The organism is Actinomadura sp. NPDC049382, assembly GCF_040677125.1.
Lineage (GTDB): Bacteria > Actinomycetota > Actinomycetes > Streptosporangiales > Streptosporangiaceae > Spirillospora > Spirillospora geliboluensis.
In genome coordinates this window covers 1-56,091 of the sequence record NZ_JBFARO010000026.1, presented here as the reverse complement: position 1 = coordinate 56,091, position 56,091 = coordinate 1, and the positions used below count along the sequence as shown (strand labels likewise).

Annotated in this window: 53 protein-coding genes; 24 read left to right on the top strand and 29 right to left on the bottom strand. The window is 70.6% G+C overall.

Annotation, left to right across the window (positions count from 1 at the left end; genetic code table 11):
* The first annotated feature begins 669 nt into the window (after window positions 1-669).
* From AB0K34_RS18345 to AB0K34_RS18335, 3 genes are all read left to right on the top strand, one after another.
* The gene (locus tag AB0K34_RS18345; RefSeq protein ID WP_364549849.1) at window positions 670-2,340 is read left to right on the top strand and encodes a Re/Si-specific NAD(P)(+) transhydrogenase subunit alpha; all 1,671 of its coding nucleotides are present in this window, start codon (window positions 670-672) and stop codon (window positions 2,338-2,340) included.
* Between the two features lie 3 nt (window positions 2,341-2,343).
* A complete protein-coding gene (gene pntB / locus AB0K34_RS18340) occupies window positions 2,344-3,786 on the top strand; it encodes a Re/Si-specific NAD(P)(+) transhydrogenase subunit beta (RefSeq protein WP_138635469.1) in 1,443 nt (480 codons plus the stop codon).
* Window positions 3,787-3,898: 112 nt separating this feature from the next.
* Window positions 3,899-4,747 (top strand): alpha/beta hydrolase, encoded by an 849-nt coding sequence (locus AB0K34_RS18335; RefSeq protein ID WP_364549847.1) that lies wholly within the window; start codon window positions 3,899-3,901, stop codon window positions 4,745-4,747.
* Window positions 4,748-4,828: 81 nt separating this feature from the next.
* Here the strand turns inward: AB0K34_RS18335 and AB0K34_RS18330 are convergent, their stop codons facing one another.
* The 5 genes from AB0K34_RS18330 to AB0K34_RS18310 all read right to left on the bottom strand — a co-directional run bounded on the left by AB0K34_RS18330 (window position 4,829) and on the right by AB0K34_RS18310 (window position 10,928).
* Window positions 4,829-6,349: a serine/threonine-protein kinase gene (locus AB0K34_RS18330; RefSeq protein ID WP_138635467.1), complete on the bottom strand. Its 1,521-nt coding sequence runs from the start codon at window positions 6,347-6,349 to the stop codon at window positions 4,829-4,831.
* Window positions 6,346-8,331, bottom strand: a complete 1,986-nt coding sequence (locus AB0K34_RS18325; RefSeq protein ID WP_171068898.1) for a serine/threonine-protein kinase — start codon at window positions 8,329-8,331, stop codon at window positions 6,346-6,348. The genes AB0K34_RS18330 and AB0K34_RS18325 overlap by 4 nt, the downstream gene beginning before the upstream one ends.
* Window positions 8,332-8,541: 210 nt before the next feature.
* On the bottom strand, window positions 8,542-8,850 hold the full coding sequence (locus AB0K34_RS18320) for a PadR family transcriptional regulator (RefSeq protein ID WP_138635465.1): 309 nt from the start codon (window positions 8,848-8,850) through the stop codon (window positions 8,542-8,544).
* 138 nt (window positions 8,851-8,988) lie between these two features.
* Window positions 8,989-9,684 carry a response regulator transcription factor gene (locus tag AB0K34_RS18315; protein WP_138635464.1) on the bottom strand — a complete coding sequence of 232 codons (696 nt, stop codon included), beginning with the start codon at window positions 9,682-9,684 and terminating at the stop codon, window positions 8,989-8,991.
* Window positions 9,681-10,928: a sensor histidine kinase gene (locus AB0K34_RS18310; protein WP_138635463.1), complete on the bottom strand. Its 1,248-nt coding sequence runs from the start codon at window positions 10,926-10,928 to the stop codon at window positions 9,681-9,683. The genes AB0K34_RS18315 and AB0K34_RS18310 overlap by 4 nt, the downstream gene beginning before the upstream one ends.
* Window positions 10,929-11,092: 164 nt before the next feature.
* Here AB0K34_RS18310 and AB0K34_RS18305 point away from each other — a divergent pair, with 164 nt between their 5' ends.
* Window positions 11,093-13,345, top strand: coding sequence for an MMPL family transporter (locus AB0K34_RS18305; RefSeq protein WP_138635462.1), 2,253 nt, complete (start codon window positions 11,093-11,095; stop codon window positions 13,343-13,345).
* Window positions 13,346-13,395: 50 nt separating this feature from the next.
* Here the strand turns inward: AB0K34_RS18305 and AB0K34_RS18300 are convergent, their stop codons facing one another.
* From AB0K34_RS18300 to AB0K34_RS18270, 7 genes are all read right to left on the bottom strand, one after another.
* A complete protein-coding gene (locus AB0K34_RS18300; protein WP_364549843.1) occupies window positions 13,396-14,676 on the bottom strand; it encodes an APC family permease in 1,281 nt (426 codons plus the stop codon).
* A 299-nt stretch (window positions 14,677-14,975) separates the two neighbouring features.
* Window positions 14,976-15,563, bottom strand: coding sequence for a UbiX family flavin prenyltransferase (locus AB0K34_RS18295; protein ID WP_364549841.1), 588 nt, complete (start codon window positions 15,561-15,563; stop codon window positions 14,976-14,978).
* Complete coding sequence (locus tag AB0K34_RS18290) at window positions 15,560-16,399, bottom strand: ABC transporter permease (protein ID WP_138635459.1); 840 nt, start codon at window positions 16,397-16,399, stop codon at window positions 15,560-15,562. Before AB0K34_RS18290 ends, AB0K34_RS18295 begins: the two co-directional genes overlap by 4 nt.
* The gene (locus AB0K34_RS18285; protein WP_138635458.1) at window positions 16,396-17,250 is read right to left on the bottom strand and encodes an ABC transporter ATP-binding protein; all 855 of its coding nucleotides are present in this window, start codon (window positions 17,248-17,250) and stop codon (window positions 16,396-16,398) included. Before AB0K34_RS18285 ends, AB0K34_RS18290 begins: the two co-directional genes overlap by 4 nt.
* On the bottom strand, window positions 17,247-18,266 hold the full coding sequence (locus AB0K34_RS18280; RefSeq protein WP_138635457.1) for an ABC transporter substrate-binding protein: 1,020 nt from the start codon (window positions 18,264-18,266) through the stop codon (window positions 17,247-17,249). The genes AB0K34_RS18285 and AB0K34_RS18280 overlap by 4 nt, the downstream gene beginning before the upstream one ends.
* Complete coding sequence (locus tag AB0K34_RS18275) at window positions 18,263-19,747, bottom strand: UbiD family decarboxylase (protein ID WP_138635456.1); 1,485 nt, start codon at window positions 19,745-19,747, stop codon at window positions 18,263-18,265. Before AB0K34_RS18275 ends, AB0K34_RS18280 begins: the two co-directional genes overlap by 4 nt.
* 214 nt (window positions 19,748-19,961) lie before the next feature.
* Window positions 19,962-20,732, bottom strand: coding sequence for an IclR family transcriptional regulator (locus AB0K34_RS18270; RefSeq protein ID WP_364549838.1), 771 nt, complete (start codon window positions 20,730-20,732; stop codon window positions 19,962-19,964).
* Window positions 20,733-20,834: 102 nt separating this feature from the next.
* Here AB0K34_RS18270 and AB0K34_RS18265 point away from each other — a divergent pair, with 102 nt between their 5' ends.
* Together AB0K34_RS18265 and AB0K34_RS18260 are read left to right on the top strand one after the other, a co-directional pair.
* On the top strand, window positions 20,835-22,109 hold the full coding sequence (locus tag AB0K34_RS18265; RefSeq protein ID WP_364549836.1) for a flavin-dependent oxidoreductase: 1,275 nt from the start codon (window positions 20,835-20,837) through the stop codon (window positions 22,107-22,109).
* Between the two features lie 250 nt (window positions 22,110-22,359).
* Window positions 22,360-23,190: a fumarylacetoacetate hydrolase family protein gene (locus AB0K34_RS18260; RefSeq protein ID WP_364549834.1), complete on the top strand. Its 831-nt coding sequence runs from the start codon at window positions 22,360-22,362 to the stop codon at window positions 23,188-23,190.
* Between the two features lie 76 nt (window positions 23,191-23,266).
* On the opposite strand, the gene AB0K34_RS18255 is transcribed toward AB0K34_RS18260, so the two are convergent.
* The 3 genes from AB0K34_RS18255 to AB0K34_RS18245 form a co-directional block, all read right to left on the bottom strand.
* Window positions 23,267-24,094, bottom strand: a complete 828-nt coding sequence (locus AB0K34_RS18255) for a hypothetical protein (protein WP_364549832.1) — start codon at window positions 24,092-24,094, stop codon at window positions 23,267-23,269.
* 2 nt (window positions 24,095-24,096) lie between these two features.
* Entirely contained in the window at window positions 24,097-25,389 is a 1,293-nt protein-coding gene (locus AB0K34_RS18250; RefSeq protein WP_138638295.1) for a VWA domain-containing protein, read from the bottom strand.
* A 234-nt stretch (window positions 25,390-25,623) separates the two neighbouring features.
* Window positions 25,624-25,845, bottom strand: a complete 222-nt coding sequence (locus AB0K34_RS18245; protein WP_205719384.1) for a hypothetical protein — start codon at window positions 25,843-25,845, stop codon at window positions 25,624-25,626.
* Window positions 25,846-26,532: 687 nt separating this feature from the next.
* Here AB0K34_RS18245 and AB0K34_RS18240 point away from each other — a divergent pair.
* The 5 genes from AB0K34_RS18240 to AB0K34_RS18220 all read left to right on the top strand — a co-directional run bounded on the left by AB0K34_RS18240 (window position 26,533) and on the right by AB0K34_RS18220 (window position 29,761).
* Window positions 26,533-26,871 carry a YciI family protein gene (locus AB0K34_RS18240; protein ID WP_364549830.1) on the top strand — a complete coding sequence of 113 codons (339 nt, stop codon included), beginning with the start codon at window positions 26,533-26,535 and terminating at the stop codon, window positions 26,869-26,871.
* On the top strand, window positions 26,868-28,034 hold the full coding sequence (locus tag AB0K34_RS18235; protein WP_138638293.1) for a sigma-70 family RNA polymerase sigma factor: 1,167 nt from the start codon (window positions 26,868-26,870) through the stop codon (window positions 28,032-28,034). The genes AB0K34_RS18240 and AB0K34_RS18235 overlap by 4 nt, the downstream gene beginning before the upstream one ends.
* Window positions 28,035-28,214: 180 nt before the next feature.
* A complete protein-coding gene (locus AB0K34_RS18230; protein WP_138638292.1) occupies window positions 28,215-28,658 on the top strand; it encodes an ester cyclase in 444 nt (147 codons plus the stop codon).
* An 85-nt stretch (window positions 28,659-28,743) separates the two neighbouring features.
* The gene (locus AB0K34_RS18225; RefSeq protein WP_138638291.1) at window positions 28,744-29,115 is read left to right on the top strand and encodes a DoxX family protein; all 372 of its coding nucleotides are present in this window, start codon (window positions 28,744-28,746) and stop codon (window positions 29,113-29,115) included.
* Window positions 29,116-29,305: 190 nt separating this feature from the next.
* Window positions 29,306-29,761: a nuclear transport factor 2 family protein gene (locus AB0K34_RS18220; RefSeq protein ID WP_138638290.1), complete on the top strand. Its 456-nt coding sequence runs from the start codon at window positions 29,306-29,308 to the stop codon at window positions 29,759-29,761.
* Window positions 29,762-30,170: 409 nt separating this feature from the next.
* Here AB0K34_RS18220 and AB0K34_RS18215 read toward each other — a convergent pair whose 3' ends face one another.
* The gene (locus tag AB0K34_RS18215; RefSeq protein ID WP_138638289.1) at window positions 30,171-30,512 is read right to left on the bottom strand and encodes a DoxX family protein; all 342 of its coding nucleotides are present in this window, start codon (window positions 30,510-30,512) and stop codon (window positions 30,171-30,173) included.
* Window positions 30,513-30,982: 470 nt separating this feature from the next.
* On the opposite strand from AB0K34_RS18215, the gene AB0K34_RS18210 reads away from it, so the two are divergent.
* On the top strand, window positions 30,983-31,879 hold the full coding sequence (locus tag AB0K34_RS18210) for a LysR family transcriptional regulator (RefSeq protein ID WP_364549827.1): 897 nt from the start codon (window positions 30,983-30,985) through the stop codon (window positions 31,877-31,879).
* 193 nt (window positions 31,880-32,072) lie between these two features.
* Here the strand turns inward: AB0K34_RS18210 and AB0K34_RS18205 are convergent, their stop codons facing one another.
* Complete coding sequence (locus tag AB0K34_RS18205; RefSeq protein ID WP_364549825.1) at window positions 32,073-33,119, bottom strand: sigma-70 family RNA polymerase sigma factor; 1,047 nt, start codon at window positions 33,117-33,119, stop codon at window positions 32,073-32,075.
* A 95-nt stretch (window positions 33,120-33,214) separates the two neighbouring features.
* Between AB0K34_RS18205 and AB0K34_RS18200 the strand changes: the two genes are divergently transcribed.
* From AB0K34_RS18200 to AB0K34_RS18185, 4 genes are all read left to right on the top strand, one after another.
* Entirely contained in the window at window positions 33,215-33,871 is a 657-nt protein-coding gene (locus AB0K34_RS18200; protein WP_364549823.1) for a maleylpyruvate isomerase family mycothiol-dependent enzyme, read from the top strand.
* 406 nt (window positions 33,872-34,277) lie between these two features.
* The gene (locus AB0K34_RS18195) at window positions 34,278-34,760 is read left to right on the top strand and encodes a hypothetical protein (protein ID WP_364549821.1); all 483 of its coding nucleotides are present in this window, start codon (window positions 34,278-34,280) and stop codon (window positions 34,758-34,760) included.
* 178 nt (window positions 34,761-34,938) lie between these two features.
* A complete protein-coding gene (locus tag AB0K34_RS18190) occupies window positions 34,939-35,919 on the top strand; it encodes a LysR family transcriptional regulator (RefSeq protein WP_364549820.1) in 981 nt (326 codons plus the stop codon).
* A gap of 28 nt (window positions 35,920-35,947) precedes the next feature.
* Window positions 35,948-36,262 (top strand): hypothetical protein, encoded by a 315-nt coding sequence (locus AB0K34_RS18185; protein WP_364549818.1) that lies wholly within the window; start codon window positions 35,948-35,950, stop codon window positions 36,260-36,262.
* Window positions 36,263-36,380: 118 nt separating this feature from the next.
* Here AB0K34_RS18185 and AB0K34_RS18180 read toward each other — a convergent pair whose 3' ends face one another.
* Entirely contained in the window at window positions 36,381-36,974 is a 594-nt protein-coding gene (locus AB0K34_RS18180; protein WP_364549816.1) for a CGNR zinc finger domain-containing protein, read from the bottom strand.
* 56 nt (window positions 36,975-37,030) lie between these two features.
* Between AB0K34_RS18180 and AB0K34_RS18175 the strand changes: the two genes are divergently transcribed.
* Window positions 37,031-38,245, top strand: a complete 1,215-nt coding sequence (locus tag AB0K34_RS18175; protein ID WP_364549814.1) for an MFS transporter — start codon at window positions 37,031-37,033, stop codon at window positions 38,243-38,245.
* A gap of 145 nt (window positions 38,246-38,390) precedes the next feature.
* The gene (locus tag AB0K34_RS18170) at window positions 38,391-38,801 is read left to right on the top strand and encodes a VOC family protein (RefSeq protein ID WP_364549812.1); all 411 of its coding nucleotides are present in this window, start codon (window positions 38,391-38,393) and stop codon (window positions 38,799-38,801) included.
* A 318-nt stretch (window positions 38,802-39,119) separates the two neighbouring features.
* Here AB0K34_RS18170 and AB0K34_RS18165 read toward each other — a convergent pair whose 3' ends face one another.
* Window positions 39,120-39,377, bottom strand: coding sequence for a hypothetical protein (locus AB0K34_RS18165; protein ID WP_364549810.1), 258 nt, complete (start codon window positions 39,375-39,377; stop codon window positions 39,120-39,122).
* Window positions 39,378-39,797: 420 nt separating this feature from the next.
* Between AB0K34_RS18165 and AB0K34_RS18160 the strand changes: the two genes are divergently transcribed.
* Together AB0K34_RS18160 and AB0K34_RS18155 are read left to right on the top strand one after the other, a co-directional pair.
* Complete coding sequence (locus AB0K34_RS18160; protein ID WP_364549895.1) at window positions 39,798-40,964, top strand: LLM class flavin-dependent oxidoreductase; 1,167 nt, start codon at window positions 39,798-39,800, stop codon at window positions 40,962-40,964.
* A complete protein-coding gene (locus AB0K34_RS18155; protein ID WP_364549808.1) occupies window positions 40,961-41,590 on the top strand; it encodes a CE1759 family FMN reductase in 630 nt (209 codons plus the stop codon). Before AB0K34_RS18160 ends, AB0K34_RS18155 begins: the two co-directional genes overlap by 4 nt.
* A 21-nt stretch (window positions 41,591-41,611) precedes the next feature.
* Here AB0K34_RS18155 and AB0K34_RS18150 read toward each other — a convergent pair whose 3' ends face one another.
* The 7 genes from AB0K34_RS18150 to AB0K34_RS18120 form a co-directional block, all read right to left on the bottom strand.
* On the bottom strand, window positions 41,612-43,117 hold the full coding sequence (locus tag AB0K34_RS18150) for an MFS transporter (protein WP_364549806.1): 1,506 nt from the start codon (window positions 43,115-43,117) through the stop codon (window positions 41,612-41,614).
* A 59-nt stretch (window positions 43,118-43,176) separates the two neighbouring features.
* The gene (locus AB0K34_RS18145) at window positions 43,177-43,659 is read right to left on the bottom strand and encodes a hypothetical protein (RefSeq protein ID WP_364549804.1); all 483 of its coding nucleotides are present in this window, start codon (window positions 43,657-43,659) and stop codon (window positions 43,177-43,179) included.
* A gap of 699 nt (window positions 43,660-44,358) precedes the next feature.
* On the bottom strand, window positions 44,359-45,564 hold the full coding sequence (locus AB0K34_RS18140) for a cytochrome P450 (RefSeq protein WP_364549803.1): 1,206 nt from the start codon (window positions 45,562-45,564) through the stop codon (window positions 44,359-44,361).
* 67 nt (window positions 45,565-45,631) lie between these two features.
* Window positions 45,632-46,240 (bottom strand): ATP/GTP-binding protein, encoded by a 609-nt coding sequence (locus AB0K34_RS18135; RefSeq protein WP_138639130.1) that lies wholly within the window; start codon window positions 46,238-46,240, stop codon window positions 45,632-45,634.
* Entirely contained in the window at window positions 46,221-46,595 is a 375-nt protein-coding gene (locus tag AB0K34_RS18130) for a DUF742 domain-containing protein (RefSeq protein ID WP_138639131.1), read from the bottom strand. Before AB0K34_RS18130 ends, AB0K34_RS18135 begins: the two co-directional genes overlap by 20 nt.
* A gap of 14 nt (window positions 46,596-46,609) precedes the next feature.
* Entirely contained in the window at window positions 46,610-47,026 is a 417-nt protein-coding gene (locus tag AB0K34_RS18125; RefSeq protein ID WP_138639132.1) for a roadblock/LC7 domain-containing protein, read from the bottom strand.
* Window positions 47,023-49,377, bottom strand: a complete 2,355-nt coding sequence (locus AB0K34_RS18120; protein WP_364549801.1) for a nitrate- and nitrite sensing domain-containing protein — start codon at window positions 49,375-49,377, stop codon at window positions 47,023-47,025. The genes AB0K34_RS18125 and AB0K34_RS18120 overlap by 4 nt, the downstream gene beginning before the upstream one ends.
* Window positions 49,378-49,639: 262 nt before the next feature.
* On the opposite strand from AB0K34_RS18120, the gene AB0K34_RS18115 reads away from it, so the two are divergent.
* Window positions 49,640-50,077, top strand: coding sequence for a roadblock/LC7 domain-containing protein (locus AB0K34_RS18115; RefSeq protein ID WP_138639134.1), 438 nt, complete (start codon window positions 49,640-49,642; stop codon window positions 50,075-50,077).
* A 567-nt stretch (window positions 50,078-50,644) separates the two neighbouring features.
* Here the strand turns inward: AB0K34_RS18115 and AB0K34_RS18110 are convergent.
* The gene (locus AB0K34_RS18110) at window positions 50,645-51,463 is read right to left on the bottom strand and encodes an ion transporter (protein ID WP_364549800.1); all 819 of its coding nucleotides are present in this window, start codon (window positions 51,461-51,463) and stop codon (window positions 50,645-50,647) included.
* Between the two features lie 350 nt (window positions 51,464-51,813).
* On the opposite strand from AB0K34_RS18110, the gene AB0K34_RS18105 reads away from it, so the two are divergent.
* The gene (locus AB0K34_RS18105; protein ID WP_364549799.1) at window positions 51,814-52,452 is read left to right on the top strand and encodes a phosphatase PAP2 family protein; all 639 of its coding nucleotides are present in this window, start codon (window positions 51,814-51,816) and stop codon (window positions 52,450-52,452) included.
* 60 nt (window positions 52,453-52,512) lie between these two features.
* On the opposite strand, the gene AB0K34_RS18100 is transcribed toward AB0K34_RS18105, so the two are convergent.
* Window positions 52,513-53,043, bottom strand: coding sequence for a PH domain-containing protein (locus AB0K34_RS18100; RefSeq protein WP_138639136.1), 531 nt, complete (start codon window positions 53,041-53,043; stop codon window positions 52,513-52,515).
* Between the two features lie 220 nt (window positions 53,044-53,263).
* On the opposite strand from AB0K34_RS18100, the gene AB0K34_RS18095 reads away from it, so the two are divergent.
* On the top strand, window positions 53,264-53,488 hold the full coding sequence (locus AB0K34_RS18095; RefSeq protein WP_364549798.1) for a hypothetical protein: 225 nt from the start codon (window positions 53,264-53,266) through the stop codon (window positions 53,486-53,488).
* Window positions 53,485-54,204 carry a sulfite exporter TauE/SafE family protein gene (locus AB0K34_RS18090; RefSeq protein WP_364549796.1) on the top strand — a complete coding sequence of 240 codons (720 nt, stop codon included), beginning with the start codon at window positions 53,485-53,487 and terminating at the stop codon, window positions 54,202-54,204. Before AB0K34_RS18095 ends, AB0K34_RS18090 begins: the two co-directional genes overlap by 4 nt.
* A gap of 180 nt (window positions 54,205-54,384) precedes the next feature.
* Here the strand turns inward: AB0K34_RS18090 and AB0K34_RS18085 are convergent, their stop codons facing one another.
* Window positions 54,385-55,587, bottom strand: a complete 1,203-nt coding sequence (locus tag AB0K34_RS18085) for a hypothetical protein (RefSeq protein ID WP_364549794.1) — start codon at window positions 55,585-55,587, stop codon at window positions 54,385-54,387.
* Window positions 55,588-56,091: the final 504 nt, after the last annotated feature.

Below are 56,091 nucleotides of genomic sequence, written 5' to 3'. Positions count from 1 at the left end.
GTACGGCACGCCGTTCCCGGTGACCTGTCGGCCGCCGGCTGCCGGAGCCCCTTCCACTGCGTTGGCCCCGGCACGCCCGGCCGGTGTCTTCCGTACCTCCCGGCAGTTCGTCCTCTGCCGGTCCTCTTGGACTCGTCTCTCTTCGATGACAGGAACACTACCCGCCGTCCGGTCGAAAATCTACCTTGGCCGCTACAGAGTTTCGTAGATCACACTTCCGGGTTCTCTGCTCCAGTCGCGAGCGCTTCGGCCGCGTGGGGGAGCGGGCCGCAAGGTGTGAGTGAGGCGGAGATGGTGCGGAGGGCCGCGTCCCGGCGGGCGGACACTCGGGGACGGTCGAGGATCCGGCGAACGCGCCACGGCGTGGGCGGTGGTGGACGTCCAGGGTGAGGTGGACGCCTTCACCGTCGGTGCGCTGCACGAGCAGGCGGTGCCGGCGGCGATGACGCTAAGGCGGCCGCGGGCCGTCTCGGAGCTGAACCGGGTGGCCGTTGGTCTGGACGAGCACATCGGCGTCAGCCCGGCTGCGCGTCATGGCCTCGGGCTCCTCGCTCACTGGACCGGGGAAGATAACCGTGGCGTTGACCGTGGGAAGTGCCCAACTTCCGCAGCCAAGACTGGCACACAGTGCATAGCGGCGGCGGTCCCGCTCGCGGCAGAATTACCTTGATGCCGAGATACTTGGCGCCGTCAGCTCGTCCATGTCCGGACTGGCGGGCAGGCACCCCGGCAACCCGGCGCGATGCCCCGTACTGCGCGTTCACGGCGCTGATGCGGGAGAGATACGAGGTGGTTGTCATGATCGTTGGAATTCTCAAGGAGGATTCGCCCGGCGAGCGGCGGGTGGCGGTGACGCCGGACACCGTCACCCGGCTGCAGAAGCTCGGGTACGCGGTGATCGTCGAGTCCGGCGCCGGAGCCGGCGCGGGCTTCCCCGATGACCGGTATGAGGCCGCGGGCGCCGCCATCGGAGACGCGCAGGCCGCGGACGTGGTGCTGGGCGTCGCCCCGCCCTCGCCCGAGCGCCTGGACGCCCTGCGACCGGGTGCCACGCTGATCGGCATGCTGAGCCCCCGGTTCAGGCCGGACCTGGTGGAGGACCTCGCCGCGCGCCCCATCACGGCACTGTCGCTGGACGCGGTGCCGCGGATCTCCCGGGCGCAGTCGTTCGACGTGCTCTCCTCGATGGCCAATATCGCCGGGTACCGCGCGGTGATCGAGGCCGCGCACGAGTTCGGGCGGTTCTTCACGGGGCAGGTGACCGCGGCGGGCAAGGTGCCGCCGGCGAAAGTGCTGGTCGCGGGGGCCGGCGTCGCCGGGCTCGCGGCGATCGGCGCGGCCGGCAGCCTGGGCGCGATCGTCAGGGCCACTGACCCGCGGCCGGAGGTCGCCGACCAGGTGCGCTCGCTCGGCGGCGACTACCTCGCCGTCGCCGAGGCCGAGCCGGACGACGCTCCGGGCACCGGCTACGCCAAGGAGATGTCGGACGACTACAACGTCCGCGCCGCCGCGCTGTACGCCGAGCAGTGCCGTGACGTCGACATCGTCGTCACCACCGCGCTCATCCCCGGCAAACCCGCGCCGAAGCTGATCACCGCGGAGATGGTGGCGACGATGCGGCCGGGTTCGGTGATCGTCGACATGGCGGCGGCCAACGGCGGCAACGTCGAGGGGACGGTCCCCGGCGAGCGGGTGGTCACCGCGAACGGCGTGATCATCCTCGGCTACACCGACCTGGCCGGACGGCTGCCCGCGCAGGCGTCCCAGATGTACGGCACCAACCTGGTCAACCTGATACAGCTGATGACCCCGCAGCGGGACGGCCAACTCGTCCTGGACTTCGACGACGTCGTGCAACGCTCGATGACCGTCGTCCGCGAGGGGGAGCTCACCTGGCCGCCGCCGCCGGTGGCGGTGTCGGCGGCACCGGCGGCCGTCCGTCCGGCACGGCAGGAGGCCGAGGCGGACGGCCCGGCCCACCCGGCCGGCAAGGCGAACCCGGTGCTGCGCCGGCTCGGCACCGCGATCGCGGCCGCCGGGGTGTTCGGCCTGATCGCGTTCTCGCCGGCGGCGCTGCAGGTGCACCTGACCGTGTTCGCGCTGGCCATCGTGATCGGCTACTACGTGATCGGGAACGTGCACCACGCACTGCACACCCCGCTGATGTCGGTGACCAACGCGATTTCCGGGATCATCGTGGTCGGAGCGCTGGTGCAGATCGGCACGGGAAGCGCGGCGATCACCGTCCTCTCACTCGCGGCGATCCTGCTCGCGAGCATCAACGTCTTCGGCGGATTCGCGGTCACCCGCCGCATGCTCGCCATGTTCATCAGGAGCTAGGCAATGACGGTCGCAACGGCGGCGACCGCGGCGTACATCGTCGCGGCGCTGTTCTTCATCCGCGCGCTGGCAGGGCTCTCACGGCACGAATCCGCGCGCCTGGGCAACACCTACGGGATGCTCGGCATGGCCGTGGCGCTCGTCGCCACCGTCGCCCTCACCGCCGACGACGGCATCGACCTCCCCGCGTTCGGGCTGCTCGTGGCCGCGGTCGCGGTCGGCGCGCTGATCGGCCTGCAGCGGGCCAGGTCGGTGGAGATGACCGCGATGCCCGAGCTCATCGCGCTGCTGCACAGCTTCGTCGGGCTGGCCGCGGTCCTGGTCGGCTGGAGCGGATACCTGCACGTCGAGCACCACCCCGGGGGGACGGAGGCGGCGGCGCTCGCCCGCGAGGGCATGCTCGGCATCCACAGCGCCGAGGTCTTCATCGGCGTCCTCATCGGCGGCGTCACCTTCACCGGCTCGGTCGTGGCCTACGGCAAGCTGTCGGGCAAGTTGAAGTCCGCGCCGCTGATGCTGCCGGGCAAGAACCTGCTCAACGTCGCGGCGCTCGTCGCGTTCTCCGCGCTCACGGTCGCCTTCGTCGTCGAGCCCCAGATGTGGCAGCTCATCGCGGTCACCGCGGTGGCGCTGCTGCTCGGCTGGCATCTGGTCGCCTCCATCGGCGGCGGCGACATGCCGGTGGTGGTCTCCATGCTGAACAGCTACTCCGGCTGGGCGGCCGCCGCGTCCGGGTTCCTGCTCGGCAACGACCTCCTGATCATCGTGGGCGCGCTGGTGGGCTCCTCGGGCGCCTACCTGTCGGCGATCATGTGCAAGGCGATGAACCGCTCGTTCCTCTCGGTCATCGCCGGCGGGTTCGGCCTCGAGGCGCCCGCCGCGTCCGGTGCCGACCAGGGCCGGCACCGGGAGATCACCGCCGCGGAGACCGCCGAAGTGCTCACCGCGGCCTCCTCGGTGATCATCATTCCCGGCTACGGCATGGCCGTCGCCCAGGCACAGGCCCCCGTCGCCGCGCTGACCGCGCGGCTGCGGGACCTCGGCGCCCAGGTCAGGTTCGGCATCCACCCGGTCGCCGGCCGGCTCCCCGGCCACATGAACGTGCTGCTCGCCGAGGCCAAGGTGCCCTACGACCTGGTGCTGGAGATGGACGAGATCAACGACGACTTCGGTGCCACCGACGTGGTCCTGGTGATCGGCGCCAACGACATCGTCAACCCCGCCGCCGAGGAGGACCCCGCTAGCCCCATCGCCGGCATGCCCGTCCTGGAGGTCTGGAACGCCCGGCAGGTCATCGTGTTCAAACGCTCCATGGCCACTGGGTACGCCGGCGTCCAGAACCCGCTCTTCTTCCGCGACAACACCCAGATGCTCTTCGGTGACGCCAGGGAACAAGTCGACGGCATCCTCCGTGCCCTCGGACACCTCACACCGGTGGCCGGCTGACCCGAGACCGCCACACCATCCTGACCCCCACCGGATCTCGTGAGCTTGCTGAGGGCGCGTCGAGGTCGTTCGCAGTGTGTCCGATACCCGCTGATGAACGGGAGGTGTTGAGGTGGCGTGGTCAGAACGACTCGTCGTGCGAGATGGTGTTCGTCTCGCCTGCCGCGACTGGGGCGGATCGGGGCCGCCCCTCCTGCTGCTGCACGGGTTGGCCGGTCATGCGGGTGAATGGGACCTTCTCGCGCATCGATTGACTCCGCGATATCGGGTCATCGCGGTCGATCAGCGCGGGCATGGTGCCGCTGAGCGGCGCCCCGGGGATACCCGCCGCGCGGCCTACGTCACCGATGCCATTGCCGTTGTCGAGCAGTTGGCGTTGCACAAACCGGTGCTGGTCGGGCAGTCGTTGGGCGGGCATACGGCAATGCTGGTCGCTGCCGCTCGTCCTGATATCGCCCGGGCGCTCGTTCTGATCGAGGCCGGTCCGGGCGGTCCAACGCCGGCCAGGCCGGCAGAGGTCGGTGCCTGGCTGCGCTTGTGGCCGATCCCGTTCAGCTCCCGAGCGGCCGCCGCCGAATTCTTCGGTGGCGGCCCGGTCGGTGAAGCATGGGCGGCCGGGCTGGAGAAACGCGACACCGGTTGGTGGCCCCGCTTCGACCAGGACGTCATGGTCGACTCACTCGCCGAGATCGCCCAGCATTCCTTCTGGGAGGAGTGGAGCCGTAGCACCTGCCCCACTCTGCTCATCCTGGCGGAAACGAGCCTTCTGCCAGATCAAGAAGCCGAACAGATGCTCCGCATTCGATGCGACACCGTGGCCATGAGCATTCCGCGCACGGAACACGACCTGCACTTGCAACGCCCCGACGCCCTTCACGCCGGGCTCTTGGACTTCCTCGACAATCTCCCGTCTCATCGCGCTGCCGACGGCACTACAGCCGCAGCCACGCACCGTTACTGAATCCCGGCGACATCACCAGTGGTTGAGAGAGGGCACAGGCTGCGCCGCCGGGCGCCTGGCGCGACGGAAGGTGGCCGTGCGTCACGGCACCTTGGAAGCCACCGACACGGCCAGTCGCGCTGCCATATGGCACATGTCCGCCGTGCTGCTCATCGAGCCGGTGGCGACCGTGCTCACGTGGGTGGACGACCCCTCGTTCTCCCACGTGACCTGGCAGGCGCGCTCGTCGTCGCTGCCGTACGCCCGCATCCCGGGGAGCCCGGTCAGCTTGTCGTGCTCGGCGTCGGTCAGCTCGGTGCGGAAGAGGCGCACGGGTTCCGGGGCGTACATGAGGGTCAGCCGGAAGTCGGTGTCGGCCCCGTACTGGGCGGTCCGCCATTCGCAGGTGCGGACGTTCTCCGCCGCGTTCTGGTAGCCGCCCTGCACACCGGTGGAGATGAGCTGGTTCTCCCGGATGATGCTCTGGTCGATCACATCGCAGGGGTCCTGCGACGCGGTCCCCGGCTTCGGCGTCCCACCGGTGGCCCGGGCGCCCGGCTCGCCGCCGCCGGTCAGGGCGATCACTCCCCAGGTGAGGGCGGCGGTGAGGACGACGGTGCCCACGGCGGCTGGGAGGAGCACCCGAGGGCGCGTCCACACGGGAGTCCGGGGCGCCGCGGGCCGGGTCTCCACTCGCGTGTGCGCGGTGACCGGGGGCGGTGGAGCCGGGGTCCACGGTGCGGGCGGCCGGTCGCCGGACGGCGGCACGGCGGCCTTGCGCTCGGTGATCATCGCGCTGACGCGCTCCGGCAGCCAGTGCCCCTCGTCGGCGGCCGGCGCGAAATGCGCCAGGACGTCGCCGACCGAGGGCCGTGCGGCGGGGTCCTTGGCCAGGCACGCGGCGACGAACGGCCGGAGCCGCTCGGGCAGCCGGGACAGGTCCGGCTCCTCGTGGATGATCCGGTAGACGACGACCGCGGGCCGCCCCTTGCCGTAGGGGCCCTCGCCGGTCGCGGCGTACGCCAGGACGCAGCCGAGCGAGAACACGTCCGACTCCGGCCCCGCCGCGCGGCCCCGCGCCTGCTCGGGGGACATGAACCCCGGGGTGCCGATGACCGCGGTGGACTTCTGCGCGGCGTCCAGCGCGCGGGCGATGCCGAAGTCGATGACGCGCGGGCCGTCGTCGGCGAGCAGGACGTTGCCCGGTTTGAGGTCGCGGTGCACCAGGCCGGCGCGGTGCACCGCCAGCAGCCCCTCGGCGAGCCCGGAACCGAGGACCTGGACCGCCTGGTCCGGCAGCGGCCCGCTCTCGGCGACCGCCTGCTGCAGCGACGGGCCGGGGATGTAGGCGGTGACCAGCCAGGGGCGCCCGGCGTCCGGGTCGGCGTCGACGACCTCCGCGGTGTAGAAGCCGCCGACCTTGCGCGCGGCCTCGACCTCCTCGACGAACCGGCGCCGGAAGTCGGCGTCGGACGCCAGGTCGGCGGCCACGACCTTGACCGCGACGAGCCGGCCGCCGGGGGAGCGGCCGAGGAAGACCTCGCCCATGCCGCCGCGGCCGAGCCGTCCGAACAGCCGGTACGGGCCCACCTGTGCCGGGTCCCCGGGTTCCAGAGGCTTCACCGGGCGAGCTTCCAGATCTTGATGACGTCCTTCAACTGCGCGTCGTCGGTGGCCGCGGCGACCGTGCGCCCGTCCTGGGCGAAGGCCACGCCGCCCACGCCGGAGCGGCCCATGGACGCCGACACGAGGCGCTGCCCGGAGGCCACGTCCCACAGGGTCACCCCGCCGCCGCCCTCGCGCGCGCCCCGGCCGGCGGCCAGCGTCTTCCCGTCGGGGCTGAGGGACATCGACTGGTAGCCGGAGCCCGCATCGGCTAGGGGCGTGGTCGCCTTCTTGGCGGCGACATCCCAGACGCCGACGCCGCCGAAGGACCCGGTGAGGGTTCCGCCGTCCGGGGTGAAGCCGAGACCGGAGACGCCGAAGGCGTCGGCCTTGCCGATCGGCAGGGTGCCGGCCGGGGACCGGGACGCGACGTCGAACAGGGCCACGCCGCCCGCGAGTTCGCCGTCCCCGTAGCCGGCGGCGAGGGTCTTCCCGTCCGGGCTGAAGACGACGCTGTGCACCGCCGCTGTACTGCCAGCCCGGCCGTCGACGACGAAGGTGTGCAGCAGTTTCCCCGCCTTGACGTCCCACAGGGGCACCTTGCCGATGCCCTCGCCCTTGCCGGACCCGGAGCCCGCCAGGTAGCGGCCGTCGGGGCTGAACGCCAGTCCGTCCATGATGAACAGGTCGGTGCGGTCGGAGGACTTGAACGTGAGGTCGGCGACCGTGCGACCCGTCCGCAGATCCCACACCTTGGCCCCGCCGAGACCGGTCTGGAGACCTTCCGATGTCATCCGCATCGGCAGCATGTAGCCCATGGCGACCAGGCCGTCCCGGCTGACGGCGACGCTCTTCGGGCGCACGCCCTCGCCCGCGGCCAGGGTCGTCACCTGCGCGCGCGTGTTCGCGTCCCACACCTTGAGGTCGTCCTCGAAGACACCCACGAGGTGGGCGCCGTCCGGCGTGTAGACGATGTCCCGCAGGCTCTCGACGGTACCCGGCTCGATGCTCGCCACCGGGTCGAGCCGGGCGGTGTCCTTCTTGCCGCCACCGGTGGCTGCGGCCGAGTCGTCGGACGAGCCGGACGAGAGCACCACCGCCACGGTCACCGCCGCGACCGCCGCCACGGTCGCCGCGCCGACGGCGGCCAGCAGGCCCCGGCGCCGCCACACGCGCGGCCCGCCGGAGGCAGCGGGGCGCTCGCGCTGCTCGGCCATCGCGGCGACGGCCGGTGGAAGCCACGGGATCGGTCCGCCGGACGCGGGCGCCGACTGGAGGAGAGCGGCCGGCGCCGGCCGGTCGGCGGGCTCCTTGGCCAGGCACGCCCGGATCATGGCGGCGAGCGGCTCGGGCACGCCCGCCAGGTCAGGATCTGCGTGCGCCATGCGGTGGACGAGTTCGTCCGGCGTCCCCGTGCCGAAGGGGTGGCGCCCGGTGGCCGCGTAGGCGAGGACGCAACCGAGCGAGAACACGTCGGAGGCCGGGCCGGGCTCCTCGCCGCGGATCTGCTCCGGCGCGGTGAAGCCGGGATCGCCGATCCGCACGGACGCGAGCGTGCCGGCGTCCTCGATCGCCCGGGCGATGCCGAAGTCGACGAGGTGCGGCCCGCCGGACGCCAGCAGGACGTTCCCCGGTTTGACGTCGCCGTGCACCAGGCCCGCGCGGTGCACGGCCGCCAGCCCCTCGGCGAGCCCGGCGCAGAGCGTCCCGACGGTTTCGGCGGGCAGCGGGCCGTGGGCGGAGACCGCCTCCTGCAGGGACGGACCCGGAATGTAGGCGGTGGCCAGCCAGGGCCGGGCGGCGCTGGGGTCCGCGTCCACCACCGGTGCCGTATGGACGCCCTGTACGCGGCGGGCCGCGTCCACCTCCGCGCGGAAGCGCCGCCGGAACGTCTCGTCCTCGGCCGGGCCGGGGAGCACGACCTTCACCGCGACCGGCCGCCCGCCGGGGGAGCGGCCGAGGAACACCTCCCCGACGGTTCCGCGCCCCAGCCGTCCCATGATCTGAAAGGGCCCGACCTGCCGGGGGTCATTCGCGCCCAAGGGCTCCACGCCGTTCCTCGCCTTCTCCACTGACCGTGACGGAGCGTCCGCCTCCGTGCACAGCATTACATGAACATGATCGTTCCGTGGAGAGTTCGGCCAGGACCCGTCAGGTTCCGGTCAGGCGGAGCGCGAAGATGCCGTGTCGGACGTGGTCGGGTGGCGGGGTCATTGGGGCAGGTCGATGCCGAGTACTTCGCGGGCCAGTTCCTTGAGGGCCGCACGTTCTTCTTCCAGCACCTGATTCCCGGCTTCGGTGGCCCGGTAGACGCGCCGGGTGCGGCCTTCCACCACCCGCTGCTCCGAGACCAGCAGTCCGTCGGCCTCCATCCGGTGCAGGGTGGGGTAGAGGGTGCCGGGGCTGATGTCGTAGCCGTGTTCGGCCAGTTCGCGCGTCATCCAGGCACCGTGGATCTCCTCCTTGGCCGCGTGGTGCAGGATGTGCAGCCGCACCGCCCCCCGGATGAAGTCCCGCATGCCTTCGCCCTCCTAGCCAGTCCTGGGCGAAGAGTATGTCACCAGACCGATATCGGATGTCGATATCGGTCCTGGTTCGGCGCCGAAGAGCGGCTGCCCACGTCCTGGGGAGCGCGGCGGGCGGTGTGTGCCGCGCCTTCATGCGTCGGGGGTGACCAGTCCCGTCTGGTAGGCGATGACGACCAGTTGGGCTCGGTCGCGTGCGCCCAGCTTCGCCATTGTGCGGCTGACGTGGGTGCGTGCGGTGGCCGGGCTGATGACCAGTTCGGCGCCGATCTCCTGGTTGCTCAGTCCCCGTCCGATCAGTTCGAGCACCTGCCGTTCGCGGTCGGTGAGGACCGCGAGGCGGTCCTCCGCGGCCTCGACGGCGGTGCGCCGGGCCGTGAACTGGCCGATGAGGCGTCGGGTGATCCGCGGCGCGAGCAGCGCCTCCCCCGCCGCGATCACGCGGATGGCGTGCAGGAGTTCGGCCGGCCCGGCGTCCTTGAGCAGGAAGCCGCTCGCCCCGGCCTGCAGTGCCTCGAAGACGTTGGCGTCGGTGTCGTAGGTGGTGAGGATGAGGACCCGGACGTCCTCCAGCCCGCGTGTCCGGGTGATCTCCGCCGTGGCCTGGATCCCGTCCAGCCTCGGCATGCGGATGTCCATGAGGACGACGTGGGGACGGGTGGCACGGGCCAGTTCGACGGCTCGGGCGCCGTCGGTGGCCTCCGCGACCACGGTGATGTCGTCCTCGACGTCGATGAGCAGCCTGAACCCGGACCGGACGAGACCTTCGTCGTCGGCGAGCAGCACCTTGATCGAATCGAAGGGCGGCGCCGCGGAGGGCGCGTTCACAGTCGCGGGCCCGTCGGCGCGAGGGGCAGCCGGGCCGTCACCTGGAACCCGCCGCCCGGGGTGGGCTCGGCGTCCAGGTCGCCGCCGAGCAGCCGGCACCGCTCGCGCATGCCGAGGATTCCGCGGCCCGGCGCGGCCGGCGCCTTCGCGCCGTTGCCGGACGGGCGCTCCGCGGACTCGTCACCGGGTTCGGTCCGGCGGCCCTCGTCGGTCACGCGGATCTCCAAAAGATCGGCTCCCGGATTCAGCTCGACCGTCACCCGGGTGGGCCCGACGTGCCGGATCACATTGGTGATCGACTCTTGCAGGATCCGGTAGGCGGCGCTGCCCACGGTACCGGGCAGCGGCGTCATGGGCGGGGCCGCTTCGAGCGTCAGGTCCAAGCCGGCCTCGCGCGCCTTGGCGGTGAGTTCGTCGATCTGGTCCAGGCCGGGGTTCGGTGCGCGGCCGTCGTCCTCATCATGGGCATCGCCTTCGTCGCGGAGCACGCCGAGGATGGCTCGCATCTCTTGCAGCGCCCGGGAGCTGGTCTGCTCGATGGCCTGCAGTGCCTCGCGCGCCCGTTCCGGACGTTTGTCGAGCACGTGGGCGGTGACCCCGGACTGCACGTTGATGATCGCGATCGCGTGCGCGACGGTGTCGTGGACCTCGCGGGCGATCCGGAGGCGTTCGGCGTCGACCCGCGCGCGTGCCTCCTCCTCGCGGGTCCGCTCGGCCAGTTCGGCGCGCGCCTGGGCCTCCGCCGCGATCACCCGCCGGGACCGGACGGACTCGCCGAGGGCCGCGCTCATCACCGACGCGCCGATGCGGAAGAACACCCAGCCGATGGCGGCGCGCGGCTCGATGTCGGCGGCCGTGTACAGCCACACGGCGGTCAGCGCGGCGATGCCCGAACCGGCGATCACCAGGGACCGGCGGCCGTCGCCGTAGGCCGCGAGGGTGTACAGCGCGACGAAGAGCCCGAGCCAGCCGGGCCCGTCCGGGAAGTCGAGAGAGTAGTAGGCCACGCTGGTGAGAGCGGCGACGGCGAACACCGGCGTCGGCCACAGGCGGCGGACGGCGACGACCAGCCCGCTCACCACCAGCAGGACGTATCCGAGGTTTCCCAGGTCGGTCAGCGGGCGTGTGGCTCCCTCAGGGACGCGGGTGATCGTTCCCTGGACCTGCATCACGGTCACGAAGAGGGCGAGGAGCGTGTTCTGCGTGACCGCACGCGGGGAGAACGACCCGGTTCGGCGTTCCATGTCGCGATCTTACTGTTCAGCCGCGTGAACGCCGCTGCGCTCAGATGCGCGACTCCCTACTCCAGACGGAGTAGGGAGAACCGGGCGTCGTACGTCCGGACGCGCACACGCCGCCGTCCGCTGACAGACGCGACGGCCGCCCCGGCGGCGCGACGATCGCCGCCATGAGAGATCACCCGTCCCCGAACCGCAACCGGTCCTCGGATCCAAAGGAGCCGCGAAAGAGGAAAGGGCTGGAGAACACGGCTGAAACCCCCCGAACGGACGGCGGTCTCGCGACGCTGGCCCGGTTCTGCCACCGGCGCCGCCGCCTGGTGCTTCTCGCCTGGATCGCCGGTGTGATCGCCGTGGCGTTCGTCGGCTTCGGCTACGGTGCCGCCCCCGACAACGACTTCTCCGGAGGAGATTCGCCGTCGGCCAAGGCGCAGCAGCTGATCGAGGAGCACTTCCCCGAGCAGCAAGGGGACACGCTGACCCTCGCGATCAAGGCGGAGAAGGGCATCGACGATCCCGCCGCCCGGCGGAAGATCGAGGGGATCATCGCGGATCTCGCCGGCTCGCCCGTCACCGGGCCCGTGGTCTCCCCGTATCAGGACGAGAACCTGGTCACCGATGACCGCCGCATCGCCCGCACGACCATCCCCCTGAGCGACCAGGAGGCGGACAAGTCCGAGGTCAAGCCCTTGGTCGACCTCGTCAAGGACGCCTCCGGCGACGGCGTCACGGTGGGTCTGGGCGGTTACATGGCCGAGAAGGCCGAGACGCCGCCGCAAGGTCCGACGGAGAGCGTCGGCATCGCGGCCGCGGCGGTGATCTTGTTCATCGCCTTCGGTTCCCTGGTGGCGATGGGCCTGCCGATCGTGACCGCGCTCATGGCGATCGCGGCCGGTCTCGCGCTGACGAAGCTGGTGGGGCATCTGGTCCCCGCGCCGGACTTCACCGTGATCTTCGGTGCGATGATCGGCCTCGGCGTCGGCATCGACTACGCGCTGTTCATCGTGACCCGCTACAAGGACGCTCTCCGGGACGGCGACGCTCCCGAGGGCGCCACGGTCATCGCCATCACCACCGCCGGCCGCGCGGTGCTGTTCGCCGGCACGACCGTCGTGATCGCGTTGCTGGGCCTGGTCGTCATGGGACAGCGACTGATGACCGGGGTGGCCATCGCGACGTCGATCACCGTGCTGATCACGATGATCGCCGCGGTGACGCTGCTCCCCGCCTTCCTCGGCTTCACCGGACACAAGATCAACTCGCTGCGGCTGCCGCGCCGCGCGTCCCGCCGCGCCGAGGACGCCGACGCACCGCTCCAGGAGCGCCGCACGCTCGCCGAGCGCTGGGCCGGCGTGGTGCAGCGCAGGCCGTTGGTGGCCGCCCTCCTCGCCGGTGCGATCCTGCTGGTGCTGGCCGCCCCCACGCTGTCGATGCGGCTGGGGCAGCCCGACGCCAGCGTCCAGCCTCGCGACCGGAGCAGCTACATCTCGCACGAGATCCTCTCCGAAGGCTTCGGCCCCGGATACGGAGCGCCCCTGATCTTCGCCACCGAGATCGACTCCCCGGACGCCGATCTCCGCCACGTCGTCGCGGCGGTCGGCGGGACCGAGGGCATCGCGTACGCCACGCCGCCCCGCGTCAGCCGGGACGGGCGTGCCGCCACCTTCATGGCCTTCCCCACGACCGGCTACCAGGACGAGGCCACCGCCGACCTGGTGCACGAGCTCCGCGACGACGTGCTGCCGCGGACGCCCGGCGGCGAACAGGTCCTCGTCGGCGGACCGAACGCCGGCACCATCGACGCCGCCGAAGAGTCCGGATCGCGCCTACCCCTGATGATCGCGGTCGTCATCGCGATGTCCATGGTGCTGCTGATCGCGCTGGTCCGGTCGGTGACGATCGCGCTGCAGGCCGCGGTGATGAACCTCCTGTCGATCGGCGCCGCCTACGGTGTGGTGGTCGCGGTCGTGCAGTGGGGGTGGCTCGGCCCGGCCTTCGGCTTCCCCGCCGCCATGCCGGTCACGACCTGGGTGCCGATGATGATGTTCCCGGTCCTGTTCGGCTTGTCGATGGACTACCAGGTGTTCCTGATCTCGCGGGTCCGCGAGGAGTACGAGCGGAGCGGTGACACCCGTGCGGCCGTCGCCCGTGGGCTGGCGCGGACGGCCAAGGTCATCACGGCCGCCGCCGCCATCATGATCGCGGTCTTCACCACGTCCCTGCTCGGCCCCGACCTCGCGGTCAAGCAGGGCGGCCTCGGCATGGCCGTCGCCGTGCTCATCGACGCCACCATCGTCCGGCTGGTCCTGGTCCCCGCCGTGATGGAGCTCTTCGGCAAGAGCAACTGGTGGATGCCCGGGCGCAGAGCCCCGCGAAGGAATCCGGCTCCCTCGACCGAGATCGGAGAAGAGATCCGAGTCTGAGCCCGTCCACCCGCAGTCGCCATCAGCGGGGGGACGGGATGTGAGGGCGGTCAGTCGCGCGCCGTCGCCAGGCGGCGGATCCCGTACCAGGCGGCTCCGGCGGCCAGGACGGCGGCGCCCGCGACGACCGAGGACGGCGGCAGGGCGAACGCGAGCGCCAGGCAGCCGACGAGGCCGACGGCCGGGACGATCCGCGCCGGGCGGCCCTCGCCGGGACCGAGCGTCCACGCCGAGGCGTTCGCGATCGCGTAGTAGGCCAGTACGCCGAAGGACGAGAAGCCGATGGCGCCGCGCAGGTCCGCGGTCGCGGCGAGGATCGCGACGACGGCGCCGACCGCGAGTTCGGCGCGGTGCGGCACCTTGTACCGGGGGTGCACGGCGGCCAGGGCGTGCGGCAGGTGCCGGTCGCGGGCCATCGCCAGCGTGGTGCGGGACACGCCGAGGATCAGTGCCAGGAGGGAGCCGAGCGCGGCGACGGCCGCTCCCGCCCGCACGACCGGGGCGAGTTCGGGAAGTCCGGCGGCGCGGGCGGCGTCGGCCAGCGGCGCGGACGCGGCGGCGAGGCCGGAGCCGCCCAGGACGGCGAGGGCCGCGACGGCGACGAGCGCGTACACCGCCAGGGCGATGCCCAGTGCCAGGGGGATGGCACGGGGGATGGTGCGGGCCGGGTCCCGGACCTCTTCGCCGAGCGTGGCGATGCGCGCGTACCCGGCGAAGGCGAAGAACAGCAGTCCGGCCGCGCGCAGGACGCCGTCGAAGGAGGCGTCCGCCCCGATGCTCAGGCGGGAGGCTTCCGCCTGCCCGGACGTCAGGGCCGTGACCACGAAGGCCGCGAGGACGGCCAGGACGACCGCGACGATCACCCGGGTGAGCCGCGCGGACTTGCGCACGCCCGCGTAGTTCACCGCCGTCAGCGCGACGACGGCGGCGGCCGCGACGGCGTTCGCGTGGTCGGGCCGGATGTACAGGCCGGCGGTGAGGGCCATCGCCGCGCACGAGGCCGTCTTGCCGACGACGAACCCCCAGCCGGCGAGGTATCCCCAGAACTCGCCGAGCCGCTCCCGGCCATAGACATAGGTACCGCCGGACGCCGGGTACAGCGCGGCGAGCCGTGCCGACGAGGTGGCGTTGCAGTACGCGACGACCCCCGCGAACCCCAGTCCGAGCAGCAGCCCGGTTCCCGCGGCTCGGGCCGCCGGGCCCAATGCCGCGAAGATCCCCGCACCGATCATCGACCCCAGGCCGATCACCACGGCGTCGGACGTCCCCAGCCGCCGGCGCAGTTCAGGCGCGCCTCCGCCGGCCGGGGGGATGCTCGACGGCTCGCTCATGGTGCGCTCCCGGGCGGTTCGGCCTGATGGCTGCGAAGTCGATATCGGGTAACGATATCTGACTTCGACCCCGGTTCACCGACTCCTCGTGCTGCGCTGCTCTCAGCGCAGGTACAGAGCGGACGGCATGTGGCTTCCACAGTGAGCGGCACGGCCACCGCCGATCGTGTGGGCTCAACACACCCACACGATCACAGCGGTGGCCGTGTCATGTCCGGTCTCGATCAGACCGGGTTCTCCCAATGCGGCTGGAGTGCCGAACGCGTCGGCGGTACCGCTCGCGAGCGGTACCGCCGACGTCAGCCGCCGTCCGCGCGTGACGGGGCGGTGCCCAGCCACGGATCGGCGCCCGGGACCTCGACGCCGATGAGCGACAGCGTGCGCGCGACCGTGTGGTTCACCAGGTCGCCCACCGACTCCGGGGCGATGTAGAACGCGGGCATCGGCGGTGCGATGATCGCGCCGATCTCGGTCGCGGTGACCATCGCGCGCAGATGGCCGAGGTGGAGCGGGGTCTCGCGGACGCACAGCACCAGCCGCCTGCGCTCCTTGAGCGTGACGTCCGCGGCCCGCACCAGCAGGTTCTCCGCGGCCCCGGAGGCGATGGCGCTCAGCGTCCGCACGCTGCACGGCATCACGACCATCGCGTCCACCGGGTAGGACCCGGACGCGATGGACGCGCCGATGTCGCGGAAGTTGTGCACCACCTCGGCGTGCTTCTCGAACTCGGCGTCCGGCAACTCGTAGGCCGCCGTCCGCCGGGCGGCGGGGGACACGACAAGATGCCGTTCGACCCCCGCCGTGCCGAGCATCTCCAGGGTGCGCAGGGCCAGCGCGGTGCCCGTGGCGCCGGACACGCCGACGATGACCCGGCGCGGCGCGGTCACTGCCCGCTCCCGGTGATCGACCGGTTCCACGGGGCGAGCCGTCGCTCCGCGATGCCGATCAGCCAGGTCAGCACCACGGCCGCGGCCATGAGCACCACGACGGCGGCGAACATCCGGTCCGGCTGGAAGCTGTGGCCGGCCTCCACGATGACGCCGCCGATGCCGCCGAGCGCGGTGAAGAACTCCGCGATGACGATGCCGACGACCGCCTTGCCGATGCCGATCCGCAGCCCCGTCATGATCGACGGGATGACGGACGGGACGACGATCTGCCGCAGGATCCGCGCCTGCGAGGCGTTGAACGCCATGCCGACCTCGATCGTCGCGCGCGGGACGTTCTGCACCCCGTTCCACGTGTTGATCACGATGGCGAACACCGTCATCACCATGACCATCGCCATCTTGACGGCGAAGCCCAGCCCGAACCAGAGCACGAAGACCGGGATCAGCGCGATCATCGGCATCGCGTAGCCGGCGATGATGAGCCAGCCCAGCGCCGCCTCCACGGCCCGGAACCGGCCGATGAGCAGCCCGAGCGGCACCCCGACCACGATCGCGAGCAGGTAGCCGGACAGGAACGGCTTGGCGCTCTGCAGCACCGCCGTGTGCAGCGAGCCCTCCTCGGCCATGGTGACCAGGGCCTTCAGCACCGCGCTCGGCGGCGCGGCCAGGATCGGATCGACCTGCCGGGCGGCGACCTCCCAGATCCCCAGCAGCACGATGACGGAGCCGATCGTGATCAGCCGGTCGCGCCGGGAGCGCAGCCGGAACCGCGGCTTGGCGGCGGCGGCCTCGTCCTCGGTGGCCGGGGCGGCCGGTTCGGCCAGCGTGGTCATGCGCGTTCCTCCGTCCTCTGTGCCTCGTCCTTCCGACCGATCTCCTGACCGTGGACGAGCTGCCACAGCTCGTGGCGGCGCGCCGTGAACTCCGGCGAGGCGCGGCGGTCGTCCAGCGACGTCCCGGGGCCGTGGGCGGTGTCGAGCACGCCGTGCACCCGCCCGGGGTCGGGCACGAGCGTGACCACCCGGTCCGCGAGCAGCACCGACTCGTCCAGGTCGTGGCTGACGATCACGATCGTCTTGCCGGTCCTCTCGTGGATGTCGAGCAGCTCGGCCTGCATGCTCTCGCGGGTCTGCGCGTCCAGCGCGGAGAGCGGCTCGTCCATCAGCAGCACGGCGGGGTCGATCGCGAGCGCGCGGGCGATGCCGACCCGCTGCCGCATGCCGCCGGACAGCTCGTGCGGCCTGCGGTTCGCGGCGTGGCCGAGCCCGACGAGCTCGATCGCCTCCATGGCGGCCTCCCGCCGCTTCGCCTTGGACATGCCGCGGGCCTCCAGGCCGAACTCCACGTTCCCGACCGCGGTCCGCCAGGGCAGCAGCTCGGCGTTCTGGAACACGATGCCCCGGTCGAGGCCGCAGCCGGTCACCGGCGTGCCGTTGACCGCGACGGTGCCCGAGCTGGGACGCTCCAGGCCCATGATGATCCGCAGCAGCGTGGTCTTGCCGCAGCCGCTCCGGCCGGTCAGCGCCACGATCTCCGAGCGCCGGACCTGGAACGACACGTCCCGCAGCGCGTGGACCTCGCGGCCGCCGTCGCCGCGGAAGGTCTTGGAGACGTTCCGCACGTCCACGATGACGTCCGCCGCCTGGTCCGCCCCGACGGCGGACGGTGATGGCGCGGTGGTCATTTGGCGGCTCCGTAGTAGCTCGACGGCACCTCGCCGAGCTTCGCGACGGCCTTCTGCCGGTAGGTGTCGTCCACCAGCGGGTCCACCGCGACGGGGGAGTCGACGAGGCCGAACTTCACCTGCAGGTCGGCGAGGTACTTGATCTGCTTGACGGGGATCTCGCCGTTCAGCGCGAGGTAGCCGCCCTCGTGGAACTCCTTGTAGGTCGCGGCGATCATCGGGTCGGACGGCTGGAGCTTGAGGGTCTTGGCGGCCAGCGCCTTCGCCTCCTCCGGGTTCTCGTCCGCGTACCTGATGCCCTCCACCAGCCCGGCGATCAGGCCGGTGATCTGGTCGCCGTTGGCCTTCAGCACGTCCTCACGGGTGATCAGCGCGTACCGGGGGAAGTCGGGGACGACGTCCTTGGCCCGCGCGAGCACCTTGATGCCGTCCCGCTCCGCCTGGGCGGTGTAGTCCAGCGGCGCGGAGGCGGCCTGGACGCGCCCGGACACGACCGACTTGTAGCGGTCCGGCGAGCCGCCCGCGTTGACCAGCTTGACCTTGGACGGGTCGACGCCCGACTGCAACAGCATCGCCTTGGCCACCACGGCGGGCAGCCCGGTCGGGGTGGACACCGCGAGCGTGGCGCCCGACATCTTCGAGAGGTCCGCGACGCCCGGCTTGGCGTACAGCCCGTAGTTCTGCCCGGGCATGGTCGACCCGACGAACTTCAGCTTCGCGCCCTTCTCCGTGGCGAGCAGCGCCTCGCTCGGGTTGCCCTGGACGATGTCGACCTGCTTGGCCAGCAGCGCCGGGAACGCCTGCTGGACGCTCTTGAACCGGACGACCTCCACCTTGACCTTGTGCTTGGCGAAGAGGTCCTTCTCCTCGGCCATCAGCAGGTAGCCGGCGTCGGCGCCGGGCTCGTAGATCCCGTACTTGATCGTGGTGGTCTCGCCGCCGGAGTCCGCGGCGCCTCCGCAGCCGGCGATGCTCAGCAGCGCGACGGCCGCGGCGACCAGAGGAAGGCGTTTCATTTCGTGTCCTCCAAGGATGCGGGGGTTGTGCCGAGCCCGGCGAGGACGTCGGCGAACTTGCGCTCGACCTGTTCGCGCAGCTCCGGGCTCGCCTCTGCGACCGGCGGGAAGTCGGCGAGGCGGTCGAAGGGGCGGACCGCCGAGATGACGGCCCGCGAGTTGTGCGTCTGCCCGTGCGGGATGCGGGGGTCCAGCGGACCGCTCCAAGCGCGCCGGATGGTCTCGATGTCCTCGGCCGGGTCGCACCGCGTGGACATCGCCCAGAGCACGTCGAAGGTGTTGGTCGGGTCGATGTCGTCGTCCACCACGACCACGAACCGGCCCAGGTAGGACCCCGACTGGCAGGACGCGGCGAGCAGCCCGGCCTGCCGGGCGTGCCCGTCGTACGCCTGCTTGATCGAGATGATGTTGAACAGCCGCGCGGCGCCGGCCTCGTGGCACCACACGCCCTGCACGCCGGACAGCCCGGCGCGCTCGACCTCGTCCCAGATCATCCCGGCCTTCATCACGCACTTGCTGTACGAGAAGTTGGACGGGGGACGGATCGGCGACGCGACCGTCACGATTGGATCGTTCCGGTGGTAGACCCGGCGGATCCGGACCACCGGCTGGTCCGAGCGTCCGCCCGCGTAGTAGCCGGTGAACTCGCCGAACGGCCCTTCCGGAGCGACCTCGCCCGGGTACATCTCGCCTTCGAGCACCAACTCGGCCGAGGCGGGCATGGGCAGCCCGTGCAGCTCCGACTCCACGACCTCGAACGGCGCGCCTCGGTGGCCGCCGGCGTAGTCGTACTCCGACAGGCCGTAGCGCAGTTCGTTGCCTGAGGCCAGGAACAGCAGCGGGTCGTGTCCGCACGAGATCAGCACCGGGCACGGCTCGCCGCGCGCGAAGTACTTCTCCCGGATCTGCCGGCCCTGCTTGCCCGGCGAGATCCACAGCCCCACCCGGTCCGGGCCGTGCACCATCGACCGGTACGTCCCGAGGTTCACCCAGCCGTCGTCCGGGTCGCGCATGATGATCAGGTCGTCGGTGCCGATGTAGCGGCCGCCGTCGCGCTCGTGCAGGAACGGCGCGACGAGCGCGGTGACGTCCACGTCGCCGTCGCGGTGCACGTTCTCCAGCACCGGCCCGCGGTCCACGGTGACCGGCGGGATCGGCTTGTGCGTCTTCATCCGGTCGCGGTAGGCGCGGACGACGTCGAGCGGGTGCTCCGGGACGGGCAGCCCGAGGGTGAGCGCGAGCCGCTCGGCCGAGTTGGTCGCGCCGGAGAACGCGCGGTGCCCGGGCCGGGCGCCGACGAGATCGTCGAACAGGATCGCGGGGCCGCCCTCACCGCTGCGGTGCGCGATGAGCTCGATCAGCGTCCCGAGTTCCAGATGGGGGTCGACGCCGCCGAGCCGGACGAGTTGCCCGGCCCGCTCGATGCGGTCGATCAGCTCGCGCAGGTCGGCGTGCGGCGCGTCGTAGGCGTTGTAGCTCATCGAGCGGCGCCCTGGGACGCGTGCGGGACCGTCCCGTACCGACCATTCTGCTGGTAATTCATGACGTCTGTCCGTTTCGTGGCGTGCTGATGTACGGCGCGTAGCCTGCGTCGGATGGAGCCGGTGGCGGCTCGTCCGTCGCCCGAACGTAGCCGTGTGTTCTGCAAAAGGGAATGAATCGACTTATTTTTCTGAACTACGGAACAACTCCCGGTCAGAGGTCCCCGCTGATCGCCTCGGCGGTGGCCCGAAGGTGCGGCAGCATCGCGTGCACCAGTCCCTGGGCCATGCGCTGGTGCGGCACGCTCACCGCGAGTGCGGCGAGCGCCCGGCCCAGGTGGTCGCGCACGCAGACCGCGACCGCGTCCAGGCCCGCCGCGCTCTCCTCGTGGTTCACCCCGTAGCCGAGGTCGCGGACACTGCGCAGCTCAGCGCGGAACACGTCCGGGTCGGTGATGGTGCGGTCGGTGATGCGGGGCAGGCCGTCCGGGAAGAGCGCGAGGGCGTCCTCGTCGGAGAGCTCCGCGAGCAGGACCTTGCCGCCCGAGGTGGCGTGCGCCGGCAGCAGCGTCCCCGTGCGCGAGGACACCCGCAGCGGGCGGTCGCCCTCGACGCCGTCGATGAAGCGGGTGCCGCTGCCTTCGAGGACGAGCAGGTTGACGGTCTCGTGCAGCTCCGCGGCCAGCGCCTCCATGTGGCGCCTGGCCTTGCGCCGCACGTCGAGCTCGCCGACCGCGGCCAGCCCGATCTCCACCAGCACCCGTCCGGCGCGGTAGCTCTTGGTGACGCGGTCCTGCGCGACGAACCCGCGATACGCCAGGGTCAGCAGCAGCCGGTGGGCGGTCGAGCGGGCAACCCCGAGCTCGTTGCTGACGTCGGTCACGCGGACCTCGCCGCGGTCGCGGATCAGCAGCAGGATGAGCGCGGCCTTGTCGACGGAGCCGACGGTGTAGGGGGGAGGGGGGAAAGCGGGGGAATCCGACATGTGTTGTGTATAGCAGAAAAAGGGTCGCAATTGCGTCCGCATTCTGCAACACCTGGCACGATGTGCTTGCGCTCGACCGGGCGCACAGCACGAGGAGAGTCCATGCGGGAACGTTCCACCGAGCCCGAAGTCGAGGTCCTGATCGTCGGCGGCGGCATCGCCGGCCTGGTCCTCGCGCTCGAACTGCACGACGCGGGTGTCGGCTGCCGCGTGTACGAGGCCGTACCGCGGATCACCGCGGTCGGAGTCGGCATCAACCTGCTGCCGCACGCCACCCGCGTCCTGCACCAGCTCGGCCTGGGCGACGCGCTGGGGGAGGTCGGCGTCCTGACCAAGGAGTCGGTGTTCTTCAACCGGTTCGGCCAGCTCATCTTCCAAGAGCCCGCCGGACGGTACGCCGGATACGAGAACCCTCAGTACTCCATCCACCGCGGAGACCTGCAGACCGTCCTGCTGGACGCGGTGCGGGAACGGCTTGGGCCCGGCGCCGTGGTGCAGGACCACCGCTGCGTGAGCGTCCAGCAGGACGACACCGGAGTGACCGTCTTCTTCCAGTCGTCGGCAGAGGACGAGGAACGGCCGCCGGTACGCGCCCGCGCCGTCGTCGCCTGCGACGGCATCCATTCGGCGGTCCGCAAGCAGTTCCACCCGGACGAGGGAGAGCCGCAGCACTCCGGAATCAACATGTGGCGCGGGGTGACCGTCGGGCGGCCCTTCCTCAGCGGGGCGAGCATGGTGCGGGCGGGCTGGCTCGACCAGGGCAAGCTGGTGGCCTACCCGATCCGGAACCTGCCCGGCGGCGACCAGCTCCTCAACTGGGTCGCCGAGACCCGGACCCCCCGGGCGCAGGGCCGCGACTGGAACCGCGAGGGCCGTCTCGAGGACTTCATCGGCCACTTCGAGGACTGGCACTTCGACTGGCTGGACGTGCCGGCGATGATGCGGGCGTCCGAGACCGTCCTGGAGTACCCCATGGTCGACCAGGACCCCCTCGACCGGTGGACCTTCGGCCGCGTCACGCTGATGGGCGACGCCGCGCACCCCATGGTCCCGCGCGGCTCCAACGGCGCGGGCCAGGCGATCCTCGACGCCCGGTCCCTCCGCCGCCACCTGGAGGCCGCTCGCGACGACCCGGAGACGGCGCTGCGCGCCTACGAGGCCGAGCGCCTTCCGGTGACGTCGCAGGTCGTCCTCACCAACCGGAGCACCCCGCCGGACGTGATCATCCAGGAGGTCTGGCGCCGCACCGGCGACCGCCCGTTCGACGCCATCGAGGACGTCATCACGGCTGAGGAGCTGACCCAGATGTCCCAGCGGTACAAGGAGATCGCGGGCTTCTCCGTCACGGCCCTGAACGCGCTGCAAGACCGCGCATAACCGCGCCGGAGCCGGCCCCGACGGACGCTGATCTGCGGAAAGGGCGAAGCCGGCGTTCCGCCCGCAGGGCCCGCGCATGATCTCCTGCCCGCGGCCGATGCCGCTGCCGTTCGGGGCGCGGGACACGCCGATGATCCACGCGGGAGCGGGCCGGCGGCGCGGCGTCGCATCGGGCTCACGATCCCGGATCTGTTCCGAAGCGCCCGTCTTCGCATCCCTCAACCTCAACCGATTCGCCAAGGACGTCTGAATGAAGCTCTCCACCATCCGCACCGCCGCCGGCACCCGCGCCGTCCGCCTCGACGACGGCAAGCTCGTCGACCTGGGGTTCACCCATCTGGGCGCGCTGCTGGCCGAGCCGGACTGGCGGGCGAAGGCAGCCGCCGCCTCCGGCACCGTGTACGACGCCGAGGGCGCGGACTTCGCGCCGGTCGTGCCGGGGCCGTCCAAGGTGATCTGTGTCGGTCACAACTACTCCAACCACATCAAGGAGATGGGGCGGGAGCTTCCGTCGTATCCGACGTTGTTCCCGAAGTTCGCCGACAGCCTGATCGGGGCCAACGACGACATCGTCAAGCCCGGTGAGACCGACGCGCTCGACTGGGAGGTGGAGCTGGCCGTGGTCATCGGGCAGGAGGTCCGCCGCGCCGACGACGCTCGGGCGGAGGCGGCGATCGCCGGGTTCACGGTCATGAACGACGTCTCGGTGCGGGACTGGCAGTTCCGCACGATCGAGTGGACGCAGGGCAAGATCTGGGACTCCTCCACTCCGGTCGGCCCCTACCTGGTCACGCCGGACGAGGTCGGCGGCGTCCGCCCGGCGCTGCGGGTGCGGACGCTGGTGGACGGCCGGGAGATGCAGTCCGACGACACCGGCACGCTGCTGTTCGACCCGGTCTTCCTGGTCAAGTACGTCTCGACGATCGTGCGGCTGCGCCCGGGCGACCTGATCGCCACCGGCACCCCGGCCGGGGTGGGGCACGCCCGCGACCCGAAGGTCTACCTGACCGGCGGCGAGACGGTCGTGACCGAGATCGACGGGCTCGGCGCCTGCACCAACCGCGTCGTCAAGGACGCCTGATGGCTCGCTGGGCGGTGCGGTCGGCTGGACGGCTCCGCGGCCGGGCGCTGCTTGCAGTGCCCGGCCGCGGGCCGGTTCAGCGGGAGGCTGAGAACCAGCGGTGCGGGTGGCGGGTCAGGCTGTACCCCGCCACGGCCGCCGCGGCGGCGAGGACACCGCCGCCGATCGTCCACCACCACCGGCCGGACGGCCAGGAGAACCAGCCCTTGACGCGCTCGGTCGGTTTCGGCGCCGAACTGGCCGCGGACGGCGACTCGGACGGCGATGCGGGCGCCGCCGCGTCCGGGGCCAGGGTCGCCCCCGCGTTGACGGGCGGGGACAGCGGCGCCTTCAGATTCGCGCCCGCCGGTTGCGCGTCGCCGTCCTTCGCGGTGATCCGGACGTCCGCCCGGATCGGCAGGCCGAGGTCCTGCTCGGGCAGGGTGCTCGCCGACAGCCGCAGGTAATAGGTGCCCGGCAGCGGGTCGTCGGACCACGGCTCGGCCCACGCGCGGACCCGCCGCAGCGTGCAGCGGAGGTCGACCCGTGTGGCGTTGGCGCCGGCCGTCGCGTTCTGCGGGCCGGCCGTGCACGCCTGGCGGCGGCGCAGCCCGTCGAAGACGTCGGCCGTGTACGTCGCGGCGCCGTGGCGGTTCCCCGCCGGCGGCAGCGTGACGGTCACCGTGACCCGGCCGGTCTGCCCGGCGGCGAGCGCGAACGACCAGTACAGATGGTCGCCCGTCGAGGCGGACACCAGGACCGGCTGCCCCGGTTCCACGGTGGTCGCCGTGAGGAAGGACGTCCCGGCGGTGCCGACCGTCGGGGGCGGGGACGGCTCGTCCGCGGCGGCCGGTCCGGCGGACAGCGGCAGGACGGTGGCCGCCAGCATGGCGGCCGGGAGGACGAGCCGGGGGGCGGCGCGCACGGTCAGTTCTCCTTCCAGATGGCGACCCGCCAGCGGGCGAGCCATCCCATGACGAGACCGGCGACCAGGCCGGTCCCGGTGAGCACGACCAGCAGCAGCCAGCCGCGGCCGAGGTCGGGCCCGCCCGGCGCGTCCGAGGACGGCACCAGGTCGACGGTCAGCTCCAGCGGCATGCCGGGCGCCGTCCTCACGTAGGTGGGGGAGGAGAAGGAGTTGCTGACGACCAGGCAGACCGGCCGCAGCTCGGGCCCGCCGTCGGACGTGGGCGACGCGTCCGCCTTGACCTGCCGTTCCGCCCAGCGCAGGCCGGTGGACCTCACGTCGGTGCGTCCACTGCCCGCGTCGGTGCCGCGGACGAGTTCCTGGCCGTCCGTCGACACCGCGCGCAGCAGCACGCCGTGGTCGGGGTTCAGCCGCCGGTCGAGCGAGAGGCTGATGGAGGCGCGCAGTTCCTGCCCGGGAGCCACCTGCACCCGGTACCAGCGGTGCTCGCTGAACCGCTCCCGGTCGGTGTACACGCCGCGCGTCAGCAGCGGCGCGTTGGCGCACTGCGCGCCCCCGGCCACCTGCTGCGGGGTCTGCCGGTAGGTCGCGCCGGCCCGCTGGACGAGCTGGTTGAGCCGGCCGGTCAGCTCCTCCTGGTGCTGGACGGCCGTGTAGGTGCCGCCGGTCGCGTCCGCGATGCAGGTGAGCTGCCGGCGGACCTTCTCGTCCAGGGTGAGCCCGAGGGTGTCCACGACCAGGTGCGTCCCCTGGGCGGCCAGCTTGCGGGCCACCTCGCAGGGGTCGGGCGGTGAGCACGTGTCCTCGCCGTCGGTGATGAGGACGATCCGCCGTGTCGTCTCCCCGGTGCCGAGGTCGCGGGCCGCCGCGCGGAGCGCCAGCCCGATCGGCGTCCAGCCGGTGGGGCGCAGCGTCGCGATCGCCGTCTTCGCCTCCACCTTGTTCATCGGCCCGACCGGGAAGAGCTGCCGGGTGTCCCGGCAGCCGACGGACTTGGGACTGCCGGGGAACCGGTACTGCGACCCGAGCACCCGGATGCCCAGTTGCGTCTCGCCGGGCAGGGCGTCCACCACTTCGTTCAGCGCCTGCTGAGCGGCCGCCATCCGGCTGCGGCCGTCGATGTCGCGGGCGCGCATCGAACCGCTGACGTCGAGCACCAGTTCGACCTTGGGGGGCTCCGCAGGACCCTCGGCACCGCCGTCATCGGCGGTGCCGGGAGGCGCGCCGAAGAGCGTGAGGGCGGCCAGCAATCCGAGCACGCCGCCGCCCGCGAACCATCGTCTGGTGATCATCGGAGAATCCTATTGACGCCCCGCGGCCCCGATGGCCAAGATCGCCAGACTCCGGGCAGAGGGCATCGATCCGGTGCGAGCCCGGCCGACCGTGCAGCTCCGGCCCAAGCCGACTGAAGCGGACGCATGCCGTTCGACCGACGGCTCCTGCTCCGCATGCTCGACGCACCGTAGAAGGACCGCGGCTGGGCCAGCCTGCGCAAAGTGTCGGTTGGGACGCTCGGCGCCCCAACGTCAGTCGACTGGGTTATCCAGCCACCGGCCATGCCGCATGACGGTGCGCCCAACGAATTCGTGAAAGCCGTTCCAGACCTGGATGCGCCTGGGGTGCAGCCGTAGGTAGACGAACGTGCCCTCCGGGGTAGTGCGGGGGTCTGTGGAAACCTCGGCGTAGCGTTCGGCGATGTCAGCGTCGATGTCGAGGACGTCCATGAGCGACGCGCTGGTGTCGATCATGACGGTGTCAGCGGTATCGCCGAGAGCGACCCGCGCGTGCGGGTGGGCTCCGATGTTGGCGGCAGTGCGGCTCTTGAGGCCACGGGGATCAGATGCGCACCATGACCGTCGCTGCCGGTGGCCAGCCACATCTGGAAGCCGGTTTCGAGCCGGTTTCGAGCACGGGCCTGCCGCTCGGCCAGGCTCCGTGGGACCGGGATCGAGGCGAGCTCTTTGTCAACCTGCACGACGATTCCCCTTCACATGGGTGCAAGTTCTCCTCCCCGCCGGGAGGCTGTACCCCTTAGACGAACGGCACCGCGCGCACTCCGACACGTCGCCGGACCATTCGTCAGCGGGGATCGTTCTGCTCGACGTCAGAACTTTCTACGTCCGACCCCTGACCGACGGAGAGGCGCTCGCAGCCCAGCTCCTGGCGGAACAGCCGCCGAACCTCCAACACGATCACCGTGCGCCGCCCGCCGTGCCAGCCGGGCGCCGCCGATACCGGCTGTGGACTCTTGTCGAAGCAAAACTGATCGCCGAGAGGCGGCCGATCCGGCAGGCGCGGTCAACATCGTGCCGAGGTAAACCCGCACCGGGGTGGCGACGAGCCCTGGGAGTGCCGGAATCCGGAACATCGGTGATGTCCCATGTGCGGCGGCTCGTTCGTCTTAGGGGTGAGAGTCCAATGCCCTGGAGGTTGCGATGCAGTACGCCCTGCTGATCTACGTCGTGCCCGGCTCCCACGAGGGGTTGTCGGACGCGGACCGTGACGTGGTCAACGCCGACTATCGCGCTTTGGCCGATGACGACCGCTGTGTCGTCCACGCGCAACTGCAGTCGGTCGAGACGGCGACCAGCGTGCGCGTGGTCGGGGGCCGGACGCTGATGACCGACGGTCCGTTCGCGGACAACAAGGAGGTGCTCGGCGGAATCGGCCTCATCGAGGCGGCCGACCTGGACGAGGCGCTCGAGATGGCCGCGAGCATCCCGGCCGCCCGGCTCGGCGGCACCGTTGAGGTATGGCCGCTGGTCCGGCCATGAGCCTGCTTGAGAAGACCTTCAGGGAGGAATGGGGCCGGGTCCTGGCCTCGCTGGTCGGTTTTCTGGGCGATTTCGACAAGGCAGAGGACGCCGCGCAGGAGGCGTTCGCGATCGCGGCGGAGCGCTGGCCGGTGACGGGCGTGCCGGACACCCCGGGCGCGTGGCTGGTGACGACGGCACGCAACCGGGCGATCGACCGGATCCGCCGGGAACGCACCCTGGCCGAGAAGATCCCGCTGCTGACGGTGCCGGAGGCCGCTGCGATGGACGAGTTCGACGAGAGCGGGATCAAGGACGAACGGCTTGAGCTGATCTTCACCTGCTGCCATCCGGCGCTGCCGCTGGAGGGGCAGGTCGCGCTCACGCTGCGGGCCCTGGGCGGCTTGGAGACCGCCGAGATCGCACGGGCGTTCCTCGTCTCCGAAGAGACCATGAAGCGCCGCCTGTCCCGAGCCAAGGCCAAGATCAAGGCGACCGGGATCCCGTTCGCGGTGCCAAGGGCACACCTGCTGGCGGACCGTCTCGACGCCGTACTGGCCGTCATCTACCTGATCTACAACGAGGGCTACAGCGGCCGGATCGACCTCGGCGACGAGGCCATCCACCTCGGAGGAGTGCTCGCCGCGCTCATGCCGGACGAGCCGGAGGCGCATGGGCTGCTCGCCCTGATGATGATCCACCAGGCCAGGCGGCGGGCCCGGTTCTCCGGCGACGATCTCGTACTGCTCGAAGACCAGGACCGTTCGCTCTGGGACGAACGCCAGATCGCGACGGGGCGGGCCGCGCTCGATCGGGCGATCGCCTTGGGCGGGCGCGGCCCCTATGTCGTCCAGGCCGCGATCGCCTCGTTGCAGACGCGAGCTCAGATCGATTGGACGCAGGTCGCCGCGATGTACCAGAGGCTGGTCGAACTCACCGGCTCGCCAGTGGTCGAGCTCAACCGCGCAGCGGCGCTCGCCCAGGCCGGCGACCCCGCCACGGCACTGCGCGCGGTCGATGACCTCGACCTGGACGGCTACCTCTACTTCCATTCGACCCGAGGCGAGCTGCTGCGGCGTCTCGGCCGCGACGGAGAGGCCAGATCCGCGTACCGCCGGGCGTTCGACCTGGCCACCTCGCCCCCCGAGCGCAGATTCCTGACCCGTCGCCTCGAACTTTTCTGACCCGGGTCGTCCCCTGGGCGCGTGTTCGTTCGTCGCCTGGACATGAGCGACCACTTCTCCCGCCTTCCGCATCGTGTGGTCGCGTCAGCACGTGTTCCGAGACCGCTGCGCACAGACGGCCAGATCTCACCGTAGGCCGTGGCGGCCACTGAAAGCACATGGAAATCCGAGGAGAAACACATGTCGAAAAGCCAGACCGCGATCAACAAGGCGACGTGCAGTCGAGGGGTGCAGGTGGTCAACAGCGGTGATGCGGACCTCATCTCCACGACCTTCGACGAAGTCTTCCACCCGGACGTCCTGATCCGCACCCCCTTGCCGATCGGAAAGACGGGAGTCGAGGCGATCAAAGAGGTGTTCGCCAAGCTCCTCGGCGCCTTTCCCGACCTGCACGTCACGATCGAGGACGTGATCGCCGAGGGGGACAAAGTCGTCTCCAGTAACACCGTGAGCGGAACTCATCAAGGCGAGTACATGGGCACCCCGCCCACCGGAAAGGTCGTCACCTGGAAGGAAATCATGATCGTTCGATTCGAGGACGGGCGGATCGCCGAGAGCTGGGGGGTCGTCGACGTCCTCTCGCAGATGCGACAGCTCGGAGTGATCCCCGCAGGCCCCTCGTGACCTGGCGGCCGAGGTCCTGAGGGGCAGCCGCCGGCTTCGACGAGGCTCGTGAAAAGCTTCTCACGCCAACAGAAAAGACCTTTTGATGAACGTGTTCTTGTGGATCGTCCAGGCGCTCCTAGCGGCCATCTATGTCATGTCCGGCCTGGAGAAACTCACCCAACCGAAGGACAAGTTGGCCGGCAAGTACGCCTGGGTGAAGGACGTATCTCTGGCAACGCTGCGATTCATCGGTGTCATGGAACTGCTCGGCGCGATCGGACTGATCGTGCCGGCCGCGACCGGAATCGCCCCCGTCCTGACCCCGATCGCCGCGACGGGGCTGGTGATCTTGATGCTCCTGGCGGTGGCCATGCACGTCCGTCGTAAGGAGCCGTCCGGAGTGCCGGTCACCGCCATCTTGCTGGTGCTCGCCGCGTTCGTCAGCTGGGGACGATTCGGCCCGTACGGCTGGTGACCATCCCGACCACCACCATGTTCACGACCACCAGCCCGAACGCCGAACACGCCGCCCGAGCCGAACCGGCCCGGCACACCCGCCAAAAAGTCGCAGGCCATGTGGCGGGGTGGCATCCCAACTCACATTCCGAGGGGCTGTGTGGTCGTACCAATGAGAAGAGCACTCAGCGACATCAAGGAGGACATAGATGAGTGACTTTGCGGTCATCGCTGACCGCGTCCAGATCGAGGCGCTGCGCGCCGAGCACGTCGACGCGCCCATGCTCGGCGACTACGACCGTTTCGCGTCGTTGTTCACCGAGGACGCGGTGTGGCAGCTGCCCTTCGCCCATGTCGAACTCGTCGGGCGGGAGAATATCCGCGCCGGGATCGAACGGCTGCAGCATGCGTGGGAGTTCTGGGTGCAGAACTCGCACTCGGGCACGATTCACGTCGACGGCGACACCGCGACCGGCCGGGATTACGTCTTCGAGATCGGTCGCCAGCGCGACGGCAGGTCGGTCGTCATGTACGGCCTGTTCCACGACCACTACAAGCGCACATCGGACGGCTGGAAGTTCGCCGAGCGCGTTCTCGAGCCCAGGTACCTCGACACCACTCCACTGACGGGCGGACCGCCCCAGGGATCCTGGAGCGACCACTGATACTCCAGCCAGGCTGGGTGATGACATGGCTGGTTGGCGGCTCGCCGTTGGCGGTGAACGTCGCCCATCGGGATCGGGAAAACCGCCAGTAATCCAGCAGCCAGGTCGTGAATGCAACACCGGCTCCCGCCGGGCCCCGCGTACCCTGGGGCCCGGCGTTTCCGTGCAGAGTTTTCGAGTTACCGTTCCGCTACGCCGATGCGCCCCCCCTCCGGGCCCTAGTGCGTTTGGTCTGGAGCGCGGATGCACGGCGCATTTCGTCGCGCACACGATGAGCGCACGCGAAGAGCGAGAAGTGCCGCTGGGCTGGAATCGGGGGTGCGGTTGTGAGGATCCACAGACCGGTCGGGCGGTGGGTTGCGCCTGCCCTCGACCTCAGGGACGTGCCCCGGGCGTTCGTGCTGATGGGTTACGAGGTCACGACCAGGGTCGCCACGACCGGGGCCAGGTAGAGCACCGGGAAGGGCAGGGTCTTGTACGAGCGTGCGCGCAGCACGGTGGCGATGGCGCCGAGGAAGTAGGCCGTCAGGCCGATCGCCGCGGCGATCCCGACCGCCGGGACCGCGAGGCCGACCAGCAGGCCGATTGCGCCGGCGAGCTTGGCGGCGCCCAGCCAGGTCCACCAGGTGCGGGGGACTCCGTAGGCGATGAGGGGCTGGACGACGAAGTCGGCGCGGCGCAGCAGGGAGATGCCGGAGAAGCCGACCCAGGCGGCGGTGGCGGCGGTGACGGCGATCAGGGTGGTGGACAACGGGGTCTCCTTAAGGTCAGCTACAAGGACGTTCACTTCTCCAGCCCCGGGGACCGGCGAACGTGACAGCCCCAACGGAGAAAGTTCGGATCAGTCAATGGTTCGCGCGAAGCGCGGCGCCCCGTCCGTCCCGGTCGTGACCGCATACGGGCCGCCATGATGGTGCGGGCGTGCTCGGTGACCGGGTCGGCGGCCCAGTCCCACCAGGCGGCACGGCGCAGCCGGTCCACATCGTTCGGGACCGTAGGCGTAGAGCACGTTGCGGTGCTCGAAGTCGGTCGCATGGTCGGGAGACAAGGAAGTCCTTCGCAGATCGGTCGGCGTCGCAGCGGGCCAGGGGCGGCAGGGCGCAAGCGGCGGTCCGGGCGCCCTGAACTGGTCCCACCCTCCGTCAAGGCGCCGTTCTTGATCAACGTGAACTTCGTAAACTGATCGATAACCCGGCTGTTATGGATCGGAACGAGGTGCGAGTGGAACTGCGGGACATCGAGATCTTCCTGGCCCTGGCCGAGGAACTGCACTTCGGCCGTACCGCCGAGCGGCTGCACGTCTCCCAGGCCCGCGTCAGCCAGGCGATCAAGAAGCAGGAGCGCCGCATCGGCGCCCCGCTGTTCGACCGCACCAGCCGCAGGGTGCGCATCACCCCGGCCGGAGAACACCTGTACCGGGAGCTCAGCGCCGGCTACCGCCAGATCATGGACGGGATCGAGGCGGTGTCCGCCGCCGCCCGCGGCACCTCGGGGACGCTGACCCTGGGCGCCATGGGCCCGCAGGCCTGGATGATCCAGAAGGTCGTGGAACTGTTCCAGACCCGTTACCCGGCCGCCCGGATCCGCCACCGCGACATCAACCCGATCGACCCTCTCTCCCTGCTCCGCTCAGGTGAGATCGACCTCGGACTGCTGTGGCTGCCGATCCGCGAACCGGGTCTCACCGTCGGCCCGGTCACGCACTCCTCCGCGCTCATGCTCATGGTCGCCGACACCCACCCCTTCGCCGGGCGCGAATCGGTATGCCTGGAGGACTTCGGCGACTGCACGTTCATCTCGCCCAAGTCCGCAGTCCCGGCATACGTCGAGGAGGTCTTCCAGCCCTCTCACACCCCCGCCGGGCGTCCCATCCGACGCGGGCCGCAAGTCGCGAGCTGGCACGACCAGTTGACGGCGGTGAGTTCGGGGCAGGCCGTCGCCGCGACCGTGGCCGAGGCCGCCCGCTTCTACCCGTGGCCCAACCTGGTCTACGTCCCCGTTCGTGACGCCCCGCCCTGCCGATGGGCTCTCGTCTGGCGCACCGCCAACGCAGGCCCGCTCCTTCTAGCCTTCGCCCAAACCGTCCGCGACCTCGACACCACCGACGCGCAGGAGTGACCTGGCCATCCTGTGACCAGAAGTCACCGACGCGCGGGGTGTCGCTGCGGCCGTTGCTGGACGGGCTGCAGGCCGGTGTCTAGTCGATCTTTAAGGGCCTCCGGCTCACGGCGTCCGGGGCCAGAACCTCAAGAGGCAGCGCGATACCTAGCGCAGCATGAGCGGGTATCCGGATGCGTGGCGGGGCTGCCGGTCAGGGAAGTGAGGCGGGCAGGTCGAAGGGGGCGAAGTGGTCGGCGCCGATGAACGAGGTGATGTCGGCGATCTGGTGGCCGCGCAGGGTGAGTACGGTGATCGACCAGCCGTGGTGCGGGCCTACGGCGTCCTGGCCGAGGTAGAACGCCACGGCGGGCTGCCCGTTCGCGCTGGTCACGAGGTGCCGCCAACTCGGGCATCTGGTCATCGGGACCTGGACGGCGAAGTCGACGACCGCCTCGATTCCGCGGTACCAGTGCGGCATGGGCGGCATCGACCAGGTGACGTCCTCGGTGACCAGCGCGACCAGCGCATCGGCGTCGCCGCGTTCCAGCGCCGTGGCGAATCCGCTGACGGCTTCGCGTACTCGTGCGTCCTCGACCGTCCGCAGCGTGTGCTGCTGGGTCGGAGTGGGCACCTTGGCGGCGATCACCCGGCGGGCCCGTGCCAGAGCGGAGTTCACCGATGTGGCCGAGGTGTCCATCATGGTGGCGATCTCTGCCACGGAGAAGCCGAGGACCTCGAACAGCAGCAGCGCGGCCCGCTGGTTTCCCGACAGGTGCTGCAGCGCGGCCACAAAAGCCAACTCGACGGCTTCGCGCTGCTCGTAGCGTGCGTCCGGGCTGCTCGCGCCCGGTGCGAGGCCCGCATCGGGATAGGGGCCGAGCCAGGCGACATCGGTCTGCGGGGCGGCGTCGATCACGGCGAGGTCGCCGGCGGGCCCGAGATCGACCGGCATCGCGCGCCTGCTGCGGGACTTCACGGTATCCAGGCAGGTGCGGGTGGCCACGGTGTACAGCCAGGTACGCAGCGAGCTGCTGCCCTCGAAGCGTGCCAGCCCGCGCCAGGCCCGCAGCAGAGCATCCTGCAGAGCGTCGTCGGCGTCGTGAACCGAGCCGAGCATGCGGTAGCAGTGGGCGTGCAGCTCCCGGCGGAGCGGGGCCACCAGGCGAGTGAACGCAGCGTCGTCTCCGTCGCACGCCAACGCCAGGTCGCCGCCCTCTGATGCGGAGGCCGCAGCCGGCCCGGAAACAAATTGGCTCACAGGAGACGATTCTGCCGCACGGCGAAAGTCTCCTCTGCCGACCGGACTCACCCGTCCGCCCTACGACGTGCACTTACGACAGGAGACCATCTGACATGAGCGAGTCGGCACCGAAGACACACCCCCGCCGCGGGACGGGCATCTGGCCGTTGATCCACAGCGAGCGGGCGGCCCTGGCGGCCGACCTGGCGGAACTGACCGGCGCGCAGTGGGAGACGCCGTCGCTGTGCGCCGGGCTGACGGTGCGGGAGGTGCTGGCGCACCTCACCGCGGGGGCGAGCCTGACCCCCGTGCGCTGGATGGCGGGCGTGATCCGCTGCCGGTTCGACTTCGACAAGCAGGTGGCCATGCGGCTGACCGAGCAGATGGGCGCGACTCCGGCCGAGACGCTCGACCGCTTCCGCCGCGTCGTCACCAGCACCACCAAACCACCCCTACCGGCCACGGCGATGCTCGGTGAGACGATCGTGCACGGCGAGGACATCCGGCGGCCGCTGGGCATTCGCCGCGCGTACCCGATCGAGACGCTCACCCGGGTGGCCGAGAACTACCAGGGCTCCGACCTCGTCGTCCTCGCCAAGGGCCGCATCCGCGGCCTGCGACTCGTCGCCGTGGACGGACCTTTCAGCATGGGCTCCGGGCCGCTGGTGTCCGGTACCACCCTGGCCCTGACCATGGCGATGACCGGACGCGCGACCTACTGCGACGATCTTGAGGGCGACGGCGTCGCGATCCTGCGCGACCGCTGCTGACCAGCGTGACCGTGCCGGAGGCCATGTAGGCGGATTGTTGCAAGCTCGGTCATAGCGCATGGCGGACGCTGGAATTCCCGCTACGGGCGGCAGACGCTCTGCGCTGGTCGATAGTGACGGCGGGGTGCCCAACGAGGCGATCGGCCGCCGCTACCTGACCCCTCAGGTAGCCGCCGACAGTTGGGTGGCCCGGTTCGACGGCAGTGGTGTCGACCTGGCCCCGGCGGGGCCTGATGGGACGCCCGGGGCCGCCGCCGACCAGATTGATCGGCGTCCTTGATCAATCGGGCGCGCACGCGGATCGCCGAACACTGCCCGACCGACCCGGCCTGGTGCAAGATCTCAAAACGGAAGCGGCGCGTCCTGCCCGCCGCTCATCCGGTTCTGCTCCCAGAGGAGATGAGAAGTGCTCACCACACGCGATGGACAAGGCAACCGCCCGCGCCGGCGCCTCGGCCGCGCCGCCGCCGGGGCGGCCGCGGTCGCGGCCTCCACGGGCGCGCTGACCTTCGTCGCGCCCGCGACCGCTCACGCCGATTCGATCCACTGGTTCAACAACCAGGCGACCGGCCGCTGCTTCAACTGGCCCAACTCGAACTGCGCCTACCCGGAGAACAACAAGATCAACGTCCATCCGTGGCGGGACGGCACCTACGAGCTGAAGTGGGTGCGCGGCGGAAACTGCTTCGACGACAGCGACGCCTACGGCTTCCGCCTGTTCCAGTGCAACTCGAGCAAGTTCCAGAGCTGGTACCTCCACCGCTGGAACGACGGCACCACGCAGATCAAGAACCAGGCCACGGGCCGGTGCGTGGACGACAGCTTCGTGTACGGCCTGCGCACGTACGCCTGCAACTCGACGGAGTTCCAGAGCTGGTTCGGCTGGTGATCGCGGCGGCGTGACGGGCGTCCCGACCAGGGGCCGCCGGGGCGCCGCCGCCGAACAGCCGTCTACGGGGGCGGCTCCCGGGCCTCGACGCGGCTCGGGAGCCGGCCGGCACGCACAGGGCGGGGCCGAAGGGTACATCCACTACTTTTGGACATCTCTGACTGTTGGAGATGTCTCGATGCCCCCCACGCCGCCCGGTGAAGCCGGGATGAACGAGCGGTGGAACACCCCCGAAGCTGTGCGCCAGAACGCCCCCAGCGCTTACCAGCTCCACCTTTTCCTGACGCTGGCCGACGAGCTGCACTTCCGGAGGTCGGCGCAGCGCCTCTTCATGTCCCAGGGGGCGTTCTCCCAGCAGATCAGCGCGCTCGAACGCCGCCTCGGCCTGCGCCTGGTCGACCGCACCACCCGGCGCGTGACGCTCACCCCGGCCGGGGCGGCGCTGATCCCGTACGCGCGCGCGGTCGTCGCCTCGACCGACCGCTTCCTCCAGGCCGCCCGGCAGCACCTCAACGTCGCCTCCAAGCGGATGGTGATCGGTGCGTTCGAGTCCATCACCGCGATCCCGCCCGTAGCGTCCATGATCAAGGAGCTGGGCGACCGGATCGACGGCCTGGACATCCAGATCGTCCGCTCCGGGTTCGCCGGGGGCGTGCACGCGCTGTTCAACGAGGAGGTCGACGCGGCGTTCGTCGCCCTGCCCGTCCCCGAGGGGATCCAGACGCTGCCGCTCGCGAGCGGCGAGCGCTGTGCGGTCATGGCCAGCACGGACCCGCTCGCGGACAGGGACGTCCTCTCGCTGTCCGACCTCTCCGACCGGCCCGTCATCGGGTTCTCGCCGGACGTCCCCAAGGTGTTCCAGGACTACTGGTCGGTCGACCCGCGCCCGGACGGCGCCTCCGTCCGCTACACGTCCCACCGCGTCACGGACTACGAGTCGGCGCTGGCCGCCATCGCGCTGGGCGCCGGCATCCAGCTCGTCCCGACCGTCGCCCGCGAGCTGTACCCGCGCCCGCACGTCTCCTACGTGCCGGTGGACGGCCTCCCACCGTGGACGATCGCGCTCGCGTGGCTCCCCAAGAACCGCGACAGCGAGCCCATCGCGACCCTCCGCGCCATCGCCCACGCCGCGATCCAGCTCACCCCGTCGGCCCCCTGACGGCGCGGGGCCTCCTCAGGGGCGGGGAATGCTGTTCTGCAACCTCGGCTCACGCGTCCCGTGTGCGCTGCGCCCTGCCGGCAGTGCCAGAGCGATCGGGGAGGGGTTGCCGCCGCCGCGCGGCAGGGCGTGCGCGGACGTGTTCGCCGGCTGGCGCGCCGCGACCGCACGGCGGTTCGCGGCCGAAGGACTCGAATCACCGGACGACCTGGCGACCTTCGTGTTCGCCGCGTTCGAGGGGGCCCTCATCCTGAGCCGCACCGGCCACGACACCGGCCCGTTGCACGTGACCGCCGGCATCGTCGCCGAGACGATCCGACAGCGCAGCCGGAAAGCCCGATGATCCTCGCCGGGTCCGGCGGCCAGTAAAAGTCCGGTCGAACACCGCCTTCACCGACGACGCCATGCTCGGCATGGTGCTGCGCCTGCGTGCCCAGGCGTGGCGAGACACGCCCGCCAGGTCACGACTGGCTGTTCTGCTCCTCCTCGCGGGTCTGCACGGCGAAGCGGGCGCGGCGGTGGGCCGCGACACGTTCACGGGTTGCGCATCGGCGGGAGCAGTAGCGGCGTTCAGGTCCGCTGCCCTGGTTGATGAAGACGTTCTGGCAGCTGGGAGATGAGCAGATCCGGCCGGGCGGCCGCTGCCGGTCCCAGACCAGGACGGTCAGGGCCATGCAGGATGAGGCGAGGAGCCACTGGCCCCAGGGGGCGTTGTCGTTGGTATCGAGGTGCGGATGCCAGGGCGTGCTGCCGTCGTGCGAGGTCAGGCGGAGCGGCCCGGTGTGCTCCCGCAGGAGGCGGTTGAGGACGCCGGCGGCGGCGTCGACGTGCTCGGCGGCGAAGACGTCGCGGAGCAAGGCGGCGGCCGCACGCATCTCGGTGATATCGGCGGCGGTGAGTTCCGCAGGCTCGGACTCGCCGTAGGCCTCGAGTACGCCGGCGACGGCCGCCGGGTCGGGGCGGTCACCGGCGAGGGCGTTGATGAGCGCGGCGGCCCGCCGGGCCATGGTCAGCACGGAATGGCGGGTGGACCAGTCGCCGCTATCGGGTCGCATGGATCGAATGTAACGCATATTGCTGTTTTTTGAGTTACCTCCGTATCGTTGCGCCGGTGAAGCGGCGCTACTCGTTGTACTCGTACCTCGCCGGGGCAGTGGCGGCCCGTCTCGGAGACGACATGTCCGGGCCGGCGCTGATGCTGGCGGGATTCGCCTTGACCGGGTCGAGCACGGATGCGTCCTCGCTCCTCGCGGGCATCACGGTCTCCGCCGCGGTCGGGGGGCCGGTACTCGGAGCACTTCTGGACCGAGCGGGACGACCCGGCCGCATGCTGGGCGGAGCGATCGCGCTGTACGCGGCGGGCCTGGCCCTGATCCTGCTGGGGCTCGGCCACGTCCCGTTCACCGTCACCATCGTGATCGCCGTGGTGACCGGACTGCTGGGACCGGCCCTGTCGGGCGGGTGGACCGCCCAGCTTCCCCGGGTGGTGACCGGCGACCGCCTGCCTCGGGCGAACGCGCTCGATGCCATGACCTTCAGCGCGGCGAGCCTGGTCGGCCCGGCTCTCACCGGCGTCGCCGCGGAGGCGCTGGGAGCCCCGACGGCCGTGGTGGTGTCCGCCGTGCTCATCGCCTTGGCGCTCCCGGCCGCGTGGAGGCTCCCCGCCCGCCCCGCCCGAGCCCCGCACGCCCAACCGGCCTCACTGATCAGCGACCTCGCCGCGGGCATGCGAGTCATCGCCGGGAAGCGCCTTCTGGCGCGAGCGACCCTCGCCTCGGTGGTGTGCTGCACCACGCAGGGCATGCTGACCGCCTGCCTCCCCCTGCTCGGTGAGCGCGTCCTGGGCGGACCCAACCAGGGAGTGATGCTCCTGTCCTGCTCGGCGATCTCCGCCTTGGCGGCCAACGCCCTGCTGGCGCGGTTTCCGCGTGCCATCGCCCCCGACACGATCATCTGGGTCAGCGCGCTGGTCCAGGCCGCCGCGCTGGCCCTGGCCGCTGCGGGACGGCCGGCCCTGCTGATCGTGGCCGTCATCATCGCCGGGATCGGCGAGGGACCCCAACTGGTCGCCCTGTTCGCGATCCGCCACCGGGAGGCCCCGGAGAACCTGCGCGGCCAGATCTTCACCACCGGCGCCAGCCTCAAGATCACCGGATTCGCCGTGGGAGCGGCGATCGCCGGGCCGGTCGCGGCCTGGTCCCTCCCCGGCGCCCTGACACTCGCATCAGCCCTCGCGGTCGCGGCAGTCCCGGCAGCCCTCGCCATCCCCGTCAGCAACGTCGATGCCTGGAGAGAGGAACCGGCGGATTCCGGTCGGATGTCCTAGGGAATGCCGTTCGTGGCCGTGGGGGACGACCCGGTGTGGCGCGAGACGCTCACCGACCTGGTCATCGCCCCGATCGCCGACCGCCCAGTCTGTGCCATCGAGGGGGAATCGACCGCCTTGTTTGATCTTGTGACACGATCGCGGGATGCTGCGACTCACCGATTTCATCATCGACTGCCCGGACACGATGAAGCTGGCGGCCTTCTACTCCGAGGTGACGGGTCGTCCGGTCAAGGAGGGCAGCAACGGGGACTGGGCCGGTATCCAGTTCGGCGAGATCGAGCTGGCCTTCATTCGTGTCGAGGACTATCGCGCCCCGCAGTGGCCCGACAGCGAGCACCCCAAGCAGTTCCACCTCGACTTTGAAGTCGACGACATTGAGGCCGAACAGGACCGGGTTCTGGCTCTCGGCGCGACCCTGCAGCAGGACTTCATCCGCCCGGACGGCTACGGCTGGCGCGTCTACACCGATCCCATCGGCCACCCCTTCTGCCTCTGCCGCAACAAGGGCGTCATCTGGACCGACCAGGGTCTCGTCTGGCCCGAGCGCAACTAGATCTACAACTGACGATCATCGTTGACCCCTGGGCGTCTCCGGCCGCTTTTGTTCACCTCGCCGCGAGGTGGTGCGTGGGTCGAGTGCGAACGGTTCAGTGGTTTTGAAGTGTGGCCAGCGTGCGGGCCGCGGGCGTGAGCGCGCGGCCAGGCGTTGGTGATCGGGTCCGGGTAGGCCGCCCAGGTCGTCATCAAGGTCGGCCAGTAGGTCGGCAACCACCTCGGCGGCCAACTCGGCGGCGTCGGCCGTTGGGCCGAGTTTGCTGCGGGCCGCGTCCGCTCGCGGTGGGGTGAGCCGCTCGACCGCAGCGGCCAGCAGTCAGGGCGGTCCCGAGGAGGTGGCGACGGCGCCGTCGAACGCCAGCCACACCAGGTCAGGGCAATACCACACGCCGGTCTGCACGGGGCCGATGCCCTCGACCGGCGTCACCTGCGGGTGAGGATAGCCTCCGCCCGCCAGTTCCCCATACAAGATCAGATCTTGTCCGGCCGCGCGGGCCGCTGCCGCCGCCGCTGTCGCCAGTACCGGCCACAGACGCGTCACCCCGAAGGACGCCTCAAGCCGGTCCTCGTCCAACAGCCCGCGCCGTCCGACCATCGCTGACCAACGCGAGATGGGCGCCGTGCACCTTCTCCTCGGCCACCCGGCTCCCGCCGGGCAACGGCCCGTCGCCGAACCGCTGCGGGATCTTCGGATACCGCACGGCCTGACCTCCGTTCCGCGCCCGGACGCCCTGCGATCCGGCCGGGACACTCTGGCGGGCAGCTTCTCCGACGCCCATCTGGAGATCAACTTGTTTTCAAACGTCCAGTTCAGGGGCTTCGCGTAACCGTGACCGACAGGGCACCTCAGGGGCAGGAAGCGGCGGGCCGTCTCACTGCCTCAAAGGGGGCTAGATCAGTTAGATCCGGGCATTTGCCGAGCTCGCGCTGGGGTAGGGCAGCCGTTGGCGAACGACACGAGGAGGAGGCGAGGGAGGAGGGCGGCATGTCGGGGATGCAGTTCGGGATCTTCACGGTCGGGGACGTCACGCCGGACCCGACCACGGGGAGGGTGCCGTCGGAGGCGGAGCGGATCAAGGCGACCGTGGCGATCGCGAAGAAGGCCGAGGAGGTGGGGTTGGACGTCTTCGCGACCGGTGAGCACCACAACCCGCCGTTCACGCCGTCGTCGCCGACCACACTGCTGGGATTCATCGCCGCGCGAACCGAGCGGCTGCTCCTGTCGACGTCCACCACCTTGATCACCACCAACGACCCGGTCAAGATCGCTGAGGACTTCAGCGTCCTGCAGCACCTGGCGGACGGGCGGGTGGACGTGATGCTCGGGCGGGGCAACACCGGCCCGGTGTATCCGTGGTTTGGGCAGGACATCCGCATGGCGGTGCCCCTCACGGTGGAGCATTACGGGTTGCTGCGCCAGTTGTGGCGCGAGCCGGTAGTCGACTGGTCAGGAGAGTTCCGTTCGCCGTTGCAGGGCTTCACGCTGGCGCCGCAGCCGTTGGACGGGGTGCCCCCGTTCGTCTGGCACGGTTCCATCCGCACCCCCGAGGTCGCCGAACTCGCGGCCTTCTACGGAGACGGGTTCTTCGCCAACCACATCTTCTGGCCGGCCACGCACACCGAGCGGATGGTGCGGCTGTACCGGGAGCGCTACGAGCACCACGGCCACGGCGCCCCCGACCAGGCGATCGTGGGCCTGGGCGGTCAGGTGTTCATGCGCCCCAAGAGCCAGGACGCCGTCGCCGAGTTCCGGCCCTACTTCGACAACGCCCCGGTATACGGCCACGGGCCCTCGCTGGAGGAGTTCACGGCGCAGACCCCGTTGACGGTCGGCTCACCGCACCAGGTGATCGAGCGGACGCTGGGGTTCCGGGACTACGTGGGGGACTACCAGCGGCAGCTGTTCCTGATCGACCACGCGGGCCTGCCGCTGAAGACGGTCCTGGAGCAGTTGGACCTGCTCGGGGAGGAGGTCGTGCCGGTGCTGCGCAAGGAGTTCGCGATCGGCCGTCCGGAGCGCGTCCCGGACGCCCCGACGCACGAGTCGCTCGTCGCCGCGGCCCGCGGTGAGTCCCCGGCCACCGGCGAGGCCAGTGGCCCGGCCGGCGACGCCGCGCGCGCCCGACGATCGGGACCGGATCGGCGGGGGGAGCGGCCATGACCACGCTGATGGTGGTGAGCGGCGGGCTGCGGGAGCCGTCCTCGACCCGGTTGCTGGCCGACAGGATCACCGGGGCGGTCACCGACCGGCTCTCCCGCGAGGGGACGGAGGCGACCACGTCGGTGGTGGACCTGCGTCGATTCGGACGGTCGATCATGGATGCGATGCTCACCGGGTTCGCCGGGGCCGAGCTGGAGGAGATCTTCGAAGCCCTGGCCCGGGCGGACGGGCTCATCGCGGTGACCCCGGCGTTCAACGCCTCGTTCAGCGGGCTCTTCAAGTCCTTCTTCGACGTGCTGCCCGAGGAGACGCTGTCGGACATGCCGGTGCTGATCGCGGCCACCGGCGGCACCGAGCGGCACTCGCTCGTCCTCGAGCACGCGCTGCGACCGATGTTCTCCTACCTGCACGCCGTGGTGTCCCCGACCGGGGTCTACGCGGCGACCGCCGACTTCGGCACCGGGGACGGCGGCGGGGAAGCGGCGGCGGGACTGAGCGAGCGGATCGGGAAGGCGGCCGCCGACTACACGCGGCTGCTGCTGTCGTGCGGTCCGCGCACCCGCCGCGACGCCTTCGCCGAGGAGCTGTCTCAGATGCAACGGCTGCTCGGCAACGCCGGTGGGTGACCCCGTCGCCGACCAGTCTGCCTAACCCGGGTCCTCGGAGACGCCCGAGCGAGCGGTCTGGTCGTCCGCGGGTGGTGAAGGCTTGCGAGTGCAGGGGTGCTGGCAGGCCTGGTTGATACCCGGCAGCGGATGCGGGTCCACGGTGGCGGCGGTGCGCACGGTCGCCAGCGCGATGAGCCCGCCCGCGCCGCACACTGCGGCGGCGATGAGCATGGCGCGGGAGAAACCCGGGCCGAGGGCCTCTCCGGGGCCGGCGCTGATCCCGGCCGCGGACGGCAGCACCGCGACGGCGAGCAGCCCGGCCATCCGGGAGATCGCGTTGTTGGCCCCGGAGGCGACTCCGACGTGCCGTTCGGTCACCGAGGCCAGCACCGTGGTCGTCAGGGGCGCGACCGTCAGCGACAGCCCGATCCCGAAGATCACCACCGCTGGGAGCACCGTTCCGGCATAGCCCGCGCCCGGCACGATGCGGGCCATCAACGCCAGCCCGGCAGCGGCCACCAGCGGGCCGGCGGTCATCGGCAGCCGGGGCCCGGTACGCTGCGCCACCGCGCCCATCCGCGGGGAGGCGAGCAGCATGATGACGGTGGTGGGCAGCGTGGCCAGCCCGGCCGCCAGAGCCGAATACCCCAGGCTCTGCTGCAGTTGCAGCGTGAGCAGGAACAGCGCTCCGCCGAGCGCGGCGTACACCGCCAGGGTGGTGAGGTTGGCGCCGGTGAACTGCCGGGAGCGGAACAGGACGGGTGGCAGCAGCGGCGCCGCCACCCGCGCCTCGACCAGCGGGAACACGACGATCGCGGCGGCACCCGCGGCGGCGGCGACGATGGTCGCCGGCCGCCATCCGCGGCTCGGCCCCTCGATGAGCGCGTAGATCACTCCGGCCAGACCGAGCGTCACCAGGGCCGCGCCGGCGACGTCGAACCGGCCGCGGCTCCGGCTGGTGGGGTCGCGGCTCTCGGGCAGGTGCCGCAGTGCCATGACCAGTGCCGCTCCCGCCAGCGGCACGTTGATCCAGAACACCCACCGCCAGGAGACCGCGTCGACGAGCCAGCCCCCCACGAACGGGCCCAGCGCCGAGGTGACCCCCGACATCCCGGCCCACAGCCCCACGGCGCGGCCCCGGTCCTGCTCGCGGATGCCCGCATCGATCAACGCCAGACTGCCGGGCACCAGTGCCGCCGCCCCCACGCCCTGAACCAGCCGGGCGATGATCAACGTGCCGCCGGTGGGCGCCAGCCCGCAGGCGAGCGAGGCCAGGGTGAAGAGCACCAGACCGCCGATGAACACCCGCCGGCGGCCGTAGCGGTCTCCGGCCGCGCCGCCGGCCAAGAGCAACGCGCTCAACGTCAGCAGGTACCCGTCCAGTACCCACTGCTGCTCGGCGAGACCGCCGCCCAGGTCCCGGCCGATCGCGGGCAACGCCACGTTGACCACCGTGCCGTCCAGGAACGCGATGCCCGACCCCAGCACCGTCACCGCCAGCAGCCACCGCGCTTGCGGCGAGCCCAAGGGGACCGGGTCGGCCACGCGACCGGACGCCGCGCCAGGGCGTTTCCTGTCGTGCAGCGCGCGACGAGCCCTGCCCATCAAGGCTCCAGCAGCCGAAACGCAAGGTGAGTGGTGCCGACGAGGACCCCCTTGTGCAGCAATTCAAAGATCAGTTCCTGACGCGTCCAGCGCCACGGCGGCGGCGCCATGCCCCTGGACGCCAGCAGCCAGCAGTCGGTGCCCACCACCATCGTGAAGTGCGCGACGACGGGAACTCCGCGCAGACCGAACGAACGCAGCAGCCCGCGCGGCACACCCCATCCCGTGCCCCATGTCCAGTGGACCAGGTCAGAGAACCGCCGTCTCTGTGCCTCGTCGATCGCCTCGACACCCAGCAGACCCGCGATGAGATCGCCGGGGCTTGTGCTGCCCTGACGACCGCGCAACCTCATCTCCACACGCTGCCCTGCGGTCATCACCGCCGTTCCGGCCAGCCCCGCGAAGATTCCCCGCCCGAGGGCCGCGAAGACTTCATCCGGGCGGGGGAAGAGTGGAACAGGCTTGGACTCGACCCGCCGCATTTTTGTGCTCCCAGAGCCTGAATACTAAGCGAATGTAAGATCAAGCATTCGTTTGACCTGCCCGCGCTCGCAAGTCGTAAACGGGGAGTGAGTGACTTTGATCTCAAAGGACGTGTCCATCTGATTCCGCTGGCGGAAAGACTGTCTCCAATGGCCGCCAAGACCGCGTCAAAGGCGGGGATGCGGCCTGCGGAGGCGACCGCGCGGGCCCAGTTCCTGCGGGGAACTCGCAGGTGGCGGCAGGCCGGGTCAGACGACCCCGATATGTATGGGGCGCCTGGTCAGGGGCGCGGAGTACACCGTGGAGCCTGCTCGTGTTGTGGGAGCTGGCGGGTCGATGCGCCCCTGCTCGGCGAGCGCGTCCGCGCTCAGCGTCGCGTTTCAGAGCGCAGAGCAGGTCGGTGCCGATGTCGAGGAATTCACCGTCCGTGACCCGGCCCTGCCTCTGTAGCAGCCCGCCGCCTTGCCGCCACGTGCCGCTGAACATTTTTCCGGCACCGTCGCCGACGTGGACGGAATGGTTTGGAGCAGCCCTTTAAATCGCGGATCGGTTCAGGCGGTCAAAACAATGGAGTTCAACGTGCGTGCGTCGCCCACCCATCACGTTGTTCATCGACAGGACACGATCCAACATCCGCCGGCTTGCCAGGGCGCGGGTCGGCCCGGCGGCTGGGCGCCGCCGGGCCGGGCGTGCGGGAGTCAGAGGCCGAGGGTGACGGGGATGGAGAGCGGGCCGATGGTGAAGAAGGACGGGGAGTAGGGGACGTCGTCCGGGTCGATGGCGAGCGCGAGGTCGGGCAGCCGCCGGTACAGCGTGGCGAGCGCCAGCCGTCCCTCCAGGCGGGCCAGCGACGCGCCGATGCAGTAGCGGGGGCCGTGGCCGAAGCTGAGGCGCGTGTTCTGCTCACGGGTGATGTCGAACTGGTCCGCGGTCTCGCCGTGCTCGGCCGGGTCGATGCCGGTCACCTGGTAGACGACGCCGACCGCCTGGCCCTTGGGGATGTCCACCCCGGCGATGGTCACGTCCTGCGCGGTGAAGCGCCAGCTGGTCATCATCACCGAGTGGCGGTAGCGCAGGGTCTCCTCGACGACGTCGTCCCACCGGTCCTCGGCCTTGGCCAGCGCCAGCTGGTCGGGGTGCTGGGCCAGCGCCAGGATGGCGTGGCCGAGCATGTGGACGGTCGTCTCGTGGCCGGCGACGAGCATCAGCCACAGCACGCCGACCAGTTCTTCGGTGGTGAGCCTGTCCCCTTCGTCCTGCGCCTGCACCAGGCCGGACGTGAGGTCGTCGCCGGGGTTCTCCCGCTTGCGGTCCACCAAGTCGTGCAGGTACGCCTGAAGGGCCTTCTGCGTCGCGAAAGCCTCCTCCGGCGGTGTCGTGTGCGCCAGCAGCGCGGCGGTCCAGTTGCGCATCCGGGTCCGGTCCGCGGCGGGGACGCCGAACAGTTCGCAGATCACCCACATCGGCAGCGCCTCGGTGAAGGCGGGGACCAGGTCCACGCCGTCGCCGGCGGCGATCACGTTGTCGAGCAGCTCGTCCACGATCTGCTGGACGCGCGGCTCCATCGCCTTGATCCGCGCGGGGGTGAAGGCCTTCCCGACCAGGCCGCGCAGCCGCCGGTGGTCGTCGCCGTCCTTGGTGGACAGGTGGCCTCCCTGGACGACGGCGCGCAGCGGCCAGTCCTCGGGGATCGTCCCGTCGTACAGGGCGGGCCAGTTCTCGGGCTCCCGTAGGAAGGTCCTGTTGTCTCCGGCGAGGATCTCCTTCACGGCGTCGTGGGTCAGCGCCAGGTAGGCGGCGACGCCTCCCGGGAACTCCACTTCGACCACGGGGGCGATCTCGCGCAGCCGGACGCAGGTGTCGAGCGGCTTCTCGTCCGCGGCGGGGAAGGAGGGCAGGGGCATTGGCATGTGATCCCTAGGTTGGGTGCGGGGGGTTGGGGCGGCGTCGGCGGCGCGGGAGCGGATGCGTTCAGCGCCTGGACGCGGTCTTGGTGAGGACGTGCTCGACCATGGTGATCAGCACCTGCTTGGCCGAGGCACGGCTGCGCACGTCGCACAGCATCAGCGGGACGTCGTCGTCCAGGTCCAGGGCGATCCGCACGTCCTCGGGGTCCTTGCGCTCGGCGCCGTCGAAGCAGTTCACGGCGACCATGAACGGGGTGCGGCGGTCCTCGAAGTAGTCGACGGTCCCGAAGCAGTCGGCGAGGCGGCGCACGTCGGCGAGCACCACCGCGCCGACGGCGCCGAGCGCCAGCTCGTCCCACATGAACCAGAACCGCTGCTGGCCCGGCGTCCCGAACAGGTACAGCACCAGGTCGTCCGGGAGCGTGATCCGGCCGAAGTCCATGGCCACGGTGGTGCTGGTCTTGCCGTCCACGCCGGTGGTGTCGTCCACGCCGACGCTCTGGTCGGTGAGGATCTCCTCGGTGCGCAGCGGGCGGATCTCGCTGATCGAGCCCACCATGGTCGTCTTGCCGACCCCGAACCCGCCCGCGATGAGGATCTTCGCGGCGGTCAGCTGGCCGCCCCCGGCGGCGCCCGGATGCCGGACGGCGGTGTCAGAGTGCGCGTAGTCCATTCAGCAGCTTCCTTAGTACGAGCTCGTCCGGGACGTCGCCGGTGGGAGTCGGTTTCAGCACCCTGAGCGCGTTCTCGTCGCGCAGGTCGTCGACCAGGACCCGGACGACGCCGACGGGCAGGTCGATCTCGGACGCCAGGTCGGCGAAGGTGATCGGCCGCCGGCAGATCGCCAGCAGCCTGCGGTGCTCGGGGTCGAGCCGCACCCGCCGGGGGACCGGCACGCCGGTCGCCTCCAGCACGGAGATCAGGTTCAGGTCGAGGCCGTCGTCGCGGAGCCGGGTCCGGCCCCGCGTGACCGTGTAGGGGCGAACGACGGGGCCGGCGTCCCCGTCGAGCCATCGGTCATCGCTCATCGGTCACCCCGGCCTCACCTGGCGCCCGTTCCCGATAGCCGGGGAATGAACGGCGGCCGCTCGGCCAGCTCCTCGGCGAGCTGGACCATCCGCAGCACGACCGCGCCCGCGTCCGCGTCGGCGTGCGCCAGCACGGCGAGGCACGCGTCCTCGCCCGCCGGCACCATGAACACCAGCATCGTGTCCATCTCGATGACGCTCTGCAGCAGCTCACCGCCGTCGAACCGGCGGCACGCGCCGCGGGCGAGCCCCTGCATGCCCGCCACCAGCGCGGCGAGATGCTCGGAGTTCTCCCGGCCGACGCCGGACGAGCAGGCAACGACCAGCCCGTCCCTGGACAGCAGGACCGCGCCGCTCACCAGCTCCGCCCGGCCGCCGATGCCGTCCAGGCGCCGGCGCACCTCGTCGGCCGTGATCGATGGTTCCGTCAACGTTCGTCCTCCTCGTCACGTCCGGTGGGCGGGACCGACGGCGGTTCGCCGCGCCCGCGCCGCCACCCGCTCTGCATCGAGGCCATGACCGAGCTGGCGCGCTCCGGCGAGCGCGCGCCGCGTCCGGGCGGCCGCTTCTCGTCCCGGGCGGGCGGTGCGGTGTCGCGCAGCTGCGGCGCCAGGTTCTGGCGGCGCACGCGGCGCGGCATCCCCGCGTGGGTGCCCTCGGCCGTGGACGACGCCGCCCGCGCCGGCTGCGGCTCGGACGGAGCGCTCGGCTCGGCCGCCGGACCGGGCGGCGGCATGCCGAGGGGGTCGCCGTGGTCGCCGTCCGGCGGCTCGGTGCCGCCGGCGCGGTGCCGTCCGACGGGGTCCATCGCGTTCTCCTGCGTGTCGTGGCCGATGATGTCCAGCGGCCCGGAGCCCGCCGGCGGGACCGTCGCGTCCGCGGCGGGCAGGTCCGGGACGTTCGCGGGGGCGTCCACCTGCTCGGTGCCGGTGCCGCCGGCGCGGCCGACCTGGTCCGGCGAAACGACGAGCGAGTGCGGCAGCAGCACGACGGTCTTGATGCCGCCGTAGGCGTTCGGCTCCAGCGCCACCTTGATCCCGCGCCGGTGCGCGAGCGTCCCGACGACGAACAGCCCGAGCTGGTCGCCGTGGGTCAGGTCGAACTCCGGCTCGCGGCGGAGCTGCTCGTTGACGGCCGCCAGCTTGTCCGGCTTCATGCCGAGGCCGCGGTCCTGGATCTCGACCACGAAGCCCTGGCCCACCAGCCCGGCGTCGACCTCCACCGGCGTGTTCGGCGGCGACAGGACGGTCGCGTTCTCGATCAGCTCCGCCAGCAGGTGGATCACGTCGGCGACGGCTCCGCCGACGATGCCCTCCTCCGCCGTGCTGACCACCTCGACGCGGGCGTAGTCCTCGATCTCGCCGATGGCGCCGCGCAGCACGTCCAGGATGCCGACCGGGTGCCGCCAGCCGCGGCCGGGCGCGGCGCCGGACAGGATGATCAGGCCCTCCGCGTGCCGCCGCATGCGGGTGGTGAGGTGGTCGATGGCGAACAGGTCGGCGAGGGCGTCGGGGTCGGACGCCTTGCGCTCCAGCGTGTCCAGCATCGCCAGCTGCCGGTGCAGCAGCGACTGGTTGCGCCGGGCGAGGTTCTGGAACACCTGGTTGACCGCGGCGCGCAGCTCGGCCTGGCGGACGGCGGCCTCGACGGCGGTGCGCTGCACGGACGAGAACGCGGACGACACGTTGAAGACCTCGGCCGTCCGGCCGACCTCCAGCGGCGGGGCCTCCGCCGCCACGTCGACCTCGTGCCCGCGGCTCAGCCGGCGCACGACGTCGGGCAGCCGCTCCTCGGCCATGGTGCGCGCGGCGCCCTGGAGGCCGAGCAGGTCGCGGCTGATGCGGCGGCTGAAGCGGAACATCAGGAGCGCGGTCAGGGTGATCGCGACCAGGCCGACGACGCCGATGAGGACGAGGCGCAGCAGCGTCTCGTCCGAGGCCGCCTTGGCCTCGGCGGCGTTCTGCGCCCGGGACTTGCCGAGCGCGCCGTCGATCTGCCCGATGGAGGCGCCCGCGACGGCCTTCCAGTCGGCCGCGGAGATCCGCAGTTTCGCGCCGGGACGGGTCGCCAGGATGCCGTCCTCCACCGCGGTGAAGGACCTCTCGGCGGGGGACGCCAGCGCCTGCTTGAACGGAGCGGCGATGGCCGGGTGGAGCTCCGCGAGGTTCGAGCTCTCCAGGAACCGCCGTTCGTACACCAGCCTGCTGACCGCCGCGTACTCGCCGGCGGTCATCCGGCGGCCGTCGGCGAGCACGCCGCCCACCAGCGCGATCTCCCGCCCGCGCAGCTCGATGCCGCGCGACATGGCGGCGGTGTGGGCGGACTGCTGGAGGCCGTCGCCGGCCACCAGCACGTTGACGTACTGGAAGTGGGCTTCGAGGACGTCGTTGTAGGCGTTGAACGCCTCCAGCCTCGTCAGGGCGCGGGAGTCGACCTGGCTCCGCAGCCCGCCGATCCCGTTGAGCCTGTCCATCAGCACCGACAGCCGCTGCTTCATCGCGTCCGTCAGCGTGGCCTGGAACTTCTCAGAGTCCACAGCCTTGTTCATCTGGACGATCGTGCCGTCCATCTTCGCGCGGACGGCGTCCAACGGCGTGCGCGGCAGCCGGTGGTTGCGGCTCAGCCAGGTCACCGACTCCTGCCGCTCCTGGGCCAGGGTGACCAGCATCGGCTGCGCGGCGCCGCCGTAGATCTCGTTGGTGGTGTCGAGGTCGCGCTGGTTGACGGCCTTGGACGCGGTGCTCTGCGCCGCGAAGACCCACAGCGTGACCAGGGAGACCATCGGAACGATGATCAGACCGAAAAGGGAGAACCGGATCGAACGCCGGCGGCGTGGGCTCCTCACCGGGCGAAACGGCCGAGGTCAACGCGGATATGACAGACGTGGACGTTCATGGTGTCTCTTTCAGGCTTGGCGGGCACCGGACGACCGAACTCGGGCTACACCGTGCCACAAGTTTGATCATGTGTCTGGAATTCCATGTATCTTGGCGGACCGCCGATGAAAACATGTTCCGGCGTTCGGCGGTCCCCGAACCCCGCCGATGTCTCGGAAGAGGAGAAGCCACGTGACGCCGCTGCGAGGCGATTCGACCAACCGGCTGGATTGGCTGATCGACGGGCTCGTCGAACGGGTGCCCCAGGTGACCAAGGCGGTGGTGCAGTCGGCGGACGGGCTCCTCATGGGTGCGTCCGCCGGCCTGAGCCGGGAGGACGCGGAGTACCTGTCCGCCCTCGCCGCCGGCGTGCAGAGCCTCGCCCAGGGCGCGCGGACCCAGTTCGGCGCGGGCCAGGTGCACCAGACGATCATCGAGATGCAGAACGCCTTCCTGTTCGTCACCGCGGCGGGCGAGGGCGCCTCGCTGACCGTGCTCTCCGACACCAGCGCGGATCCGGCGCAGATCAGCTACGAGATGACCCTCCTGGTCGGACGGGTCGGGGAGCACCTCGCGTCCCGCCCGCGGAACCACGCCGCCCCCTGAACCCGGTCGCGCGGGAGGGGGCGGTCGCCGCCCCTCCCGGCCCGTCCGCGAACGCTCGCGGACGCACTCCGGAGCCGCGACCGCGCCACCGGCGACGGCCGACCGGGAGCGGGCCCTAGACCTACGAGGAGGCAGCGAGAGAGTTGTGAAAGGGCCATCCGGGCTCGCTGAAGGCCGGCTCCTTACACCGGTGTGTTGGGAGAGACGGCAGTAGCCGCTCTCGCATCTGCCGGGCGGGACAATGCCGATGAGGGGTGTAGGCCAGCGGCCATCGTAAAGCCGGTTCATTTGGCGACGCTGTATTCGACCTGATCACCGTTACAGCATGTGGGGCAGCGATTCAATCCTGCCCTGGGCCTTGTATTCGGCGATTCTGTGATCGTATTTCCGTACCGATCGGTGCCGCATCCAACCGAGGCGTTAACGCCTCTCGTCCGCCTAGAGTCGTGTACTGGAAAACCCCTGCATTGACGGCTTCGCAACCTTCACCCGCGCGGCCGCGCGGCCCTTTGCATCTGGTGCTGCCGGGCCGTCGCCCCCCCGAGGCCACCTCCTTGATCTCCGCGCTCACTGCCGGGACATCGGGCCGCCCGAGTTCGTCTCCCGGACGGTGTCCTCCTGGTCGCGGCGCAGTGCTCTGACCTCCGCACGGAGCGCGGTGATCTCCTCCAGCAGGGCCGTGTCGGACTCTCGCCGAGCACGGTGGACGATGGCGGCGATCGCCTCGGCCTGCTCCAGGTCGTCGTCCTCCATGGCGCGCACCACCACGGCGATGAACAGGTTCAGCACCACGAACGTGCAGATCAGGATGAACACCACGAAGAAGATCCACGCCGAAGGATGGTGCCGCATCACAGAGCGGGCCACCTCCGACCATGCCTCCCCGGTCATCACCTGGAAGAGGGTGAACAGGGAGACGCCCAGATCGCCGAAGTACTCGGGGTTGGTCGCGCCGAACAGCTTGGTGGCCATCACCGCCGCGACGTAGAGCACCAGGCCGAGCAGCACGGCGATCGAGGCCATTCCGGGCATCGCCCCGAGCAGGGCCGACACCACCCGGCGCAGGCTGGGGACCACCGAGACCAGGCGCAACGCCCGCAGGACGCGCAGCGCGCGCAGCACCGACAGGCCGCCCGAGTGCGGCACCAGGGAGATGGCGATGACCGTGAAGTCGAACAGATTCCACGGCTCCCGGACGAACCGAACACGCTGGACGTAGATCTTGGCCGCCAACTCGGCGACGAACACGCCGAGCGCCAGACGGTCCACCGTGTGCAGAACGGCGCCGTGCCGGTCCAGCACCGACGGCACGGTCTCCAGCCCGAGCGTGACCGCGTTGACCAGGATCACCGCGACGATCACACGCTGGAAGTGCCGCGACTCCACCAGGGAGGCGACACGTTCGCGAACTGGCGTTCGATGGCCTCGCCGATCCTCCGGCCCCGACCCCGCAGCGGCGTCGTCCGTCCGCGATCGCGGGCTCAATCCGTTCTGTTGTCTCCTGTACCGCGGCGGCACGTGGACCCCGGCCTCCTCATGCCGCTCGATGGGCGTCCTGGCGGTTACTACTACACTTGTAGCACGTCCGTCGGAGGCCCTTCAGCAGTTCGCCGGATGGAGTCGTGATCATCACATTCGGAACGGACGCGACGGCGAACGGCAGGTGTCCGGTGGCCACGACGTACCTTGGATAGCTCGACGGATGGGGGCTGGACATCGAGGCCAGAGGCGGGCTCGTGAGCGCCAGGATGCGGCCACATGGGCTGGTGGTCGCCTCCGCGGTGGTCACGGTGGTGGTGATCGCGGACGTGCTGGTCGGCGGCCCGCTGAGGCATCTCGACGGTCAGGTGTTCGCCGATGGCCTGCCGCCCCGGAGCGGTTACCGGCACTTCTTCTGGCGGACGGTCGTGAACGCCGGCCAGTACTGGCTGGTCGGCTCCCTCGCTGCGCTGACCTCGCTCGCAGTCGCCTGGCGGCGGCGCAGCGCCGCACTGGCGATCCGTGCCGGGGTCTGGCTGGTCACCGCCGAACTCCTCGTACGGGGAGCCCAGATCGTATTCGCCAGGACGCCGCCCCGCACCGGCCGAGACGCGCTGCTCGCCGATGGGTTCCTGTCCTTTCCCTCCGGCCATGCCGCCAACGCCGCCGCCTGCCTGCTGTTCATGACGGCCCTGGTCGGCGCATCCCGCGCATGGACGATCGCCGCGCACACCCTGGCCGCTGGGGTCGCCGTCGCCGTGGTCACGCTCGGCTACCACTGGCCGACCGACGCGATCGCCGGCTGGGGACTCGGCATCCTCCTTGCCTGTGCGGGCCGGGCCTTCGCCGTACCGCAAGGCGGATACAGTCCAGCCGGTCGATCCGGCCGCCTCTAACAGCGGTCGGCAGCAGGTAGATCACATACGGAACCACGGGGAGGCGCCGCCCGTGAGATCTCACCTGTGGTCGGCGACGCCCGGGCCCATCTGGTGCCGGCTCTGCTCCTCGTCCACGGCCTGGTAGATCTTGGACTTGAGGCCCTCGGGGTCGGGGACGCGCTTGAGCCGCAGCATCCCGTGCTCGGAGGCGGACTGGACGTCGAGCGTCCCGTATCGCCAGATCCGCTCCCACAGCGTCACCCGGAACGACACGTCGTTGACACGGACCAGCGGGATGCTGTGACCGGTCTTGGTCAGGAACCCGCTGCGCTTGTAGATCCGCTTGGTGGTGACGATGTACATGGTGCCGCGCCATCGCAGAAGCGGGATCAGCCAGAACCACAGCGAGAGGATCGCGGCCACCCCGAGGACGACGTAGTCGGTGATCCGACCCCAGTACTCGCCGGACGGGATGACCCACAACAGCGCGCCCGCGACGATCCAGATGAGGCAGAGGATCACGAACTCGCCGACCATCTCGGTCCAATGCTGGCGAGTGGCGTGCACCAGGGATTCGTCCTCAGCGAGATACCGGTCAGCAAAACCCATGCCGCGCATCCTGGCACACCACTCCGGCGACGTATACGGCCATGCGGCCAACCTGCAAGGACCGGTCATGCCAGGAAGGGAACCAAGAGTGCCATGGGGGCGCACAGCAGGGTCAAGGCGGTGCCGTAGGCCACCAGCCGCTGCCAGAGAGGGGCGACCGTCGCCGGCCCGAGCAGGCGTTGCATGCGGGAAAGGACGGCGGGGTTCCATCGGAGTGATCATGGCCGGCGTCCTGATCGCCGCGACCGGGCAGGTGCTGGCCGTGCTCGGGCACCACGCCCCCGAGGGCCTGGACGTCGACGCCGTGGCCGGTGAACTGGCCGCCATTGGCGGTGTCCGGAACGTCCACGACCTGCACCTGTGGACGCTGACGTCGGGCATGCACCCGCACAGCTCAGGCCGTGAGTCAAGCACGCCCCCACCGGCTGGCAGGCTGGACCCGTGACCATCGCGTTGCCCGCCGCCTGCGCCGCGGCGTTCGCGCTCGCGCTGCTGTCCGCAGTGGCCGGGTTCGGCGGCGGCGTGCTCCTGCTGCCGGTGTTCACCGCGCTGTTCGGGCTGCGGTTCGCGGTCCCGATGCTCACCCTCACCCAGCTGTCCAGCAACGGCAGCCGGGTCTGGCTGAACCGCCGCGACCTGCACGGGCGGCTGATCGGCTGGTTCGCCCTGGGCGCGGTCCCGTTCGCGCTGGCCGGTGGCCTGCTGCTGGCCCACGCTCCGCTGGCGCCCCTCCAACGCGCGCTCGGGGTGTTCCTGATCGGCGTGGTGATCTGGCGGCGCCTCAACCCCCACCCCCGCAAACCCAGCGACCACGCTTTCGCCGGGGTCGGCGCCGCCTCCGGGCTCGGCTCGGCCCTGCTCGGCTCGGTCGGCCCGTTGACCGCCCCGTTCTTCCTGGCCTACGGCCTGGCCCGCGCCGCCTACATCGGCACCGAAGCCGCCGCCGCCCTCACCATGCACCTGACCAAACTCACTGCCTACGGCGCCGGTGACCTGCTCACCACCAAAATCCTCCTCTACGGCGCCGCCCTCACCCCCGCCACCCTCGCCGGCGCCTGGACCGGCAAGAAGGTCGTCGACCACATCAGCGACCGCGTCTTCGTCCACCTCGTCGAAGCCGGACTTATCGCTGCCGGAATGCTGTTCCTGATCGGCCTATGAACCAAGTTCGACCCCCTGACGCTGAAGAGCGTGGTCATCCCCTACCTGAGGCGGCGGCGCGTATCCCGCACACGATCCCCGAACGCAGCGATCAACTGGCCGCCCGGGCAAGGTGTGAGCACCCGCCGTCAGCTGCCTGGAGCAGGTGCCGCGAGGTCCTTCCTCCTCGATGGGGTGGGGTCAACGCGCAGCGCCGCAGATTTGGGTAAGTGAGGGGTTTTGATAGGCGGCGGCCAGGCACCGGCCCTGGAATTGCTGGGCGAAGGCGTTGGGGTGCAGCGACTCCTGCTGGTAGCCCTGGCTGATCTTCATTCCGGCGGTGCCGAAGCGCACCCACTCCATCTGGCTGCCCAGTTTGCCGGCGTCTTCGCTCGGGCCTGCCTGGCGGGTGCCGTTCTCGCAGAGGGCGTGGCCGTCCAGCGCGTGGAGCATGCTGAGGAAGGTCACATTCTTGTCGGTGGCGACCTTCTGCAGCATCGTGTCGATGGCGGGCGTCAGAGTGTCGTGCATGAGGTCGAAGTCGGCGTCCCACAGCGGGCAGCCGCCGACGAGTGTCCGCTTGGTCTTGCCGCCCCCGGCCTCGGGGAAGATGTCTCGTACCTCGGCGCTGGTCGGTACCGGAGAGGGGTAGGACTGCAGGATCAGCTTGTAGTTGCCGGTGGATGATCCGGCCGCGTTCATCACCTGGCGGATCTTGTCGATCACTTTTCCGACGTTGGTGGCGACCTGCGGCAGTTGAGCGAGGAGGCGGTCCCCCTCGCCGGTGGCGGCGCATGAGGGCCTGCTGTTCATGTACTGATCGGTGCAGCGGCGCAGGAAATCCGACACGTTCATGTCGTTGCCGCCGATCGACACCACGATCAATTTCACCTGGTGAGTGGCGGCCAGCGTTTGCAGCAGCCGCGCCTGCGATGCCTTGTTCTCCTTGAAAGGCTCGCTGAGGACATGCTCGGTCTCGGCTCCCGAGCAGGCCAGATTGACCGGAGTGAGCGCGACCTGCCGGGTGCCGGTAATCTCGGCCACATCCGAGCGGTGGCATCCGGTGGTGGTGGGGTGTCGGGGGTCGACCGCGGTGCCGTCATAGACCCCCTTCGGGTCATAGCGGCAGATGGTCGCGAAGCGGTAGGCGGCTCGATCGGTCCCGCCTCGGGTGCAGAACGCCGCGGCGGCAAGATTGCCGTTACCCCACCAACGACCTGCCTCACCGGAGATGAAGCTGTCTCCCAGTGACACCGCTACCGGCCCTGCCTGCGGCGCAAGGGTCCCCCCGCTGGCGGCTCTGGCCTGGGGGCCCAAGGTCGAGAAGGCGGCCGAGGCGGCCAGCATCCCGGCGATGGCGGTGGAAAGTGCGGCGGTACTAGGACGTTTGCTGCCTTTGGTCATGAATGGAACCTCCCATGCAAATAAGGATGAAAGCCGTTCCTCCGCTCCCTGATCCGAAATCACGAAGGGCGGATAACTGCGTTAAGCGGACGACTTGCATCCATGTCATCACACACAGTAGCGATGGTGAGGTCAGCTGAACGGAGCATGTTTTCTGACGGCCGGGATATCGCACTGTGCATCGCTCGCCAGGAAATCACCGACATTCCCGGAAAAAAAGGACGGAAGCGCGCCGCTTCGACGCTCGAGGGGCGACCCGGCCCTGGTCCCTGGAACCCTGAGGAGAGCCGTCTTTGATCCCGTCGCCATTTGAGATGAGCAGGGTGTGGCCCGCCGGTACTGAGAACGACTCTTGGGATCACCTGCGCGTCAGGCGCGGCCTACCGCGGGGCCGCTCGATACCGTTCCAGTGACCCTTTTTCATCGGTCTGGGGAGATGGTGATCACGAAGTGATCGCGATGCTGGCGTTCGGCCGGTGAAGCGAAGAAGCCCCTGTTAGACGG

What these genes read in the sequence shown, in the direction of transcription:
- AB0K34_RS18345 (WP_364549849.1), top strand. Translation starts at nt 670, where the DNA reads ATGCCGAGATACTTGGCGCCGTCAGCTCGTCCATGTCCGGACTGGCGG.
- pntB (WP_138635469.1), top strand. Translation starts at nt 2,344, where the DNA reads ATGACGGTCGCAACGGCGGCGACCGCGGCGTACATCGTCGCGGCGCTG.
- AB0K34_RS18325 (WP_171068898.1), bottom strand. Translation starts at nt 8,331, where the DNA reads ATGGGACGGCTGGGGCGCGGAACCGTCGGGGAGGTGTTCCTCGGCCGC.
- AB0K34_RS18320 (WP_138635465.1), bottom strand. Translation starts at nt 8,850, where the DNA reads ATGCGGGACTTCATCCGGGGGGCGGTGCGGCTGCACATCCTGCACCAC.
- AB0K34_RS18310 (WP_138635463.1), bottom strand. Translation starts at nt 10,928, where the DNA reads ATGGAACGCCGAACCGGGTCGTTCTCCCCGCGTGCGGTCACGCAGAAC.
- AB0K34_RS18305 (WP_138635462.1), top strand. Translation starts at nt 11,093, where the DNA reads ATGAGAGATCACCCGTCCCCGAACCGCAACCGGTCCTCGGATCCAAAG.
- AB0K34_RS18300 (WP_364549843.1), bottom strand. Translation starts at nt 14,676, where the DNA reads ATGAGCGAGCCGTCGAGCATCCCCCCGGCCGGCGGAGGCGCGCCTGAA.
- AB0K34_RS18290 (WP_138635459.1), bottom strand. Translation starts at nt 16,399, where the DNA reads ATGACCACGCTGGCCGAACCGGCCGCCCCGGCCACCGAGGACGAGGCC.
- AB0K34_RS18285 (WP_138635458.1), bottom strand. Translation starts at nt 17,250, where the DNA reads ATGACCACCGCGCCATCACCGTCCGCCGTCGGGGCGGACCAGGCGGCG.
- AB0K34_RS18280 (WP_138635457.1), bottom strand. Translation starts at nt 18,266, where the DNA reads ATGAAACGCCTTCCTCTGGTCGCCGCGGCCGTCGCGCTGCTGAGCATC.
- AB0K34_RS18275 (WP_138635456.1), bottom strand. Translation starts at nt 19,747, where the DNA reads ATGAGCTACAACGCCTACGACGCGCCGCACGCCGACCTGCGCGAGCTG.
- AB0K34_RS18270 (WP_364549838.1), bottom strand. Translation starts at nt 20,732, where the DNA reads ATGTCGGATTCCCCCGCTTTCCCCCCTCCCCCCTACACCGTCGGCTCC.
- AB0K34_RS18265 (WP_364549836.1), top strand. Translation starts at nt 20,835, where the DNA reads ATGCGGGAACGTTCCACCGAGCCCGAAGTCGAGGTCCTGATCGTCGGC.
- AB0K34_RS18260 (WP_364549834.1), top strand. Translation starts at nt 22,360, where the DNA reads ATGAAGCTCTCCACCATCCGCACCGCCGCCGGCACCCGCGCCGTCCGC.
- AB0K34_RS18250 (WP_138638295.1), bottom strand. Translation starts at nt 25,389, where the DNA reads ATGATCACCAGACGATGGTTCGCGGGCGGCGGCGTGCTCGGATTGCTG.
- AB0K34_RS18245 (WP_205719384.1), bottom strand. Translation starts at nt 25,845, where the DNA reads ATGATCGACACCAGCGCGTCGCTCATGGACGTCCTCGACATCGACGCT.
- AB0K34_RS18240 (WP_364549830.1), top strand. Translation starts at nt 26,533, where the DNA reads ATGCAGTACGCCCTGCTGATCTACGTCGTGCCCGGCTCCCACGAGGGG.
- AB0K34_RS18235 (WP_138638293.1), top strand. Translation starts at nt 26,868, where the DNA reads ATGAGCCTGCTTGAGAAGACCTTCAGGGAGGAATGGGGCCGGGTCCTG.
- AB0K34_RS18230 (WP_138638292.1), top strand. Translation starts at nt 28,215, where the DNA reads ATGTCGAAAAGCCAGACCGCGATCAACAAGGCGACGTGCAGTCGAGGG.
- AB0K34_RS18225 (WP_138638291.1), top strand. Translation starts at nt 28,744, where the DNA reads ATGAACGTGTTCTTGTGGATCGTCCAGGCGCTCCTAGCGGCCATCTAT.
- AB0K34_RS18220 (WP_138638290.1), top strand. Translation starts at nt 29,306, where the DNA reads ATGAGTGACTTTGCGGTCATCGCTGACCGCGTCCAGATCGAGGCGCTG.
- AB0K34_RS18200 (WP_364549823.1), top strand. Translation starts at nt 33,215, where the DNA reads ATGAGCGAGTCGGCACCGAAGACACACCCCCGCCGCGGGACGGGCATC.
- AB0K34_RS18190 (WP_364549820.1), top strand. Translation starts at nt 34,939, where the DNA reads ATGCCCCCCACGCCGCCCGGTGAAGCCGGGATGAACGAGCGGTGGAAC.
- AB0K34_RS18185 (WP_364549818.1), top strand. Translation starts at nt 35,948, where the DNA reads ATGCTGTTCTGCAACCTCGGCTCACGCGTCCCGTGTGCGCTGCGCCCT.
- AB0K34_RS18180 (WP_364549816.1), bottom strand. Translation starts at nt 36,974, where the DNA reads ATGCGACCCGATAGCGGCGACTGGTCCACCCGCCATTCCGTGCTGACC.
- AB0K34_RS18170 (WP_364549812.1), top strand. Translation starts at nt 38,391, where the DNA reads ATGCTGCGACTCACCGATTTCATCATCGACTGCCCGGACACGATGAAG.
- AB0K34_RS18160 (WP_364549895.1), top strand. Translation starts at nt 39,798, where the DNA reads ATGCAGTTCGGGATCTTCACGGTCGGGGACGTCACGCCGGACCCGACC.
- AB0K34_RS18155 (WP_364549808.1), top strand. Translation starts at nt 40,961, where the DNA reads ATGACCACGCTGATGGTGGTGAGCGGCGGGCTGCGGGAGCCGTCCTCG.
- AB0K34_RS18145 (WP_364549804.1), bottom strand. Translation starts at nt 43,659, where the DNA reads ATGCGGCGGGTCGAGTCCAAGCCTGTTCCACTCTTCCCCCGCCCGGAT.
- AB0K34_RS18140 (WP_364549803.1), bottom strand. Translation starts at nt 45,564, where the DNA reads ATGCCCCTGCCCTCCTTCCCCGCCGCGGACGAGAAGCCGCTCGACACC.
- AB0K34_RS18135 (WP_138639130.1), bottom strand. Translation starts at nt 46,240, where the DNA reads ATGGACTACGCGCACTCTGACACCGCCGTCCGGCATCCGGGCGCCGCC.
- AB0K34_RS18130 (WP_138639131.1), bottom strand. Translation starts at nt 46,595, where the DNA reads ATGAGCGATGACCGATGGCTCGACGGGGACGCCGGCCCCGTCGTTCGC.
- AB0K34_RS18120 (WP_364549801.1), bottom strand. Translation starts at nt 49,377, where the DNA reads ATGGTCTCCCTGGTCACGCTGTGGGTCTTCGCGGCGCAGAGCACCGCG.
- AB0K34_RS18115 (WP_138639134.1), top strand. Translation starts at nt 49,640, where the DNA reads ATGTCTCGGAAGAGGAGAAGCCACGTGACGCCGCTGCGAGGCGATTCG.
- AB0K34_RS18100 (WP_138639136.1), bottom strand. Translation starts at nt 53,043, where the DNA reads ATGGGTTTTGCTGACCGGTATCTCGCTGAGGACGAATCCCTGGTGCAC.
- AB0K34_RS18095 (WP_364549798.1), top strand. Translation starts at nt 53,264, where the DNA reads ATGGCCGGCGTCCTGATCGCCGCGACCGGGCAGGTGCTGGCCGTGCTC.
- AB0K34_RS18085 (WP_364549794.1), bottom strand. Translation starts at nt 55,587, where the DNA reads ATGACCAAAGGCAGCAAACGTCCTAGTACCGCCGCACTTTCCACCGCC.